This is a genomic window from Kitasatospora sp. NPDC087861, from assembly GCF_044742585.1.
Lineage (GTDB): Bacteria > Actinomycetota > Actinomycetes > Streptomycetales > Streptomycetaceae > Kitasatospora.
The window spans coordinates 106,941-163,210 of sequence record NZ_JBIUUS010000018.1; the positions used below are offsets into that span (position 1 = coordinate 106,941).

Genomic DNA, 56,270 nt, shown 5'->3' on the forward strand with positions numbered 1-56,270 from the left:
AGGTCCGGTGCCTTTCGGGGCGCCGGACCTCGTCCGCTTTTCCGGGGCGGGGGCCGCGGATCAGGACGGCTGGCGGTCGGAGCCGAGTTCGCGGGAGATCCGCAGGCCGGCCTGGGCGACGACCGGGCCGAGGGCGCGGACGCGGGCGGCGGTCATCCGGGAGGTCAGGCCGGAGACCGACAGGGCGGCGGTGACTTCGCCGGCGTGGTCGAAGATCGGCGCGGCGACGCAGCGGACCTCGGGCTCGTTCTCGCGGTCGTCGATGGAGTAGCCGCGGGCGCGGATCCGGGCGAGGTCGGCGCGCAGCCGGGTCTCGTCCGAGATGGTCCAGGCGGTCACCGGGCGCAGGCCCGCGGCGACGACCTCGGCGACGGCCTCGTCGGGCAGCCAGGCGAGGATGGCCTTTCCGGTGGCGGTGCAGTAGGCGGGGGCCCGGCTGCCGACCCGGGAGGCCATGCGGACGTTGGTCTCGTCCTCGACCTTGTCCAGGTAGACGATCCCCGGGGCCTGCCAGACGGTCAGGTGGACGGTCTCGCCGGCCTCGCGCTGGAGCCGGCGCAGGTGTTCGGCGGCGACGCTGCGCAGGTCGAGGGTGGAGAGGTAGGCCTGGCCGAGGCGGAGCGAGCCGTGTCCGAGGCGGAACCAGCCGGTCTCGCGGTCGCGGTCGAGGAGGTGCTCGTCGAGGAGCGGGCCGGCGAGCCGCAGCACGGTGCTCTTGTTGAGGCCGAGCGCGTCGGCGAGTTGGGCGAGCGGGACGCCGCGCCCGTCGCCGTGGTCGCGGACGTGGCCGAGGACGGCGAGCGCGCGGCGCAGTGAGGAGGACTGGTTGCGTTCGGTCGCGGGCTTCCTGCCGGTCGCCGCTCCAGCAGGCCGTTCGGCCGTCGGGTCCGCGGGCCGCTCGGTCTCCGCCTCGGGCCCCGTCTCCGTCATGGGTCCGTCCCTCGTCTCGTTCTGCCGGTGTTCCTCCGCTCGGCGGCGGTTGTCAGAAGGTACCCGTTCGCGCTCGGATCTCCGCTTCTTCGACACAACGTTGTGCAGTGCAAAACTTCCCGAACCCCCTCTTGTTGGCGCCGATCGCCCCCGCTTAACGTCCCTGCCATCGAGCAGGCGACGCCGCCACACCCGAACGGTCCGCCCTGCCGTACCCCCGCACCGGCCTGCCCGGGACGCCCCCCAGCGCGTCCGGGCCGTCCACCACCCACACTCACCATCGGCCCCGGTCAGGGCCTGCTTCGACGTGCCCGTCCCGAGCGGCGCACGTCTCGGCGGCAACTGTCGGGAGGGGAGGTCTCCACCCATGCGACTCAACCGACGGGCCGCCGCGGCCGCCGTGCTCGCCGCCGGCTGCCTCGCCGCGACCGCCTGCGCGCCGGGCACCGCCGCGCCGGCCGGCGACAAGGCCGCCGACGACCGGACCGGCACCCTCCAGGTCTGGCTGTACAACGAGGCGGGCAACGCGGCCAAGGAGGCCGTGATCGGCAAGGCGGTGAGCGAGTTCCAGGCCTCCCACCAGGGCGTCACCGTCAAGGTCAGCTACATCGACACCGACGCCTCCGCCCGCGCGGCCAAGATGAAGGGCGCCTTCAACGACCCCAACAGCGCCCCCGACCTGGTCGAGTTCGGCAACACCGACCTCCCCGGCTACGTCGCGGCCGGAGGCCTCGCCGAGATCGGCGCCGACCTCGACACGTGGCAGGACAAGGGCGACCTCGACCCGGCGATCGCCAGGACCGCCGTGGTGGACGGCAAGACCTACGGACTGCCCTGGTGGGTCGGCGTGCGTGCCCTCTTCTACCGCACCGACCTGTTCACCGAGGCCGGGCTCACCCCGCCGACCTCGTACGCCGAACTGGTCACCGCCAACCGGAAGATCCACGCGGCGCACCCCGACACCTTCGGCATCGCCATCGGCGGCAAGTACACCTTCGGCGCGCTGCCGTTCGTCTGGGACGCGGGCGGCGACATCGCCACCAAGGACGGCTCCGCGTACAAGGCGGCCATCAACTCGCCCGCCTCGCAGGCTGGGATCAAGCGCTACACCGACCTCTTCGGCGACGACGGCTGCCCCGCCCAGCAGTGCGCCGATCTGACCGGCGGCAAGACCGTCGACCTGTTCGCGGCCGGCAAGTCGGCGATGGCGATCCTGCCCAACTCCAGCCGCAGCAAGGTCGATGCGGGCGCGGTGAAGGGCACGTACGGTGTGGTGCCGCTGCCCGGGGAGAAGCCCGGTTCGGTCGCCCCCGCGTTCGCCGGCGGCAACAACCTCGGCGTGATGAAGGCGGCCAAGCACCGCACGCTCGCCGTCGAGTTCGCCGAACTGCTGGCGGGCCCGGCGTACCAGGAGCAGATGTACGACGCGATGGGCAACCTGCCGACGCTCAAGTCCGTCAGCGGCAAGGTCGCCGCCAAAGACGCCTTCCTGAAGCCGTTCACCGACACCATCGCGGCCGGCACCAGGTTCGTCCCGCTCGACCAGGCGTGGGCGCAGATCGACGCCCAGGCGGTGATCCCGACCATGCTCCAGCAGGTCGTCACCGGCAAGGCGGACGTGGCGAAGGCCTCGGGCGACGCCGCGAACCAGATCACCTCGGCCTTCGCCGCGCACTGACGGCCGCGCCCCGAAGAGAGCAGGTCCCGCACGTGTCCGTATCCACCACGACCGCCCCGACGGCGCCGCCTTCCCCGCGCGGGCGCCGTGGGGGCAGGGCGCCGGCCGCACCCTCGGGCGGCCGGCGCCGCCGGCCCCCGCTACTGCTGCTCCTGCCGGCCGCGGTCATCCTGATCCCGTTGGTCGCCTACCCGATCTACCAGTTGGGCCTGTTGTCCGTGCTGGACTTCGGGCAGGCCCAGGCCTCCGGGGGCGCCCCGACCTCCTTCGTCGGCTTCGGCAACTACGCGAAGATCCTGAACGACGGCCAGTTCTGGTCGGTGCTGCTGCAGACGGTCGGCTTCGCCGCGTTCTGCGTGCTCGCGACGCTGGCCGTCGGTGCCACCCTCGCCGTCCTGCTGACCAAGGTCGGGCGGTGGCCCCGGCTGGTGCTGACCACCGCCGCGATGGCGGCCTGGGCGGCGCCGGCGATGACCGGTTCGACGGTGTGGAGCTTCCTGTTCGACACCAACCTCGGCCTGGTCAACCACACGCTGGTGAAGCTCGGCCTGACGGGCTTCCACGAGTTCAACTGGTTCTACGACAAGTGGACGGCGTTCCTGATCGTCGGCGCCGTCGTGGTGTGGCACTCCTTCCCGTTCGTGATGGTCACCCTCTACGCGGGGATCCGGGCGATCCCGGAGGAGATCATGGAGGCCGCCGCCCTGGACGGCGCCAACACCTGGACGACCTTCCGCCGGATCACCGCGCCGATGCTGCGGCCGATCCTGACCATCGTGGTGATCCAGTCGGTGATCTGGGACTTCAAGGTCTTCACCCAGATCTACGTGATGACCGAGGGCGGCGGCATCGCCGGCCAGAACCTCGTGCTCAACGTGTACGCGTACCAGAAGGCGTTCGCCTCCTCCCAGTACGGGCTCGGCGCGGCGATCGGCGTGATCATGCTGCTGATCCTGGTGGTCCCGACGGTCCTCTACATCCGCACCCTGCGACGGACGGGGAACGAACTGTGACCACCGTGAACCCCGTTCGGGCCACTGGAACCCCGGGCGGCCCGACGCCGACCGGCCGGGCCCCGAAGAGCCGGACCCGGAACACCCGCGGCCGGTGGCGGCTCGCCGCCGACACCGGCGCGATCGTGCTGGCGGTCGTCACCGCCTTCCCGATCTTCTGGATGGTGCTCTCCGCCTTCAAGCCCGAGGGCGAGGTGCAGTCGCTGGACCCGAAGCCGTGGACGGCCCACCCCACCCTGGAGAGCTTCCGCCAGGTGCTCAGCGTGGACGGCTTCGGCCGGTACTTCGTGAACAGCCTGGTGATCGCGCTGTCGGTGGTGGTGCTCTCGGCCATCGTGGTGTTCCTGGCGGCGGTGGCCGTGACCCGGTTCCGGTTCAGGTTCCGCACCACCGTCATGGTGATGTTCCTGATCGCCCAGATGATCCCGGTCGAGGCGCTCACCATCCCGCTGTTCTTCATGTTCCGCGACGCGGGCCGGTTCGCCCCCGGCATCGGGCTGAACACCCTCGCCTCGCTGATCCTGGTGCAGTTGGCGTTCTCGCTGCCGTTCGGCATCTGGATGATGCGCGGCTTCGTCGCGGCCGTCCCGGTGTCCATCGAGGAGGCCGCGCAGATCGACGGCGCCAGCCGCACCCGCATCCTGTGGCGGATCCTGCTGCCGCTGGTGGCGCCGGGCCTCGCCGCGACCAGCGTGTTCTCCTTCATCGCGGCGTGGAACGACTTCGTCTTCGCCAAGACCTTCATCATCAGCGCCACCCAGAACCAGACCCTGCCGTCCGCGCTGCTGGTCTTCTTCAAGCCGGACGAGAACGACTGGGGCGGCATCATGGCGGCGTCCACGCTGATGACCGTGCCGGTGCTGATCTTCTTCATCGCGGTCCAGCGCAAGCTGGTGTCCGGGCTGGCGGGCGCGGTGAAGGACTGACGTCGGCCGGGGGCGCGACCGGACGGCGACTCCCGTCGATCGCCGAGGTGGTGGGCCCGGCCCACCACCTCGGCCTCGGCGTTCCTACGCGACGCCGTGCGGCCGGAACTGGATGCTGATCCGCGGGCCCACCGGCCGGGCCGTCTTCGGGATCGCGTGCTCCCAGGTGCGCTGGCAGGAGCCGCCCATGACCACCAGGTCGCCGTGTCCGAGCGGCCGGCGCACCACCGGGCCGCCGCCGTGGCGCGGTCGCAGCAGCAGGGCGCGCGGCTCGCCGACGGACAGGATCGCCACCATGGTGTCCTCGCGGGCGCCGCGCCCGATCCGGTCCCCGTGCCAGGCGACGCTGTCCCGGCCGTCGCGGTAGTAGCAGAGGCCGAGCGTGCGGAACGGCTCGCCCAGCTCCCGCGCGTAGTGCCGGCTCAGTGCCGTCCGGGCCTGCCCGAGGACGGGGTGCGGCGGCTCGGCGCCGGCCGGGTAGGAGGCCAGCAGCCGCGGTACGTCGACCGTCCGCTCGTACATCTCGCGGCGCTCGGCCCGCCAGGGCACGGTGGCGGCGAGGTGTTCGAACAGTCGGTCCGCCCCGTGCAGCCACCCGGGCAGCAGGTCCAGCCAGGCCCCGTCGCCCAGGACGGCCCGGCGGAGCCCGTCGAGCGGGCCGAGGCGGACGCCGTCGGCGTCGTCGGCGTCGTCGAACAGCGAGGGCTGGAGGTGGACGGTGCTGCGCATGGGGCCAGCGTACGCCCAGAATCGAACGTGTGCTCGAACGAAAGTCCTGGACGGGCCCCGGGCGCGGTGGCCCCCGCCGGTTAGGCTTTCGGCCATGCCGGGCCGGTGCCGGCCGACGGGCTCCCCTCCCCGAGCGGCGAACCGGCGATCATCCACCCGCGACGGCGGCCCCGCCGCACAGATGGAGAGACGATGAGCAAGCCCACCAGGACGGCCGCGCGGCCGCCTGTGGCCCAGCACGCCGACAGCCACGACCTGATCAGCGTGCACGGCGCGCGCGAGAACAACCTCAAGGACGTCAGCGTCGAGATCCCGAAGCGGCGGCTGACGGTGTTCACCGGTGTCTCCGGCTCCGGCAAGAGCTCCCTGGTGTTCGACACGATCGCCGCGGAGTCGCAGCGGCTGATCAACGAGACGTACAGCGCCTTCGTCCAGGGCTTCATGCCGACCCAGGCGCGGCCCGAGGTCGACGTGCTGGAGGGGCTGACCACCGCGATCATCGTCGACCAGCAGCGGATGGGCTCCGACCCCCGCTCCACGGTCGGCACCGCCACCGACGCCAACGCGATGCTGCGGATCCTCTTCAGCCGGCTCGGACAGCCGCACATCGGCTCACCCAAGGCGTTCTCCTTCAACGTCCCCTCGATCAGCGGGGCGGGCGCCGTCACGGTCGAACGCGGCGGTCAGACCGTCAAGGAGCGGCGCAGCTTCAGCATCACCGGTGGCATGTGCCCGCGCTGCGAGGGCCGCGGCAGCGTCTCCGACATCGACCTCACCCAGCTCTTCGACGCTTCCAAGTCGATCGCCGAGGGCGCGATCACCATCCCCGGCTGGAAGACCGACAGCTGGTGGACGGTGGGGATCTACGCGAACTCGGGCTTCCTCGACCCGGACAAGCCGATCCGCAAGTACACCAAGAAGGAGATGCAGGACTTCCTGTACCGCGAGCCGACCAAGGTGAAGGTCAACGGGGTCAACCTCACCTACGAGGGGCTGATCCCGAAGATCCAGAAGTCGATGCTCGCCAAGGACCGGGACGCGCTGCAGCCGCACATCCGGGCGTTCGTCGACCGGGCGGTCACCTTCACCGCCTGCCCCGAGTGCGAGGGCACCCGGCTCAGCGAGGCCGCCCGGTCCTCGCGGATCGGCGGGATCAACATCGCCGACGCCTGCGCGATGCAGATCAGCGACCTGGCCGACTGGGTCCGCGGCCTCGACGAGCCGGCGGTGGCGCCGCTGCTCGGCACCCTGCGGCACACCCTCGACTCGTTCGTGGAGATCGGGCTGGGCTACCTCTCGCTCGACCGCCCGTCCGGCACGCTGTCCGGCGGGGAGGCGCAGCGGGTCAAGATGATCCGGCACCTCGGCTCGGCGCTCACCGACGTCACGTACGTCTTCGACGAGCCCACCACCGGTCTGCACCCGCACGACATCCAGCGGATGAACGAACTCCTGCTGCGGCTGCGGGACAAGGGCAACACGGTGCTGGTCGTGGAGCACAAGCCGGAGACCATCGCGATCGCCGACCACGTCGTCGACCTCGGCCCCGGTGCCGGGACGGCGGGCGGCGCCGTCTGCTTCGAGGGCACCGTCGACGGCCTGCGGGCCAGCGGCACCGTCACCGGCCGCCACTTCGACGACCGGGCCGCCGTCAAGAAGGCGGTGCGCGAGCCGAACGGCACCCTGGAGATCCGCGGCGCGACGGCGAACAACCTGCGCGACGTCGACGTCGACATCCCGCTCGGGGTGCTGACCGTGATCACCGGCGTCGCCGGCTCCGGGAAGAGCTCGCTCGTGCACGGCTCGATCCCCGCCGGGGCGGGCGTGGTCTCCGTCGACCAGGGCGCCATCCGCGGCTCGCGGCGCAGCAACCCGGCGACGTACACCGGGCTGCTGGAGCCGATCCGCAAGGCGTTCGCGAAGGCCAACGGCGTCAAGCCGGCCCTGTTCAGCGCCAACTCCGAAGGCGCCTGCCCGAACTGCAACGGCGCCGGCGTGGTCTTCACCGACCTGGCGATGATGGCCGGCGTCGCCAGCACCTGCGAGGAGTGCGAGGGGAAGCGGTACCAGGCGGCGGTGCTGGAGTACCGCCTCGGCGGCCGCGACATCAGCGAGGTGCTCGCGATGCCGGTGACCGAGGCGGAGGAGTTCTTCGGCACCGGTGAGGCGCGCATCCCGGCCGCCCACCGCATCCTGAGCAACCTGGCCGACGTCGGGCTCGGCTACCTCAGCCTCGGTCAGCCGCTCACCACGCTGTCCGGCGGCGAGCGGCAGCGGCTCAAGCTGGCCACCCACATGGCGGAGAAGGGCGGCGTCTACGTCCTCGACGAGCCGACCACCGGCCTGCACCTCGCCGACGTCGAGCAGCTGCTCGGCCTGCTCGACCGGCTGGTGGAGTCCGGCAAGTCGGTCGTCGTCATCGAGCACCACCAGGCAGTGATGGCCCATGCCGACTGGATCATCGACCTCGGCCCGGGCGCCGGCCACGACGGCGGCCGGATCGTCTTCGAGGGCACCCCGGCCGACCTGATCGCCGCCCGCTCCACCCTCACCGGCGAGCACCTGGCGGCGTACGTCGACTGAACGCCCGCGGTCGCTGACCGCCTGGGGCCGCTGAGCCCGCGCGGTCGCCGAACGCCTGCGCCGGCTGGACGCCTACGGCGGCAGGGTGGTGCCGGTCCCCGGGCACTACCCTGCTGCCATGGCGATCCAAGGCTTCGGGGCCACTGAGTTCCAGCTCGTGCTGCTGCGCCGGATGGCCGACTTCAACCCGGACCTGGTCGAGCAGGCCGTGCGGCGGCTCGGCACGACCCGTGCCGCCCTGCGGGAGGCGAACAAGCGCTGGCAGGCGATGATCCGTTCGCCCCGGTTCCCACACGGCGCCGACCGCTGCGCCGCAGTGCTAGGCCCCCCGCAGGCGGCCGTGCCGCGCCGGATCGGGGACCTCGCCTGCACCGCGCGGCAGTGGGCGCTGCCGCTCTGGCCCGAGCTGCGCTTCGAGAGCCTGCTCGGCCCGGCGGAGACCGGCCGGCCGCTGCTGAACGAGTGGCTGGTGCGGGGCCCGGACGCCCCGGCGCCCGGGCTGCGCACGCTCGCCGACCTGACGCCGTGGAGCTGCGTGGTCGCCGACCTGGGCGCCGCGTTCCCGCCCGCCCGGCCGCGCGAGGGCAGCGCGCCCACCCGCTTCCAGCTCGACTTCACCGCCCCGGACGCCGACGGGCGGGCGCGCCCGTGCACCGCCGACTTCACCTGGGGGTTGTTGCAGGAGGTCCGGACGGCGCAGGGCTGACCGCTACCCGGCGGTGCCGTGGACGGTCCGTCCGCCGACGACGGTGCGTTCGGGCCGCAGCCCGCGCAGCGCGTCGACCGGGCAGCTCAGCGGATCGACCGGCCACACCGTCAGATCGGCCAGGGCCCCCGGTCGCAGGCTGCCGCGCTCGGCGCTCTCGCCCATCAGCCTGGCGGCGTCGACGGTGTGCAGCGCGATCGCCTCGGCGCGGTCGATGGCGTGCTCGGGCCCGACCACGCCGGCGGTGGTCCGGCGGGTCGTCATGCCCCACACCGACACCATCGCGCCGTACGGGCCGACCGGGAAGTCCGAGCCGGCGGCGAGCAGTGCGCCCTCGTCGAGCCACTCGCGCAGCGGGAAGATCCCGGCGGTCCGCTCCCGCCCCCAGGCCCGCTGCTGGGTGAGCGCGCCGTCGTGCAGCAGCGGGTGCTGCACGGTGACCGGGATGCCGAGTGCGATCGCCCGGGCCCGCTGGTCGGCCCGGGCCAGCCCGCCGTGCTCGACCACCAGCGTGCCGGGCGGCAGGCCGGGGCGGTGCTTGAGCACCTCCTCGAAGACGTCCAGCAGGGTGCGCAGGCCGCGGTCGCCCCAGGCGTGCACGCCGACCCGCCAGCCGCGCCCGACCACCCGTTCGACGGCCGCGACCAGCTCGGCCGGCTCCCAGAGCAGCCGGCCGTGGTAGCAGGGCTGCCCCTGGTAGGGCTCGTCCAGGGCGCCGGCCTCGAAGCCGCCGTCGATGCCGAACTTGACGCCCCACACTCGGAGCAGGTCGTCGTCCTCGTCGGCGGCGCGCCAGGCGTCCATCCGGTCCAGCAGCGCGTCGACCTGTTCGGGGGTACGGGCGGTGAAACCGGAGACCAGCGCCCGGACCCGGACGGAGAGCGCGCCGGCCGCCCGGGCGGCGCGCAGCACGTCGAGGTCCTCGACCGGGACCAGGCAGTCGCGCACGGTGCCGATCCCGGTCGCGGCGTAGTCGGCGGAGGCGGCGCGCAGACCGGCGACGCGTTCGGTGCGCGCGGGGCGCGGCAGCACCCGCTCGACCAGTTCGACCGCCTTGTTGATCAGCCGTCCGGTCAGCCGCCCCTGTTCGTCGAGCTCGATCACGCCGCCGGGCGGGGCCGGGGTGGCGGCGGTGATGCCGGCGAGGCGCAGCGCGGCCGAGTTGAGCACCATGTTGTAGGCGCCGCGGCGGACCAGCACGGGGCGGTCGGCGGTGGCCCGGTCCAGCTCCTCGGTGGTGGGCATCCGCTGCTCGGCCAGGTGCACCTCCTGCCAGTTGATCGTGGTGTGGATCCACTGTCCGGCCGGGGTCCGGGCGGCGCGCTCGCGGATCAGGCCGAGGAACCCGGTGAGGTCCCGGGCCTGGTGGACGGGTACGCCGTGGACGCTGTGGCCGGCCAGGATCAGGTGGGTGTGGGTGTCGTCGAAGGCGGGCAGCACCGTCGCGGCGGGGGCGTCCAGCACCTCGGTGGCCGTTCCGATCAGGGCGTCCAGGCCGTCGGGGGCGGGGGACAGGGCGGTGATCCGCGTCCCGGTGACGGCGATCGCGCGCTGCGGCGGCTCGCCGGGGACGAGGGTGTGCACGGCGGCGGCCCGGATCAGCAGGTCGGCGGGTGCGGAGTCGGGCGCGGCGTTGTGGTCGGGGTCGGTCATCGCGGCTCCTGGTGGGGTGGGCCGCCGGCCGACAGACCGGTGACCTTCTCGACGTACCGCAGGCCGGGCTCGGCGAGCAGCGCGTGCAGCTCGGTGAAGACGGCCCGGGCGGCGACGGCGTTCCAGTCGGCGGGCAGCAGCGGCTCGGGCAGGCCCGGGTCCAGGTACGGCAGTCGGCGCCATTGGGTGAGCATCGGCACGTAGTCGCGGAACGCCTCGACCGGGTCGATCCGCGGCTGCCCGCGCAGGTCGGCGGCGACCGGGCGCCAGGCGTCGTCGAAGGCCGCGTACTGCGCCTCGATCGCCGGGAAGTCCCACCAGTCGGCCACTGCGGTGCGCAGTTCGGCGAAGCCCGCGTACTCGGCGGACAGGAACAGGTGCACGTAGGCGCTCAGGCCGAGGCGCTCCAGCAGGCGCCGGGCGTCCGGCAGCAGCCGGGCGGGTGCCAGCCAGACGCCGGGGGCGGCGTTGCCGAAGCCGAGCCAGCTCAGCCGCGAGCGCAGCCGGTGGCGGTGGGCGCGCTCGGACTCGGGCACCGAGAACACCGCGACCACCCAGCCGTCGGCGAGTTCGGCGGGCTCCAGGCTGTGGAAGATCCGGCGGTCGCCCTCCTCGAACACCGGGCCCATCGCCGGGGCCAGCCGGTAGCCGGTGCCGCCGCGGCGTTCCTGGAGCAGGGTGCCGGCCTTCTTCAGCCGGGAGATGGCCGAGCGGACGGCCGGGCCGTCGACGTCGAGTTCGGCCATCAGCGCTATCAGGTCGGCGATCGATATCCAGCCGCCGAGGCGGCGCACGAACTCGCCGTACACGGTGTGGATCAGCGAGCTGGGCCGGGGCGCGCTCTCCGACATGGTGGGCCTCCTCCCCGGCAGCTCGTGGTGATCATAGCGGTGGCCGGCCGTCGGCGGATCGGTGTCGGCTTCAGGCCTCCGCGTAGGCGCCGGAGAGCAGGTGTCCGGCGCCGGGGGCGAAGGCGGGGAGGCCGAGGGCGCGCAGCAGTTGGTGGGCGGTGCAGATCGCCGCCGAGACGACCGGCTTGCCGAGCCGCTGCTCGGCCTCCTCGACGGCGGCCAGCGAGGGCATCTGGACGCAGGCCGAGAGCACCACCGCGTCGGCGTCGGCGTGGGCGAGGCGCTGGGCGATGGCGGGGAGCCTCGCCGGGTCGTGGGCGGCCACGTCGAGGTTGTCGGGGATCTCCAGGGCCGCGTAGTCGAGCACCTGGACGCCCTCGTGGGCCAGGTAGTCGACCACCGTCCGGGCCAGCGGCCGCAGGTACGGGGTGACCAGGGCGACCTTCCGGGCGCCGAGCGTGTGCAGGCCGGCCACCAGGGCGCCCGCGCTGGTGACCACGGGTGCGGGGGCGCCGTTCTCGACGGTGCGGCGGTGCAGCCGCTGTTCGGCCTCGCGGTGGTAGCCGGGGCCGGTGGCCATCACGGCGACCAGGCAGGCGTAGCCGAGCACGTCGACCCGGGCGTCGGAGAGTTCGGTGGCACAGCGGTCGGACTCGGCGTCCATGGCGCGCAGTTGCTCGGGGGTGACCCTGGTCATCCGCATCCGGCTGGAGTGGAAGGTGAACCGCTCGGGCGCGACCGCCTCGCGGGCCCGCAGCAGGGCGGGGACTTCGGTCTCCATGGTGACGTTGGAGCTGGGGACGATCTGGCCGATCCGGTAGGTGGTCATGGGGGCGTGGGGCTCCTTTCCGGGTTTCCGGGGCTCCGTGCGGGGGCTCGGCTCAGCGGGCGTCGACCACCGGGTTGGCCAGGGTGCCGATCCGCTCGATGGTGGCCTCGACCAGGTCGCCGGGTTGCAGGAACTGCGGCGGCACCATGCCGGCACCGACGCCGGACGGGGAGCCGGTGGCGATCACGTCGCCCGCTTCGAGCGTGACGCCGGAGGAGATGTCGGCGATCAGACGGGCGATGCCGAACAGCATGTGGCGGGTGTTGGAGTCCTGCCGCAGCTCGCCGTTGACCCGGAGCGAGAGGTCGAGTCCCTGCGGGTCGGGGATCTCGTCGGCGGTGACCACGACCGGGCCGAACGGCGCGTAGCTGTCCTGGCCCTTGGAGAAGAACCACTGCCCGGAGCGGCGTTGGTCGCGGGCGCTGACGTCGTTGACGATGCTGTAGCCGAACACGTGCCGCCAGGCGTCCTCCTCGGCCACCCGGAAGGCCGGTTCGCCGATCACCACGGCGAGTTCGCACTCCCAGTCGAGCTGTTTGGTCAGGTCGGCGTTGTGCCGGATGGGCTGGCCCGAGCCGGTGACGGCGGTGGCGGGCTTGCTGAACAGCACCGGTCGGTCGGGCAGTTCGCGGTCGGTGTCCAGGGTGCGGTGCGATTCGGAGACGTGCTCCACGTAGTTGAGGCCGACGCCGACGATCTTGCCGGGCCGCAGGGGTGCGCGCAGCGAGACCTCGGTGAGCGGGTGCAGAGCCGGGTGGTCCGTCGGCGTGGCCGTGAGCAGCGCGCGGGCGGTGGCCGTCGCCGGCTCGCCGGCCCGGATGAACTCCAGCAGGCCGTCGGGCAGTCGGGCGCCGGCGGCGGTGGCGAGGGCGGTCAGATCGGCGACCCGGTCGCCGAGCCGGGCGCCGAGACGCGGGGTCTCGTCTCCGTCCGCGCAGTAGGTCAACAGGTGCATGGTCGGGGCTCCTTGGTGACGGTCCGGGGATTGGCCACCGGGCGGTGGCGGGTCGGTGGGTTACCGGGCGGTGACGGACTGGTGCCCGTCGGGGTCCGGGTGGGCCTCCTCGCGGTAGAGGCCGAGCGCGTGCATCACCGGGAAGTCGTTGAACGAGAACAGGCAGGCGTCCTCGCCGGGGTCGAGGTTCGCGTGCTCGTGCCAGGCCCAGGACGGGACGACGAAGACGTCCCCCTGCCGCCACGCGAAGCGCTGCCCGGCGATCACCGAGACACCGCGCCCCTTGGCCGCCGTGTAGACCACCGAGCCGGTGTGGCGGTGGGCGCGGGTGGCCTGGCCGGGGCGCAGCAGCTGCAGGTGGGCGGCCATGGTGGGCATCACCGGGCCGCCGGTGACCGGGTTGGTGTACTGCATGATCACGCCGTCGTACGGCGATCCCTCGGTGGCACGGGCGAGTTGGCACAGTGCGTGGTAGCTCGGCTCCCAGGGCCAGCCGAGCAGCGGGGAGTAGGGCCTGGTCCAGGTCTCGACGCCGTACGGGAGCAGGTTGCCGCCGTAGCTCAGCAGCGAGGAGTTCACCACCGGGCCGGGTCGCTGGTACAGCTCCGGGTGCACCTCGTAGAAGTTCGCGTCGAGCATGTTGACCAGCGGGATGTCCAGGCCGTCCTGCCAGATCACCGGGGCGTCGTCGGACTCGTTGCCGTGCTCGTGCCAGGAGTTGTTGGGCGTGATGGCGAAGTCGCGCGGGCCGACCTTGAGCTTCTGGCCGTTCACGATCGTCCAGGCTCCGGTGCCCTCGTGGACGAAGCGCAGGGCGGCGGCCTGGTGGCGGTGCGCGGTCATCGCCTCGCCGGGGCCCATGATCTGCAGGCCGGTGTACAACAGGCCGACGGCGGCGCTCAGTTCGCGGCGTCCGGGGTTGACCAGCATGACCACCCGGCGGCCGGCGTCGTCGGCCTTGACCAGCGGCAGTGCCTTGCGGACCAGCGGGCGCAGGTCCGCGTAGCGCCAGAGCACCGGTACCGACCTCGGCTGCGGGTACCAGGGCTCGATCTCGTTCGCCACCGTCCACAGCGCGCCGGCCTCGTGCTCGGCCAGTTCCTCGTAGTAGGCGGTGAGTTCGGGGCTGTCGCCGACCCTGGCGCGGCCGATCCGGTCGTCGTGGTCGGCCGTTCCTTCGTGACCGGCCGTGCCCTCGTGGCCGGTCATGCCGTGGTGGCTGGTCATGCCTCCTCCTCCAGTACCAGCGGCCGCAGCGGACGGTTGTCCACGTGCAGCCGGAAGACGTCGAAGCGGTTGTAGTGGCCCACGATGTCGTGCATCTGCTTGGGCTGGATGCACCGGCCGAGGTCGATCTCGGCGTAGACGATGCCCTCCTCGTCCACCAGCGGTTCGCCCACCGGGCGTCCGTCGGGGCCGAAGATGCCGGACAACGCGCTGCGCGGGCGGGCGAGTTGCTTACGGACCTGCTGGTCCTCGCCGGCGATCAGGTCCACCATCTCGGGCGAGATCGTGGAGCAGGAGACCACGGTGTACAGCTTGCCCTCGAAGCAGTGCGCGGCGGCGCGCAGCGCGATCGCCTCCGCCATGTCGTAGTCCTCGGGGGCCACCGGCAGGGCGATGTAGCTCGCGGCGTGGACGAGTTCGCCCTGGGCCAGCAGGGTGAAACGGGCCAGGGTGTTGGTGTTCTCGCCGCAGGCCAGCGCGCCGAGCGGGCCGACGGCCGTGCGGTGGACCCGCAGGGAGCTGCCGTCGCCGGGCGTCCAGGTCAGCTTCTCGGCCCAGGTCGGCACCAACTTGCGGTGAACGCCGAGCAGTTCGCCGTCATCGCCGATGATCAGCAGGGTGTTGTAGAGCACCCCGAGGCTGTGCCGCCCGCGCTCGTTGACGCCGATCACCAGCACCACGCCGGCCTGCCGGGCGGCGGCGCGCAGGGTGTCCACGTACGGGCCGGGGACGTCCACGGCGGCGCGGTAGAGGCGTTCGTACCAGGGGGAGCCCTGGACCGGGGTCATCGTCCAGTTCCAGTACGGGTAGCCGGGGACGAAGACCTCGGGGAAGACCACCAGGGTGGCGCCGTGGCCGGCTGCCTCGTGGATCAGGGCCACGGCCTTGTCCACGGTGGCGGCCGGGTCCAGGTAGACGGGGGCGGCCTGCACGGCCGCGGCGGTGAAGCGGGGCAGATCCGGCATGGGTTCTCCTCGGCTGCTCAGCGTGGTCCGGGCGGGGGCGGCGGCCAGCGGCGGTGCACCGGCGCGGGCGGCTCGCGCCGCAGGTGCAGGCGCGGGGCGACCCGGTCGGCGTTCGGGCCCGGCGGTCTGCGGCTTCCCGCCGACCAGGGTCCGGGCCAGCGCGCGCCCGGCCCGGTGTAGCCCTGCTCGGCGGCGGCGTGCAGCGTCCAGAGCGGGTCGTACAGCTGGGCCCGCCCGACCGCGACCAGGTCGGCCCGCTCGGCCAGCAGGACGGAGTTGGCGTCGTCGTGCCCGGAGATCGCGCCGACCGCGACGGTCGGCAGGCCGGTGGCACCACGGATCAGTTCGGCGAACGGCGTCTGGTAGCCGCGGCCGTACGGCGGCCGCTGGTGGGCGACCACCTCGCCGGTGGAGACGTCCACCGCGTCCGCCCCGCCGTCGGCCAGCGCACGGCAGATCGCGACGGCCTCCGGCTCGGTGGTTCCGCCGGGCGCCCAGTCGCAGGCCGAGATCCGCACCAGCAGCGGCCGCCCGGCCGGCCAGGCGGCGCGGACCGCCGCCAGCACCTCCAGCGGCAGGCGCAGCCGGTGGGCGAGCGGGCCGCCGTAGCGGTCGGTGCGGTGGTTGGTCAGCGGTGAGAGGAAACCGGAGACGAGGTGCCCGTGGCCGAACTGCAGCTCCAGCGCGTCGAAGCCGGCCCGCGCCGCGCGCTCCGCCGCAGCGGCGAAGTCGTCCACCACGGCAGCCAGGTGGGCGGCGCTGGCGGCGTGCGGGGGAGGGCTGCCGGGATCCCAGGGGAGCGGTGAGGCGGCGAGCAGCGGCCAGCCGTCGGCGAGCGGGCGCCCGATCCCGTCCGGGCCGGGGGCGGCGGTGGCGCCCCGGCGGCCGGCGTGGGTCAGCTGGAGACCGAGCGGGGTGGGGCTCACCGCGCGTACGGTGTCGACGAGTTCGCGCCAGGCCGACTCCTGGTGGTCGCTCCACAGCCCCGGGCAGCGGTCGGTGGCCCGGCCTTCGGGGCTGACGGCGGTCATGCCGGCGAGGATCAGTCCGGCACCGCCGAGCGCGTGCGCGGTCAGCTGGGCCCGGTCGAAGCCGCTGGGCAGGGTGTCGGCGGAGGTGAAGGTGGCGAGCGGGGGCACGACGATGCGGTTGGCCAGCTCCAGCGTGCCCAGCTTCAGCGGCCGGAACATCGGCGGTACGCCGGGCGGGCCGCCGGCGGCGGCGTCCACCGCGTCGACGAAGGCGGGATCGCGGGCCCGCAGACTGCCGTAGGTGACCCGGCGGCTGCGGGTGAGCAGGTTGAACGCGAACCGGTCGGCGTCCTGCCCGGTGCGCCGCTCCAGCGTCTCGAACCACTCCAGGCTCGCCTGCGCGGCCCGCTGGGTGGACTCCACCACCGGCCGCCGCTCGGCCTCGTAGGCGGCCAACGCCTCGTCCACCGAGGGTTGTTCCCGCAGGCTCGCGGCGAGCGCGAGGGCGTCCTCCAGGGCGAGTTTGGTGCCCGAGCCGATCGAGAAGTGTGCGGAGTGCGCCGCGTCGCCGAGCAGCACCACGTTCCGGTGGCGCCAGCGCGCGTTGCGTACGGTGGTGAAGCGGATCCAGCGGGAGGCGTTGGGGATCAGCCGGTGGCCGTCCAGGTGTCCGGCGAGTAGCTCCGCGCAGCGCCGCACGCTCGCCTCGTCGCTCTCGCCGCGCGCCGGCTCCGTCGCCGCGAGGGCGTCGAAGCCGGCCCGGCGCCAGGCGGCCTCGGCGATCTCCACGATGAAGGTCGAGCGCGTCGCGCTGTACGGGTAGGCGTGCACCTGGAGGGCGCCGAAGTCGAACCGCTCGACGATGAAGGTGAAGGCCTCGAAGACCTTGTCGGTGGCGAGCCAGATGTAGCGGCAGTGCCGCTCGTCCAGGTCGGGCCGGAAGGTGTCGGCGTATGCCGCCCGGGTGGCCGAGTGGATGCCGTCGGCGGCGACCACCAGGTCGTAGTCGGCGGCGAGGCGGTCGACCGGCGGGGCGGCCGTGCGGTAGCGCACGTCCACCGCGAGGCGTTCGCACCGCTGTTGCAGGATGGCGCGCAGCCGGTTGCGGTCGAGCGCCGCGAAGCCGTGCCCGCCACAGGTGCGGACCCGGCCCGCGTAGCGCACGTCGATGTCGCTCCAGCGGGCGAACTCGGCGCTGATCGCGGCGAAGACCTCCGGGTCGGCCTGGGCGATGCCGTCCAGCGTCTCGTCGGAGAACACCACGCCGAAGCCGAACGCGTCCTCCCGGCCATCGCGTTCGAACACGGTGATCTCCCGGTGCGGCGCCAACTGCTTGGCCAGCGCGGCGAAGTAGAGCCCGCCCGGCCCGGCGCCGATCACCGCGATGCGGCGGGCGGTGACGGGCCCTGGAGCGCCTTCGGCGGCTGCGGCCGCCGCACGAGCCCCGGCCCCGGCGGTCACCGGATCACCTCCGCCTGCTGCGGGCCGGCCTCGGCCAGTGCCCGGCGCACCGGAGCCGGCCAGGGCTCGGCGCCCTTGGCGTGCGGCGCGGCGTGCACCACCGACATCCGGCCGGACGCGGCCAGGCCCTGCGGGCCGTGCACCTCGAAGGCGTAGTGCAGCGAGGACCCGCCGACCCGGACCACCCGCAGCTCGGTGCGGACCACGTCCCCGAACCAGAGCCGCTCGCGGTAGTCGGCCTCGAAGTGCACCCGGGGGATCCGCCCGAACAGCTCCGCCAGGCCCAGCCGTCGCAGCAGCGCCGCCTCGGCGGCCTCGGCCCAGCGCTGCACGGCCGAGAAGTGGTAGTGCCCGGCCGCGTCGGTGTCGGACCACTCGACCCGGCGCTCGACCGCCACGCTGGCCGGGGCGGTCGCGGCCCGTCGGCGCAGCTCGGCGCGGTGCAGCTTGCCGGTGGCGGTGCGCGGCAGAACGGTGACGAACTCGACCGCGCGCGGGTACTTGTACGGGGCGATGGTCCGTTTGACGTGCTCCTGGAGCTCCGCCGCCTTCTCCGGTCCGGCGGGTACGCCCTCGCGCAGCACCACGTAGGCCTTGACCACCGCGCCGCGCCGCTCGTCCGGCGCCCCGACCACCGCGCAGTCGGCGACGTCGGGGTGGGCGGCGAGGGCCTGCTCGACCTCGGGACCGGCGATGTTGTAGCCGGCCGAGACGATCATGTCGTCGTTGCGCGCCTGGTACCAGTAGTAGCCGTCCTGGTCGCGGACGTAGGTGTCGCCGGTGAGGTTCCAGCCGTTGCGCACGTAGTCGTGCTGGTGCTCGTCGTCCAGGTAGCGGCAGCCGGTCGGACCCTTGACGGCGAGCAGCCCGGGTACGCCGTCCGGCACCGGCCGGCCGTGCCGGTCGAGGACGGCGGCCCGGTAGCCGGGGACGGGGCGCCCGGTCGAGCCGGGGCGGATGTCGTCGTCGGCGGCGGAGATGAACACGTGCAGCAGCTCGGTGGCGCCGAGGCCGTCGATCAGCCGTTGTCCGGTGGCCGCGCGGAAGGCCTGCCAGAGGGCGGCGGGCAGGTGCTCGCCGGCCGAGACGCAGCGCCGTACGCCGGACAGGCGGTCGGCGAGCCCGGCGGACAGGATCGCCCGGTAGGCGGTCGGCGCGGTGAACAGCACGCTGACCCGGTGCCGGTGGACCTGCTCGGCGAGCTGTTCGGGGGTGGCCTGCTCCAGCAGCAGGCTGGCGGCGCCGGCGCGCAGCGGGAAGACCACCAGGCCGCCGAGCCCGAAGGTGAAGGCGAGCGGCGGGGTGCCGGCGAACAGGTCGTCGGGGGTCGGCCGCAGGAGGTGGCGGGAGAAGGTGTCGGCGTTGGCGAGCACGTCGCGGTGGAAGTGCAGGGTGGCCTTGGGACGGCCGGTCGTCCCGGAGGTGAAGGCGATCAGCGCGACGTCGTCGGCGGCGGTCGGGACGGCGGTGAAGTCGCCGTTCTTGGCGGCGCAGCGGGCGGTCAGGTCCTGCGGGCCGGGCCCGCCGAAGGCGAGGGTCCGCAGGCCGGGCGTCTCGGCGCGGGCGAGGTCGTCCAGGTAGCGGTGGTCACACAGGGCGACGACCGGCCGGGCGATCCGGTGCAGGGCGGTCAGTTCGGCGGCCCGCAGCAGCGGCATGGTGCTGACGACCACCCCGCCCGCCTTCAGCACGCCGAGCCAGCAGGCCACCAGCCAGGGGGTGTTCGGGCCGCGCAGCAGCACCCGGTTGCCGGTGGCCAGGCCGAGGTCCTCGGTCAGCAGCCGGGCCACCCGGTCGGCGCGGTCGCGCAGTTCGCCGTAGGTCCACCGGCCGGTCGGGGTGAGCAGGCAGCGGCGGTCGGGCCCGAGCCGGGCGATCGTCGCGTCGAGCAGCGCCTGGGCGCAGTTCAGCCGGTCCGGATAGGACAACTCCGGTATGTCGAAGAGGAGTTCGGGCCACTGGTCGAAGGGCGGGAGATGGTCTCGACAGAACGTGTCCACGTGCGCGGAGGGGGATAGCTCCATGGGCGGGCACCTCATCGTGCGAGCGGGGAGTGAGGCCAGTATGGCGCCCCGGTGACGCCAGTCAAGAGAGCGATACATGCATTCGGGGGAGCGGGCGTCGTGCGGGCGCCCCACGGCACGACTCCGGCCTCGCCGCGTCGACGATGGCGGTTGCCTCGTCCTGAGCGGTGCGCCCGACCCTGCCGACGTTCCTCGCGCCGAGCGCGAGGAGGCTGACCTGCGCACCGGTGCGGCCCAGGGTGCGGTCCGGCATGACCGTGCTTCCGCCATGGCGACGGGGGAAGCGCGATGGCACGTCACCGCTGGGGTGTCGGGCCTGCCCTGGCGGTGCGGAGCGAGGTCGGAACCCAGGGGCGCTCCGGACGTGTCACTCGCCCCTTCCCCCGCATGCCTCCGCACCGCCTGGTGGGCCTACTTGGATTCGATCCTTCCGATCGGGTTGGGCTCGGACGCCAGCGTCTGGCGCGCCGCCTGCCAGGCGGGGTCCCCGGGGTGGAGCTCGGTACGGAGGTAGGCCCAGGTCAACCGCTGGACCGCGGCGACTCGCCGGGGGTTCTCGTCCGTGGTTTCGGCGGCGTCGTAGCCGGAGATCCCGCCGAGCCCGTGCTCCGCGTCGAACAGGGTGAGCAGGGACTTGGGGCCCGGCGAGAGGACGTACGGGTCGGCGTGCCAGTCCGGGCCCCGAACCGTCAGGTGGGCCGAGGAGTCCTGGTCGCCGGCGACCACGAGCGTGGGTGTCGTCATCCGGGAGAAGTCCGTGGTCAGGAGGAAGGGGTGGTTCTCGGCGACGGACGTGGTCAGTGCGTCGCCGCCGCTGCCGGGCGCGGCGAGCAGGACGCCCGCTGTGATCCGGGAGTCGGCCAGGTCCACCTGGGTGCCGGTGCGGGGGTCGGTCAGCCGTGCGCCCAGGAGCAGGCTCGCGGTGTGTCCGCCCATCGAGTGCCCGGCCACGGCGATCCTGTTGTGGTCCAGGCGCCCGGAAAGCTGCGGGACGGCGGCCTCGATCGCGTCGAGCCGGTCGAGGATGCGCTTCATGTCCTCGGCCCGCGAGCGCCAGTACAGCGGCGCCTCGGGGTGGTCGGGATCCAGGCTCAGCGTCCTTGAGCTCAGATGGGTGGGTTGGATGACGACGAAGCCGTGTGCCGCCCAGTAGTCGGCGAGGGGGGCGTAGCCGTTCAGTGAGGAGAGGTTGTTGGAGGGGCCTTGGCCGTGCGAGAGGAGGATGACCGGCAGGTCGCTCCCGGTCACGGGGGCGGAGATCCGCACGTGCAGGTCCACGGCTCGGCCGGGAGCCGGCACCACCACCGGGCTGACCGAGAGGACGGGAGCGGGCGCGCCGACGGTGTCGGCTGCGGACGTCGATTCACTCATGGTGTTCCCTTTCCAGGGCCCTGCCGCCGGTCTCATCCGGCGGCAAGGCGGACGGGAGGGGTCCGCCTCGACTAAGCTCGAAGCGGAACCTTGTTCCGCTAACGATACGGAACGCCGTTCCGCTTAGTCAACATCGTCCGGAGGGAGAGCATGGTGTCCACTGCAGGCCGGCCTGGGGACGCGCCGGCCCGAAGCAAGCGGGCCGACGCGCTACGGAACCAGCAGACGCTGCTTGCCGCCGCCGCCGAGGTGTTCGTCACCTCCGGCGTCGACGCGCCGATCCGTCAGATCGCGGCCAGGGCGGGTGTCGGAGTGGGCACCATCTACCGCAACTTCCCGACCCGGGCGGACCTCGTCGTCGCCGTCTACCGCCACCAGGTCGAGGCCTGCGCCGAGGCCGGACCGGCCCTGCTGGCCGCCTCCGCCTCCCCGCTCGCGGCACTCCGTCAGTGGGTCGACCTCTTCGTCGACTTCCTGGTCACCAAACACGGACTCGCCAACGCGCTGCAAGCGGACAGCGGCTTCGAGGCGCTGCACACCTACTTCCTCGACCGCCTGGTGCCCGTCTGCACGCAGTTGCTCGACGCCGCGGTCGACGCCGGCGAAGTCAGGCCCGGCACGCAGGCCTACGAACTGATGCGCGGCATCGGCAATCTCTGCATCGGACGTGACGGCGACCCCCGCTACGACCCCCGCCGCTTGATCGGACTGCTTCTCCAGGGGCTGCAGCGACCGCGGTCATCCTGATGCCGACGGCGCCCGGTGGTCCTGCGGTTTCCACGACGATCATGCCGACCGGGGTCAGGCGGCGCCCTGGGCGGCGGCGTCCGGCTCCCGGCCGTCCTGGGCCTGCTGGGCGCGTTCGGCCAGCAGGCGGGTGAACAGGGCCAGCACCGGCATGGCGGTGGCGGTGCCCGGACCGGCGGCGCGGAGGTGGAGCAGCGTCGTGCCGCCCCGCACCAGCGCCTCCGCCGAGTCCGTGCCGTGCGTCCGGGCGGCGCGCTGGTCGCCGACCGGGGGGAGCGGGACCGGTGCGGACGGGTCGTCGCCCCCGGTGCGGGCGAGCAGCGCGTCGAAGGCCCGGCCGGCGGCCTCGGGGGAGGCGAAGGCGATCACGGTGAACTGTGCGCTGTGGCCGGTCGGGTCGTGGATCGTCTCCGTGGCGTAGGCGAGTTGCTGGTCGCAGGCGTCCGGGAGCAGGCACGGCGCGTCGGTGCCGGGGCCCGACCCCGACCGCGGGCCGCTCTCCACCTGCCACCCGCCCGGCAGGGCCCGCGGATCGGGCAGCACGTGCTGCACCTGGGCGGGGTCGCGCAGCGTCCGTGCGGCGTGCGCCAGGTCGGGCCCGCCCGGCCGCAGGAGCGGGCGCGACCCGAGGTTGATCCCGACGGCGACCAGGGCGGCGGCGACGACCAGCGCCAGCGTGACGACGAGGGGGGCCGCGCCACGCCGGGCGGCCCGGGCCCGGGCGCCGGTGACCGCCGGATCCACCCGCAGGTGGACGGTCGGCGGGTCGGCGGGTCGGCCGAGCTCGGTGGTGGCCAGGTACCGCGCGAACGCCGGGTCCGCGGCGAGCAGTTCGCCGACGGCGTCGGTCAGTCCGGCCCGGGCCCGGGCGTCCCCGGGATCGGCCTCGATCGCGTCCACGGCGCGGGCGCCGTCCGCCGTCGCCCGCAGCCGCGCCCGCACCAGGTCCGCCGGCCCCCGCCCCGGGCCGCCGGCTACGCCCTCGGCCGCCCGGATCAGCACGCCGACCACGCCTGGTACCAACTCCTGGCCGTCCCCCATGGAAACTCCCCCCGCCCCACGAGCCGTCGCCCCCCACGATCGCGGACCGGACGGCGGTTCGCACCCCCGTCGGACGGAACGGAGACGGAACCGCAACCGGGCCCGGACGGGCGTGGGCTGGTGCGGCCGATGATGGGGAACGGATTCGGGCGCGGCCGCGTCCAGACAGGGGACGAACGGTTCCGGGTGCCCTGAACCTCCGTCACGGTCGAGTTCCGGCACGAGTGGAGGATGATGGTCATGAAGGTACGTCCGAGTCGGCGCGGGGTTCTCTCCGGGGTCGCCGCGACGGCCCTCGCCGCCGTGCTGCCCACCGGCGGAACGGCCTCCGCCCAGGGCGTGTCCGGCGAGGAGATCGCCGGTCGGCTGCGTGCGCTCGAACAGGAGCACTCCGCGCGACTGGGGGTCTTCGCGCGGGACACCGGTACCGGCCGGACCGTGCTGTACCGGGCGGACGAACTGTTCCCGATGTGCTCGACCTTCAAGACGATCGCCGTCTCGGCGGTGCTGCGGGACCTGGACCATGACGGCGAGTTCCTCGCCCGGCGGATCCGGTACACGGAGCAGGACGTCGAGAAGTCCGGCTACGCGCCGATCACCGGCCTGCCGGACAACCTGGCCGGCGGCATGGCGGTCGCGGACCTGTGCGCCGCCGCGATCGAGTACAGCGACAACACCGCCGCGAACCTGCTGCTGGCCGAGCTCGGCGGCCCCGGCGCGGTGACCCGCTTCTGCCGCTCCATCGGCGACGGGGTGACCCGGCTCGACCGCTGGGAGCCGGCCCTCAACTCGGCGGAACCGGGGCGGGTGACCGACACGTCGAGCCCGCGCGCCCTCGGCCGGACGTACGCCCGGCTCGCCCTCGGGGACGCCCTCGATCCGCAGGGCCGGGAGCGGTTGACCGGGTGGCTGCTGGGCAACACGACCAGCGGCCGGCGCTTCCGCGCGGGGCTGCCCGAGGGCTGGACCGTCGCGGACAAGACCGGCACCGGCGGCTACGGCACCACCAACGACGTGGGCATCACCTGGCCGCCCGGGCGCGGACCGATCGTGCTGGCGGTCCTGGCCACCAAGCGCGACGCCGCCGCACCGGCCGACGAGAAGCTGGTCGCCGACACCGCGGCGCTGCTGGCGGCCGCCCTGGCCTGACGGCACGCCGCCCAGCCGGAGACGCACTGGTCGCAGCGCCCGCAGGCGTCCGCGTACGGACAGCTGCCGGTGGGGGCTGCGCGCGGGGCGCAGCCACCACCGGCTTCACCCGGTGGGGTGATCTTCGCCGTCCGGACCAGGCCGAAGGAGAGATCATTCGTCCAGGTGTCCCCGCAGGTCAGCGCACCGGCATCGACATGTAGACCGCGCGCCGCCCGTAGCACGAGGGGACCGCCACGTCCCGGTGCGCCCGGTAGCCGAGCAGCCGCAGCAGGATGTCCGCCCCGCGCACCGCGACCATCGAGATCCGCTCGTAGCCCAGCTCCTCCGCCCGCTCCCGGAAGTGCCGGATGAACCCCAGCGCGACGTCCCGGCCGCGCAGGTCCTCGGCGATCACCAGGTCGTGCACGTGCAGGTTGTCCGACGCGAACACCGCCTCCTCCGGCCGGTCGAGGTCCGGGCAGCGCAGCGGCGGGTACGGCAGGCTCAGCAGGTAGCCGCGGACCGTGCCGCCCTGCTCCAGCACGAAGCAGGTCCGCGGCGAGGCGAGGGCGCGGGACTGCAGCGCCTCCCGGCCCTCCGACAGGCCGTCGGCCGCGTAGGCGTCGTGCTCCAGCGCGACCACGGCGTCCCAGTCGCCGTCGGCCAGGAGCCGGATCCGGAGGTCCTCGCTCACCCGGCCGGAACCTCCGAAGCGGCGCCGAGCCCCTCCGCGCGGGAGGCGGCCACCAGCGCCGCCCAGGCCTCCATCAGCACCGCCCAGCGCTCGGCGTCCTCCTGCGCCTCGTCCAGGAGCTGCTGCCGCTTCCCGGCCACCACGTCCGCGAGCTCGGCGTACTTGCCGCCCAGCTTGCGGTAGGAGCGGTCCACGACGTCCAGGCAGTGCTCGTTCCCGGCCCGGTCCCAGTCGACGCTGCCCCGCACCAGGTCGAGGATCGGCTCGACCTTCAGCCCGTGCCGCTCGTCCAGCAGTCCGCGGCCGAGGTCGATCATCCCGCCGTAGACCGGGTACAGGTACAGCATCGAGAGCAGGAACTTGACGAACCGCAGCTGGTAGGAGATGAAGCCGGCGCCGGTGCGGCGCTCGGGCGTGTAGTAGTTGACGATGTGGCGGTTGTGGACGACGCCGGGCAGCCGGGAGTGGACCATGGCGTGCAGCAGGGCGTAGTCGCAGCCGATGGTCTCGATCGAGGGCAGCAGCGGCAGCACCTCGTAGGCCCGGTGGTCCAGGGCGATGTTGCACATGTAGACGTCCCAGATGTCGGGCACGCCGAGGACGGATTCGTCGGTGCTGAACGGCTCGGTGCCGGTGCCCTTGAAGGAGACGTCCACCATCGCGTCCCGGTCCTCCTCCGACCAGACCGGCGGGGTCCACAGGCGGACCAGGTCGCGGTAGACGGCCGGGTCCAGCTCGTGGATCTCGCCGATGTCCACGTTGAGTTCGCCGATGAAGGAGCCGCTGACCAGCATCACCGGCTTGTCCGCGTCGGCCGGGTCGAGCTCGGAGCGGGACACGCCGGCCACCGCCTCGCCGGCCGGTCGGCCGATCGAGAGCAGCTCGTGGTGGATCGGGAAGATCTTCTGCCCGTCGACGACCTGGAAGTCGGCGTCGTCGTTGCGCAGGTGCGCCGAGGTGCAGCCCAGGGCGGCCGCGCCCAGGAAGAGCCGGTTGACGCAGGAACCGTACGCGACGGCCCGCGGGAGCATCATGTCGAGCAGCAGTTCGGGGTCGGCGGCGCCGGAGCGCTCGGTCACCCGGCGCAGGAACTCCCGCTGCCGCGCCCCGCTGAGGTGGTGGACGACCACGCCGGGGGTGGGCTCCAGCGCGGCCACGGTGCCCGCGTTCTGCGCGAACTCGACGGCGTCGGTGGTGTCGAGGATGAGGAGGTGCACCTCGACGTCGAAGTTCGCGACGGCGTAGGCCGCCTCCTCGGCGAGTTCCGCGATGGTGTCGGGGCAGGGTCGCATGGTGGGCAGGGCGAGGCAGACTCTTTGCATGGCGGTGGAATCTCCGTCGGGACGTCAGAATCGCTGTGGTGATGACGGTATGAGTGCTTTGAGTGCACCACCGTGGACTAGACCAGTTCCGAAGTCAACGATTGACAGGGCGGCTTCGGCGGGATGGAATGCGCCCCCGCCCGACGGCTTTCCGGAGCCTCTCGGGCTTCCTTCGGGGCACGGCGGAGCACGGGTCCGGCGGCGCGCGGAGCGGGCGCCCGTTTCGTACGCGAGGACGAATACCCATCACTGATCCGAACGGCCGTGCGAGTGTGGGTGGTTCATTGCCGCGTATTGCGCCGTTCGGGTCAAACCGGAGGCCGGACCTGCCGATACCCGCAATGACGTCCGTACGCCGTCCGGAGGAGAGCGCATGCCTGACCTGTGGCTGCCCGGTGCCGAGATCCACGACCTCGGCGACCACGCGCCGACCGACCAGCAGTACCCGCCGAAGGCCATCGCCCACATCACCTGGGACCGCAACGCCACCGCCGCCGCGCCGCAGGACTGGTGCCCGTACGAGGACCTGGTCGGCTACTTCACCGGCAGCGGCGCCGGCGACGCGCCGCACCTGGTCTGGGACCCGTTCAGCGGCCGCACGGCGCAGCTGTTCCCGGCCGACTCCCGCTCGAAGAGCCTGCTCAGCCCGACGGCGAGCCCGACCCGCACCAACCGGGCCGGCCGGGTGGTCATCCAGATCGAGGCGGTGTTCTTCCCGTACTGCCGCCACCAGGGCACCGTCTACCCGCGGTTGACCGACACCCCCTGCGCGGGCTGGGACCGGATCCACGCCTGGATCGCCTCCTGGGGCGTGCCGGACGTGTGGCCGATGGGCCGGCCCGTCGACTTCTCCTCCCACCGCGACGAGCAGGTCTGGGAGACCTGCGGCGGCTGGTTCGCGCACGCCCACGTCCCGTTCAACGACCACACCGACCCCGGCTCCTGGCCCGACTTCACGGCCGGGCCGGGCGCCCCGACCACCCCGCCCTCGCAGCAGCCTCCGGCGCCCCCGCAGGGGTCGACCCCGGCCCGGTACCAGACGAGCATCAACGGCCTCCCGTACGGCTACGGAGCCCAGGGCTACCAGGTCACCGCGGTCGGCCGGGCGCTCGTCGCACAGGGCTTCGGCGCCCACTACCGGTCCGGCCCCGGGCCGACCTGGACCGACGCGGACACCGAGAACTACGCGGACTACCAGCGGAGTCTGGGCTACTCCGGCCAGGCGGCGGACGGCGTGCCGGGCGAGGACTCGCTGCGGCGGCTGCTCGGCTACCTGCCCGGGCCCCGGTCGGTGTCGCTGGCGCACGTCGTGGCGGCCGCCCGGAGCGACCCGGGGGCCGAGCAGGGGCACCGGACGTACGGTGCCGAGGTGGCGATCGTCGAGCAGGCGCTGGCGGACGAGGGGCTGCTCGAACAGCGGTGGGTGGACGGCTCGTTCGGCAGCCTGACGATCACCGCCTACGCGGGCTGGCAGCGCCGCTGCGGGTACGCCGGCGCTGCCGCGGACGGCATCCCGGGGCGGGACTCGCTGCAGCGCCTGGGCGCGGCGCGGGATTTCGCGGTCACGGACTGACCGGCCGTGACGGCCGGCGGGTGGTGACGGGCCGGCCGTCACGGACCGGCCGGTGGTGACGGACCGGCCGGGGGAGAGGGGCCGGCCGGGGGAGAGGGGCCGGCCGGGGGAGATGGGCCGGCCGGGGTCGGTGATTCCGGGCCTCCGGGGGCAGGATTCGCCGGGGCGGCGGGTACGCCCGGGGGAGACCTGCGATGCCTTGGGTGCGAAGGTGCGTACTCGCCTCGGAGTAGTCGAGGTTACTTCCGCCGGCAGACGCCCGATGACGGTCGGCCGGGGCAGTCTGGGCGCGTCCTCGTGGCCCCGACTCGAAGGAGGTACCCGTGCGCTCGTCCACCCGCGCGGCGACGGCGCCGAGCCCCGCCGCCCGACGGAGCGCGGCCGGCCGCCGGTTGTCGCCGTCGGCGCGCAAGCGCCTGGTCGTCCTGCACATCACCGTCTCGGTGAGCTGGTTGGCGTTGATGCTGTGCCTGCTCACCCTGGCGGTGACGGCGCTGACCACCGACGACGCCGACCGGCTGAGAACGGCCTACCGGGCGATGGGCATGCTCGGCGACGCGCTGATCCTGCCGCTCAGCCTGCTCACCTTCCTGAGCGGGGTGGCGCTGGGGCTCGGCACGTCCTGGGGCCTGTTCCGGTACTACTGGGTGAGCACCAAGTTCTGGCTGACCCTCGCGGCGATGGCGGCCTCGGTCCTCGCCCTCACCGACCGGCTGCACGACGCCGTGCGGGTGGTGGCCGCGCACCCGACCGGGCCGATCACGGCGGCGGACCTCGGCTTCGTCCGCTACAACACGGTGATCGTCCCGTCCGTCGCGCTGGCGCTCTACCTGCTCAACGTCGTCCTGTCCGTGTTCAAGCCCTGGGGCCGGCGGCCGGAGGGTGCTCGGCGCGGCCGCATACCCGGGGCGGCGCCCTGACCGGCCCGGGCTGGGGGAATGCCCGCCTCGGCGGCGGGTGTTGTCCACCGACGTGACCAGCGCGACGCCCACGACCAGGCTCTCCGTCCTCGACCGCTCCCGGACCAGACGGGGTGAGGAGCCGGCACAGGCGCTGCGGGACACGGTGGCCTTCGCCCGCGAGGTCGAGCGGCTCGGGTACCACCGCTTCTGGGTCTCGGAGCACCACGGCGTGCCCGGGGTGGCGGGATCGGCGCCGACCGTGCTCGCCGCGGCGGTGGCGGCGGCCACCACGCGGATCCGGGTCGGCACGGGCGGGGTGATGCTGCCCAACCACCAGCCCCTCGTGGTGGCCGAGCAGTTCGGGGTGCTCGCCTCGCTCTTCCCCGGCCGGATCGACATGGGGATCGGCCGCTCGGTCGGCTTCACCGACGGCGTCCGGCGGGCGCTGGGCCGGGAGAAGGACGCCGCGGACGACTTCGGCGCCCAGCTGGCGGAACTGCTCGGCTACTTCGACGGCTCGCAGCAAGCCCATCGCGGCGTCCACGCCCGGCCGTCCGAGGGCCTGCGGGTGCCGGCCTTCGTGCTGGCCACCGGCGCGGGCGCCGACCTGGCCGCCGACGCCGGACTGCCACTGGTCATCGCCGCGGCCCGGGGCGAGGAACGGATGCTCGCGGCGATCGACCGCTACCGCGCCCGGTTCCGCCCCTCGGCGCAGGCCGCCGAGCCGTACGTGGTCGTCTCGGGCACGGTCGCGGTGGCGGAGAGCGCCGACCGGGCGCGGGACCTGCTCGTCCCCGAGGCCTGGTCCGGCGCGTACTCCCGCACCCACGGCGAGTTCCCGCCGCTGGCCCCCGCCGCCGAGATCCGGGCCCGGTCGATGAGCCCGCGCGAGCTCGCCGCGTACGAGCAGTCGCTGAAGGGCCACATCGCGGGCACCCCGGAAGAGGCCGTCGCCGAACTCGCCGCCCTGGTGGCGCGCAGCGGCGCGGACGAGTTCCTGATCACCACCAGCACCTACGACCGCGCCGCGCTGCTCGACTCCTACCGGCTGCTCGCCGAGGCGGTCGGCCAGGCCTGAGCGGGCCCGGCCGGACCAGTCCTGGGACGCGGCGCTGCGCACCTGGGCGCACGCCTACCGGGACGCCTTCGCCGAACACCCCGGCATCGGCCGCCTGCTCGCCACCGCCCCGCTCGCCGAACCGTTCATGCACCAGCTGTACGAGCGCGCCGTCGCCACGCTGGAGGGTGCGGGCTTCGCCGCCCGGGACGTGATGGGTGTGATCACCGCCCGGGAGAGCTTCATCCTCGGCTCCGCCCTCGACCTGGTCGCCCCGGACGTCATGGTCGACGCCGTCGACCGCGACGCCACCCCGCGCCTGGCCGACGCCCTCGACGCCGTCCCCGCCGGCCGCGAACGCGCCGACCAGGCCTTCGGACTCGGCCTCACCGCCCTGATCGCGGGCTACCGGGCCCTGCTGTCCTGACCACTCGTCGCGGCCGGGCCGTCGTCCGCTCCCGTCCCCCATCCGATTTCTGAGCAGGTGTGATGACCTGCTAATGTTCTTCTTGTCGAGAGGAGATGTTCTCTCGACCAGGCGTCAGCGGTGCTACCAGAGCACGTCCTACTTTCAGTAGGAAGAGTCCGTGCGATCCGGGCCTGGCGCTCTACCCGAAGGGGCTCGTTCCGTCCAGCGGAACGGGCCCCTTCGTCGTGTTCGGGCCCCGGGCGGCGGTTCGCGTCTTCGGTCCTCCTATCGCATTTCCTTGGGTGAAACCCTGCCGTGCGGCCGGTTATCGGCCAAGGTCCCGTGCCAGGTGATCGATGGGCGCCGGTCCATGGCGTCGCCGGGCCAGCGGGTTCGCCCGTCGCCGGGGGCAGGCGTTCCGTCGTACCTTGGCTGGAAGCAGTCGCTGCCGATGTGAATATGCCATTGGAATGTTCGTCATACGGAATCCGGCAGTAGCCTTCCGTGTCGAAGCCGCCACTGCTGGTGGCGGTCCGGCCGTGCCTTGCTGTGCCCGGCTGCCCAGACCCCTGCGAAGGAGCCGGTGTGCCGGGTATCGACGAATGCCTCGCCGGAGCGATGTCGATCGCCGGGGCGCGCTCCGCGAGCCTGGTCGACTGGGGCAGCGGACTCGCGCTCGGCAGCCTCGGCGAGTGCCCGACCGGCGACCACGAGACCTCGGCCGCCGAGACAACCGACTTGGTACGGGCGGCCGTTGAGAGCCAGACCTTCACCGGGGCGGAGGACCGGCGCTCGCCGCTGCAGGACGTCATCGTCACCGCCGGCCGCAGCTACCACCTCATCTTCTTCATCGACACCGTCTTCGACAGCCGCCTGATCCTGCACCTCTGGCTCGACCGCGCACAGGGCAACCTCGCCGCCGCCCGCTACCGACTCCAGGCGCTCGCCGAGGAACTGGTGCTCGGGTGAGCAGGACGCCCGCGACCGCCGTCGGGTTTCGGCCAGCGCACCGGACGGACCGCCCCCGCCCCCCGTGCACCACCGGGCGGTGGTCCGGATGACCGCCGCGCCCGCCGCCGTCCTTCCTTCCGTTCCGCCGCAGACTCCCGGCGAGGCACTCGGCCTGCTCGCCGCCCGCCGCGCCACCGGCGCCCTGCACGGCCCGCTCGGCAGCCTGTACCTCGTCGACGGCCGGGTGGCCCACGCCGACTCCCCGCGCGCGCCCGGCCTGGCCGACCTGCTCACCGGCTGCGGCCGGATCACCCCCGAGGACTGGGCGGAGCTGCTCCGCGTCCACGGCCCGCACACCCGGGTCGCCGAGGCGCTGGTCGAACGGCGGCTGCTCACCCGGGGCGAACTCGAACTCGGCCACCTGAGCACGCTCTTCGACGCCGCGTTCTTCGTCCTCGCCGACCGGACCGGCGGGCTCTGGCGGTTCGAACCCGAGGCCCGGCACTGGCTGGGGCCGGTGCGCGCGGTCGACGCCGAGCGGCTGCGCCGCGAGGCCGGGCGTCGAGGCCGACTGCTGGAACGGATCTGGCCCTGGCCGCAGCTCGACACCGCGCCGGTCCGCCCGGCCGCGCCGAGCGCGCAGCCGTCGCACCGTACGGCGGGCCGCCGTCGGCACGAACTCCTGGACCACGCCGACGGCCGAAGAACCCCGGCGGACCTGGCCCGGCTGCTCGGCCGGTCCGGCTTCGGCGTGACGGCGGACATTCGCCGCCTGGCCGCCGCCGGACTGCTCGACGCTCCGCGGCACGCCGCACCGGGGACCGCGCCGCCCGCCGAGCCACCGGCCGCGCCGCCCGCCGCGGAACCCGAGGCGCCGGCACCCGTCCGCCCGGCACCCGTCCGCCCGGCCGGCGGCCTGCACCGCCGCGTCCCCGGCGCCACCCTCCCCGGCGCCACCCGCACCGGCCCTGGGGCGCCCGGGAGCACAGCCCCCGGCCCCGCGGCCCCCGCCCGCTCCGATCGCCCGCCCGCCGCGGCAGCGGCCCACCCGCTGGCCGTCCCCGACCCGGACATCGCGCTGCTGACCCGGGTCCGAACCCTTCTGGAGGCCCGACTTTGAACCACTCTCCGCCCGCGACCCCGTCGTCCCGGCCATGAGGCGGGCGCTCAAGCAGCGTGTCGGAAGGAGACAACTGATCGCCTTGGAGACCGAGCTGCTCGCCGAACTCCGCGCCGTCAAGCACCGCGTCCCACACCTCGCGGGCGGCCTGGTGGCCAGCGTGGACGGCCTGCTGGTCGCACACGACACCCACGGGGCGGAACCCTCCGGCCTGGCCGCGATGACCGCCGCCTCGCTGTCGCTGGCCCAGCGGCTCGCCGACACCACCGGCCAGGGCGACTTCCGTGAGTCGCTGGTGCGCGGCGAGCACGGCTACGTCGCCACCTACGCGGCCGGCGGCAGCTGCGTGCTGACCCTGCTGGCCCACCCGGACGTCAACGTCGGCCGGCTGCATCTGGAGGCCCGCCGTTCGGCCCAGCGCATCGCCGGACTGCTCAACGACAGCCTCCTGCCCAAGGACCCGCGCGACCCCGCCTGACCGACCGACCAGACCTCGCGCGGCAACACCCATCACCCAACCACCGAACGGGAGTTACCCAGATGACCGACGCAGCCGGCGCGCTCAAGCAGGCCATGACCGTCATCGAGGGCGCCATCGGCGCGGCCCTCGTGGACTACAACAGCGGCATGGCGCTCGCCACCCTCGACGGCCCCGGCGGGCTGGACCTCAACGTGGCCGCCGCAGGGAACACCGACGTGGTCCGCGCCAAGATGCGCACCATGGACATGCTCGGCCTCCAGGACGGGATCGAGGACATCCTCATCACCCTGAGCAGCCAGTACCACCTGATACGGCCGCTCACCGGCCGCACCGGCAAGGGGCTCTTCCTCTACCTGGCGCTGGACAAGACGCGGGCCAACCTCGCGATGGCCCGCCACCAGCTCACCAGGATCGAGGCCGACCTGGAGGTCTGACCGAACGACGGGACGGTGCCCGGCGGCTCAGGCCCCGCCGGGCACCGTCCAACTGACCTCGCCGCCCGGCAGCCCCGCGCAGACCGCCCCCTCGGCGGTCACCACGCTCCACGGCGCGAGCTGCGCGTGCGGCGGGACGGACAGCGCGCCGCCCTCCGCGAAACCCAGCTCCAGGCCGCCGGCCGGCGTGATCTCGGCCAGGTCGACGGTCCGGCCGACCAGCGCGAGCAGGGCGCCGGTCGGCCGGAAGGTCAGCGCCGGAAAGAAGTGCGCCACCTCCGCCGGGGCGGCGAAGGACGGCGCCGCGAGGCGGAACTCGTGCTCCACCCGGACGCTCACCGGCCCGTCGAAGGTGAGGTCCAGTCGGCCGCCGCCGCTGACCGACGCCACCCGGCGGCCGGTCAGCACCTCCGTGATCCCGTTCTGCATGCCCCCAGTGTGGCCCACCCGACCGGAGCCTGTCCGCCCCGCCGGACCCACCCCCGCACCAGCCCCCGCGCCAAACCCCGCGCCACCCCCCGCGCCACCCCCCCCGCACCGACACGCCCTACCCGACGGCGAGCCCGCGTACCAGCTCGACCGGCCCGCCCGCCCGCTCCCGGGCAGCCAGCGCGGCGGCCGTCCGGGCCCAGGACGGGCCGGTCAGCAGCGTCCGGGCCTCGGCCGGGTCGCAGAGCCGACACTCCACCAGCTCCTCCTGCTGGAGCGCGATCGAGCCGAGCATCCGCTCCGTCACCGTGCCCCCGTCGAACACGGACACCAGCACGGCGGTGTCCCGCCCGGTCGCCGGGTCGGCCTCCGGATCGGCCGCCGCCCCGGGCTGCCAGTCCAGCGCCAGCAGCCGCCCCGGCTCGACCTCCCAGCCCAGTTCCTCGCGGATCTCGCGCCGGACGGCCGCCCGGGGCAGCTCCCGGTCCGCCTCGATCCCGCCGCCCGGCAGGGTCCAGTACGGCACCCGGCCGCGCGGCCCGTCCCACGGCCGCAGCCGGACCAGCAGCACCCGCCCGGCGCCGTCGGTGAACAGCGCCCGCGCCTTGGCCCGGATCCGCGGGCGGGTGGCGATGTAGGTGTCCCGGTCCATCGGCGGCTCCGAAGCCGGGCCCGGGGAGTGTCCGGGGCCCTGTCCACCGGGCCCGCCGCCCAGCGCGGGCACCCCGGCCGGCCCGGTGTACGCGGGCGGCGGTTCCACCGCCGGCAGATGGTCGAGTGTGTGGCCCACCGGTCGGCTGTCCTCCAGCTCCAGCGGGCCGGCCGACCGCGGCGCCCGCAGACAGGCCGTGACCCGCCGGGACAGCCGGGGCGGCAGCGCGTGGCCCGCCTGCTCCGGGGTCAGCCAGGCCCAGCCGCCGACCTCCGCCGCGTCCGGCCGGAACGCCGCCGCCTGCTCGGCGGTGAGTGGCTGCGCCCAGTACAGGTAGGCGGCGATCGGTGGCCGGAAGTCATCGAGCGTCCAGTCGATGCAGGCCAGCGGGCCCAGCCGGGGCGTGAACCCCAGCTCCTCCTCCACCTCGCGCACCGCGGTCTCCCGCGGCGAGCGGTCCTGCGGCTCCCACCCGCCGCCCGGGATCGCCACCGGATGCTTCCGGTCGTACGGCAGCCGCACCACCAGAACCCGCCCCCGCTCGTCCGGGAACAGCACCCCCGCCGCCGCCAGCAACTCCCGCCCGTCCCCGCGTGACGCCCCCATTGCTGCTCCCTCCGTCAGGCCCGACCCGAAGGCCGTGCCCTCCCGACGACATCCCCGGCCGCCCTCATGGTTCCCACCGCACACCGCATCCGATCAAGCCGCGGGCCGAAGCCCCCTCACCCCAGCGACGCGAGCGCCTGCGCCGCGGCGCGCGCCATTTGCTCGTCGTGCCGCCCGGTCGACCCGCGCAGCCGGGCGAGGCCCTCCGCCGCCGCCAGCGCGAGCAGCCCGGGCAGTAGGTCGGTGCTGCGGGCGGCCACCCAGCGGGTGCCCTGGGTGGCCATCCACCACAGGTCGGCGGCTCGGCCGGGCGGCGGCTCGGCCGGTGCGATGGTGGGCGGCGGGCCGAGCGGGTGCCCGGCGGCGGCGAGCAGCTCGTGGAAGCCGCGGGCGATCAGGTGGTGGCCCTCGGCGCTGGGGTGCAGCCGGTCGACGCTGAGCAGGCGCCGTTGTGCGCACCAGGGGAGGTCGGCGATGTGCAGGTGCACCGCCCGGTGGCGGGCGGTGAGGGCGTGCACCACGGTGTTGACGGCCTGCATCCGCCGCGCCAGCGGGCGGGCCAGTGGGGCGGGCAGGCGGAGCAGGGTGCCCGGATCGGGCAGGCAGGCGGTCAGCAGGACGGCGCCGTGGCCGGAGAGTTCGCCCATGGTGGCGTCCAACTCCAGGGTGGTGCGCCGGATGTCGAAGCCCGCCCGCAGGGTGTCGTTGCCGCCGACCACCACGGCCGCGAACTGTGGTCCGAGTTCCACCGCGGCCGGGAGTTGACGTTCCGTCAAGTCAACTGTCAGGGCGCCGCTGCAGGCCAGGTTGGTGAACTCGACGGCGCCGCCCGCAGGTGCCAGCGACCGGGCCAGGACGGCGGCCCAGCCGCGCCACCCCTCGCCGACCGGGTCCCCGACCCCTTCCGTCAACGAGTCCCCGAGTGCGACGAACCGCACCGGTCCGTCGGTGGCCGACCGGCCGTCCGCCGACCGGTCACGCCCGGTGCTGAGCACGCTCATCCCAACTCTCCTCCACCGCACCGGAGTTCCGTACGCCGTGAGCCGCCAGGAACGCCGCCACCGCGGCCGGCCAGCCGAACCGCTCGGCCTGCGCCCGGGCACCGGCCCGCCGGGCCTGCTCCGGGCGCGCCAGCAACTCCCGTACCGCCGCCGCGAATCCGTCCCCGGTGTCGGCGGCGGCCACCCCGGCCAGTCCGATCAGCCCGGGTAGGGCGGAGGAGCGGCTGACGGCCACCGGCGTCCCGCAGGCCAGCGCCTCCATCGCGGCGAGCCCGAAGGTCTCCACCGGCCCTGGCGCGAGCACCACGTCCGCGCAGCCCAGCAGCCGGGCCAGCGACTCCCGTCGGCCCAGGTGCCCGAGGAAGCGTACCGGCAGCCGCAGCCGCTCCGCCCGGGCCGCCAGCCGGTCCCGCAGCGGCCCGGTGCCGGCCACCACCAGGACGGCCGGCAGCCGCCGGGCCCGCAGCGCGGCCAGTGCCTCGATCGCCCGCTCGGGCCGCTTCTCGGCCGAGAGCCGGGAGCAGAGCACCAGCAGCGGTTCCCCCGGTGCGGCGTACCGCGCGCGCTCCCGCTCCCGCGCCGCCGGGGGCAACGGGCGCATCGCGTCCAGGTCCACGCCGAGCGGGGCCCGGGCCAGGTTGGGCGCGCCGATCCGCCGGAACTCCGTCGCCGCCCAGTCGGTGGTGCAGAGCACCGAGTCGTACGCGCGCGCGGTGGCCGCGTTGAGGCGGTCGGCGGCCGCGTCGGCGACCGGACGGGGCAGGCCCCAGGTGCGCAGTACCCCGGCGGCGCTCTCGTGCGACACCATCACCGAGCGGACGCCGTGCCGCCGGGCCCAGCCGCCGGTCCAGCGCAGCGTGGTGCGGTCGGACACCTCCAGCCGGTCGGGCTTCAGCCGGGTGAGTTCGGCGGCCACCGCCCGCCGGTCGGTGAGCATCCGGTAGCCGCCGCTGGCGGGCAGCACCGGCCCGGGCAGGGTGATCACCAGGCCCTGCTCGCCCTCCTCCTCGCGGCGCCGCTCCCCGGGCACGATCAGCACCGGCCGGTGCCCGGCGGCCAGGTAGCCGGCGCCGAGGTGCCGCAGCGCGGTGCGCAGGCCGCCGGAGACCGGGGTGACGAAGTTCGCGAGCCGCACGACGGTCAGCGGCTCGCGGTCGGCCGTGTCGGTCATGCCGGCAGCTCCTCCCCGATGGCGGCGGGCTCGACGGCGACCGGCTCGGCGGCGACCGGTTCTGCGACGACCGGCTCGGCGGCGACCGGTTCGCCCGTCGCCGGGGAAGCGGCCGGGGGAACGGTGGGCACCGGCACCCCGTGGTGCTCGGCCAGCACCTCCGCGTAGTGCCGCAGCAGCAGGTCGCCGACCGCCTCCCAGGTGCGCTCCGTCACCTCCGCCCGCCCGGCGCGCCCGTACGCGGCCCGCCGCGCGGGGGCGGCGGCCAGGTCCGCCACCGCCCGGGCCACCGCGGCGCCGTCCCGGGGCGGCACCAGCAGGCCGGTCCGGTGGTGTGCGACCAGGTCCAGCGGCCCGCCGGCGGCCGGGCCGATCACCGGCACGCCGCTCGCCATCGCTTCCTGGATGGTCTGACAGAAGGTCTCCAGCGGGCCGGTGTGCACGAACACGTCCAGGGTCGCGAAGCAGCGGGCCAGTTCCTCGCCCGTCCGGCGGCCGAGGAAGACCGCGCCGGGCATCGAGGCCCTCAGCCCGGGCCCGGACGGGCCGTCCCCGATCACCACCACCCGCACCCCGGGCAGCGCCGACGCGGCGGCCAGCAGGTCGACCCGCTTCTCGGGCGCCAGCCGCCCGACGTATCCGACCAGCACCTCCCCGCCCGGGGCGAGCGCCCGGTGCAGCGCCTCGTCGCGGTGGCGGGGGTGGAACCGCACCGAGTCCACCCCGCGCGGCCACAGCTGCACCCGGGGCACCCCGTGCGCGGTGAGGTCCTGCGCGGCCGGGGTGGACGGCGCCAGCGTTCTGGCGGCCGCCCGGTGCACGGCCCGGATCCGCCGCCAGGCGGCCGCCTCCCCGAGGCCCCGCCCGGCCCGGTAGGCGTGGGCGTACCCGGCGAGGTCGGTCTGGTAGACGGCCACGGCGGGCACGCCGAGTCGTGCCGCGACCTGCATCCCGCGCGCTCCGAGCACGAACGGGCTGGCCAGGTGTACGAGGTCGGGCCGGTGCCCGGCGACGGCGGCGGCCAGCTGCCGGCTCGGCAACGCGATCCGCACCTGCGGGTAGCCCGGCAGCGGCACCGACGGGATTCGCACCACCGGCAGCTCCACCGCCTCGGCGCCGAAGGTGTGCGGCGGGCACTCGGCGCCCCGCGCCGGCGCGGGGGTGACGACGAGGGGCTGGTGGCCCCGGCGGACCAGATGCTCGGCCGTCCGCAGCACGCTGTGGGCGACTCCGTTGACCTCGGGCGGAAAGGATTCGGTGACGATGACGACGCGCATGCCAGTGTTCTGTCCGCGCCCGGCGTGCACCCGGCCAAAGGGATCTGTCGTACAAGCGAACGCGGGTCGGCGATTTGCACCACCGACCCGCGTTCGCGTCGCGCCGCCTCAGTGCGAGCCGGCCGCCTCCTTGAGCTCCGCGTACGGCGCGAGCTTGCGGAGCGACTCGATGCTCTTGAGGCAGTCGTCCCTGCTCTCCTGCGGGTCGCCGGTCACCACGATCGTCCCGTTGCTCGCCTTGAGCCGGAACCGGTGCATCCCGCTCTCGTCCTTGTACAGCTCGAATTTCCCGGCCATGCCAGTAACAGCCTTTCGCTCGATGGCCCCCTGGCACCGCAACCTAGGGTCAAATCCTTTGGAATGCTCGCTAGTTGACCCAGTCGGGTGGCGGCCATTCGAGTCGCGGAGTCGAGTGCTGCTTGGCCGCCATGAGGGAGCGTGATCCCGACCTGGGCCGCAGTCGTTCCGGCAGCCTCGCGACAGTCTCGGACATCCTCGATGCCGTCTCGCTGGACGGATCCGGCGCCTGGATTTCGCCCGAATGGCCGACGAGGGCTGGTGTGCGGGCGGCTGGGCGTGGTGGCCCGGAAGTGCTCCTTGCGGCAGCCTCGTTTCATCGGCGGACCGGGGTGGTGCCGTTCATGCCGAAGCGAGCGGAGCACTGCTCGCCGGATCGGTTGTTCGCGTTCCAGACGCAGATCCACATCGTGTAGCCGATGTCTGGGACGAAGCTCGTCTTCGCGGCGCCCCAGGAGGCGCGGAAGGTGTAGGTGATGCCGTCGCTGCGGGCGAGCTCGGCGACGCAGGTTTGGTTCAGGGAGGTGTTGAGCACGCCCGCGAGCGAGCCGGAGCCGTTGTCGTCCAGCCAGGCGGAGCAGGCGGCGTCGTTTCCGAGCCAACTGGTGTCCGCCTCGGAGCCCTTGACCTGTGTCGGGTCGTCGCTGCCGTTGATGCCGCTGATCGATGACGAGGTGGGGCTGGGGGCGGCCGCTGAGGGTGCGGCGGGGGCAGTGCTCGGTGGGGTGGTCGGTGGGGTGGTCGGGGGCAGGGTAGCGGGTTTGGCGGTAGCGGAGGTCGAGGGCCGCAGGCTCGGGGAGGGTGTCCGTGTAGTGCCGGCCGGGGCGGTTGAAGGCGGGGGAGAGGGTTCGGCGGTGGCGGAGATCGAGGCGCTCGGGCTCGCGGAGGGCCCGTGCGTCGTCCCGGCCACGGGCTCGACGGTGACCGGCGCGCCGCTGGACCCTTGCGAGTTGTGGTTCTGCGGGGAGGTGGACGGGCTGAGGACGAACACCGCGACCGCGCCGAGGGCGGTCGCCGCGGCGATCGGCACCAGGAACAGGTGCTTGCGCGGGCGGCGAGGTGATGCGAGAGGTGTGGTCCCGACGTCAGGCTTCGGGTCCGTGCTCGGATCCGGTGGCGGGACGGTCTCCAGCTTGCCGACCGGCGTTTCGGCGAAGGCACGTCGCGAGTCGATGCGTGACATGACCTCAGGCGGCCAGGACGGGGGAGGGACGAGCCGGTGCGCGTGGGTCGCCAGGACGATCTCGTCGGCGGTGGGGCGTGCTCCGGGGTCGGTGGCGAGACAGGGCTCGAGGAGGGCGGCGAGGTCGGCGTCCATGGCGCGCAGCGGCTCCACGTCGGGGACGGCGCTGGGCGTGCGACCCGAGGCGGCGTAGAGCAGGAGCGCCGCGAGCGAGTAGACGTCCGCGGGCGCTGCCACGTCCTCGTCCCCGGCCTGCTGTTCCGGTGCCGAGAAGCCCTGCGTTCCGTAGCTGCCACCGCTCCTGGTGAGCCTCGCCTGGTCCGCGGCGCGCGCGATGCCGAAGTCGATCAGCTTCACGCCGTCGCGCACCAGCATGACGTTGGCGGGCTTGATGTCGCGGTGCGCGATCTCGGACGCGTGTACGGCCCGCAGTTGAGCGGCTGTCTCGGCCAGCAGTAGCCACAGCGCCTCGGCGGGCAGCGGGCCGTGCAGCCGGACCGCCTCGTCCACCGTGAGCCCGGGGACGTACTCGGCGGCGAACCATGGGCGTTCCGGAGTGGCGTCGCTCGCCAGCACCCGCGGCCCGACTCCGAACGGCACACGGTAGAGGATGCCGACCTCTCGTTCGAAGCGCTCGCTGGAGACCAGCCGTGGCCGGACGAGCTTGACAGCGGCGTAGCCCCTGTCCGAGACCCCGAGGTAGACCTCGCCCATGCCGCCGGTGCCGAGCAGGCCGATGATGCTGAAGCTGCCGATCTCCTGCGGATCGCCCGGACCGAGTGGTTCGGCGACCATGCTGTCGATCGCAGCAGCTCGCCGGCTGATCGTGCTCACGCGGGCAGGCTATCGAGCAAGCCCACTCAGGGCAAACAGAGTTGGCGGTTCGGCAAGCTCGGCACACCGCATGCCCGCAGGAGGACTGGTCCTCCCGGTGCGCTCGTACACTGGCGCGAGCCGAGGCGGAGGTATGTGAGATGGCGTACGGAGACTTCCCACCCCAGATGCTGCCGCCGGGCAGTCCTTCCGACAGGGTGCCCTCGGCGCCACCCGGGACGATCTTCGTGCTCGGCCCGGAGGGTGGGTACGCCGTGCCGCCGCGCCGGTACACCTTGCTGTTCGGGCGCGACCGCGAGGACGTGCACGTACCGGTCGGTGTCGACGACCCGACCGTCAGCCGTCGGCACGGCGTCTTCACCTGCGCCGGCACGGACGGCGACTGGTGGCTGGTCAACACCGGCAATCTGCCGATCGAGTTGCCCGACGGCGTGCTGATGCTCACCAGCCACAAGCGGATCATGGGGCCCGGGTACACCCCGCTGGTGATCAACTCGTCCAAGCGGCGGTCCCACCTGGTGGAGGTCCGCGTCGTGGACGGGGATGACCTGCACCCCCGTTCCACGAGCAGCGCCGAGACCGCGGCTCCCGAGACGGTCTACCTGCTCTCCCTGCAGGAGCGGCTGGTGCTCACCGCGCTCGCCCGGCGCTACCTGGAGGGCCAGGACGCCTTCCCGCTCCCGTCGGCCTGGGAGGAGACCGCCCGGCTGGTCAACGCCTCGCCCCACGTGACCAAGTTCTGGACCCACAAGTCGGTCGCCAACACGGTCGAGGACGTGCGCGAACGGCTGCGCCGGCGGGGTGTGCGCGGACTGACGCGCGACGAGGTCGGCGAGCCGGTCGGCTCGACGCTCAGCGTCAACCTGATCAGGGAACTGCTGAAGACGGCGACGCTGAACGCCCAGGACCTGGAGTTGCTGGCCGATCAGGGCTGACGCGTTTCTCGGGCCTCCGTCTCGGGCGCGGCTTCGGCGTTGTGGTTGTACGTGACGTGCATGGTGCCGTGTTCCACGGCGAAGACGGCTGCCTGGTCCTCGGCCGAGTTCTGCTGGCGCGGTTGGGGCTGCGGCTGCTCGGGGTGATGCGTGGTCGTGTTCGTCACGTGGTTGCTGTCGCCCACGATGAAGGTGCCGGAGACATCTCCGGCGTGGATGTCGCCGGGGGTGGATTCCGTAGGCATGGTCGGCCTTTCCTGGTCGGTCTTGTGGCGGATTACCAGGCGGTGCAGTGGATTACCAGGCTGTGCCAGGCCGAGTTGTACGCCGAAGCCTGGCTGGCCGTGTTGTAACTGGTACTGGTCTTGTTCCGAAGCGAGCGGAACTGGCTCTCCTCCTGCTGGCGAGCGGTCAGAATGCCCTTGAGGTCGGATACCACGGATCCGTCCCGCGCTTGCGACAGGGCTCCCCGCAACGTGGACTCGCTGGCGCGCAGGTCTTTGAGGATGATGTCGATGCGGGATTTCATCGTGCTGTCGTCGGGAACGGTGGAGGTCCGTCGCGAGTTGTACGCCGCTACGGCGTTGTTGTACGAGTCGATGGCGCTGTTCACGGTGGGCAGGTCGGCGTTGTACTGCTGGGACTCCTGCCCCAATTCCCGTACCACCGTTGCGCACACAGGATCGACGGGGGCCGGCGTTACCAACGGGGCCGGGGCCGGCGGCTTGGGGGTGTAGACCGGCGGGGCCGGCGGCTTGGGGGTGTAGACCGGCGGGGCCGGGGCCGGTGGGTTGGGGGAGCGGATCGGCCGAGTCGGGACCGGCAGGTTGGTGGCGTTGGCCGTTGTGGTCCGGTCCGACTGGTTCTGGGCGTAGACCATGGCGCCCACGCCGAGTACGGCTGAGGCGCCGACCACACAGGCGACGACGAGGGCTGCTCCGCCCTTGGCGCCCGCGGCACCGGTGGTGGCGAGCGCCGTGTGACCTGTACTGGTTGTGGTCGTGGTGCTGCTCGCGGCGTGCGTCGAGTGGGTGGCGGAGCTGTGCGCACCCGAGAGGTCGATCTTCTGCGGCACTGCGTGCGAGGGAGCGTGCGCGCCGGCCACGTGGCCGGTGGGTGGGGGCTGTTGGGCGGACTGGGACAAGTCGATCACCTTCGGTGCAGCCGGCGGGTGCACGGGAGCCGGAGCACCGGAGGCGGGGACCGGTTGGGTGATCGTTGGGGGGCTGACCACCGGATGAGTGACCGTCGGCGGGGTGGCCACGGTCGGTGTCGGCGTGACCGGCGTGACCGGCGTGACCGGCGTGACCGGCGTGACCGGTGCAACTGGGGCGATCGGCGTCATCGGGGTGACCGGCACGACCGGCGCGAGAGGCGCGATCGGCGGCACCGCGGTGAGCGCCGTCGTGGCGGCCTGGTGGGCCACCGAGTGCGCTTGCAGAGCGGCGAGTTCCTGCCAGAGCACTCCCGCCTCCAGCACCAGGGCCGTCGTCAGCGCCGCCCGGCCGATCGCCTTGCGGCGGGTGCGCGCCTCCCCCAGGAAGAACTCCTCGCCCGCGCGGTCGCCCGCGCTCTTCGCGGCGGCCCAGCCGGCTCCGAGGAGGCTGCCCCACGCGTCGAACTGCCGGGAGAGCGCCAGTTTCGGCGAGGCGGCACGGGCCAACTCCACGCCGAGCTGCGCCTGTCCGCTCCGCTCCGCTCCCAGCACCGCGACGTCCAGGGCCTGGAAGTGGGCCGCGACCTCGTCCGGGGTGGTCTCCCGCGACTCGACCCACGCGGTGAGCGCCCGGCAGAGCTGCGCGGCGGGGAACTGCGTCATCCGGCTCTTGAGCACGCACTCGGCGACGTCCGGCGGACACCCGTAGCCGGTTTCCGAGGCGACCAGCAGGCCGTGCCGCACCAGGCCGTCGGCGAGCGCATCGGCGTCCGTGCGGCCGAGCAGGGTGTTGAGCTGCCGTGCAGCCAACTCGGCGCCAGACAGCGAGCCGAGCAGGTACAGCAGGTCGCGCTCCTCCGGCCGGAGCCTGTTGAGCAGCGCGGGAAGCAGCGCGGGGAGATCGGCGATGCCCGGCAGGCCCTTGCCGGTCGCGGCTGACAGGGCGATGCGCCGCAGTCGGAGCGGATTGCCGTGCAGGGCGTCGCACAGCGCCGTCACGGTCCGCGCTTCGTCGGGCTGCAGCGCGCGGGCCAGGACCGTCTGCACCAGGACCACCCCTGCCGGGGCCGTCAGTCCGTCGAGTCGGATCGCGTGTACGCCGGCGACCGACGACCGGCGCTGCGAGGTGAAGACGAACGTGGAGTGCTCGGCCAGGTCGAAGAGCCGGTGCAGGTCCTTCTCGTCGAGTCCCGCGTCGTCCAGGTAGATCCGCAGCCGCAGGGTCTTCAGGTGCTCCTTCAGCACCTCCAGCGACGGCTTGTAGTTCGGCGCGTCGAAGCTGATGTCGAAGATCGCCTGCGCGAGGTCGTCGGCCGTCCGTCCGCCGGCTTCGATGTAGGCGGCGCCCTCGGGCCCGCGCGGCAAGGTGCGGGCGAGGTGGCGCAGCAGCGCACTCTTGCCGACCCCGGAAGTGCCCCAGATCTGCACCAACTGCCGTGCCCCGATGACCTGTTGCAGTATCTGGAGCTCCCGCTCCCGGCCGATCAGCGGATCGGCGGCGGAACGCGGCAGGTGGGAGATCGGCTGACGCTTGACCGGGTTCGGCGGAGGCCCCGCGTTCACGGTGATGGCCGAGCCGTTCCCGGTGGTGATGTTCAGGTTGGTCACGGTGTTCCGGTTGCCGACGATCATCGTTCCGGACACGTCGCCCGCCCGGATTCGCGCGGAACCGCCCGGAGCACCGTTGTTCTCTGGCATCTGTTTCTCCGGTCCTCTCCAACGCTCGGATCCCGGCACTCGGTCATGCTGGCGCCGACCCGTCCTCGGAACCCGGCGCTTTTACCTGTTTGGTGAGATCGCCCGTGAACCGGCCGGTTCGGCCGCGGCGGCGATCCGGGCGAGGTGATCCAGGTCGAGGATCGTGATCCTGCGGTAGCCCGTGACGACCGCGCCCGACTCCCGCAAGGCCCGCAGGGCCTTGTGGATCGACGACTCCGCGGCGCCGACCAGCGTGGCCATCTCCGGCTGCGACAGCGGGAGATGGGCTTCGGTGCGGCCGGGGCGCCCGTAGGTGACGGCAAGGTGGTGCAGGATCCTGGCCAGCCGCCCGAGCACGTCGCAACCGGTGAAGTCGACGATCCGGCCGGTCGCCGTGCGCAGCTTGGCCACCACGCTCGCGTTGAGTGCGAGCCCGATGGCGGGGTGCTGCTTCGTGCACGCCAGCAGTTCGGAGGGCAGGATGTAGCGGGCCAGCACCCGGCCGCAGGCGGTCACGGTGCCGATGCGCGGCTGACCGTCGATCCCGGCGAGCTCCCCGACGAGGTCCCCGGCCATCCGAACGGCCAGCAGCGCATCCCGACCGTCCTGTGCGTGCGCGGTGACCTTCACCGTGCCGCCGATCAGGAGCAGCGCGAAGTCCGAGGTGTCGGCCTCGTGGATGGTGATCTGACCGGCCGGGTAGACCACGCCGTGGCCGAGCCCCAGCAGGACTCGGCGATCGGCCTCGCCGACCCGGCCGAGCAGCCCGGTCGGCGGCCAGTAGGCCCCGGCCCCGCGCATCCGTGTGTTGCTCATCGGTCACTCCTCTTCCTCGTCCGGCCGAAGCCGGACAAGCCGTATTAGTAGCCGGTCCACCCGAGGACCCCTCCCCTACGATCTCGTTAACCATCGTGTCGGCACCGGGAATTCGGTGCCGACGGCAGATCGATCTTCGAACTGCCGGCCCCCGTCGTGATCGCGGAGGGAATGTGAATCCGAGGTACGAGTACCGAGCTCTGCTGGCGTGCGACATCGCGGGTTCCGCGGGCCGCGGTCAGCAGCGGCTGCAGGAGATCCGCGGTGTGCTGCGGTCCGCGCTGTTCGGCGCCCTCGGCGTCGCGGAGCTGGACCGGCGGGACTTCGCGTACGTGGACACCGGCGACGGCTGCCGGCTCGTCGCCCCGGCCGGGTTGCCCAAGGCCGGACTGCTGGTCCCGCTGCTGCCGGAGCTGGGCTCGCGGATCCGCGAGCACAACCGGCACGCCGGCCCGGACACCCGGCTGAGGGTACGGGCCGCCGCGCACGCGGGGGAGGTCCGGCTCGATCCGGACGGCACCGTCTCCGGCACCCCGTTCGAGACGCTCGCCCGGCTGCTCGACTCGCCCCCGCTGCGGCAGGCGGCCCTGGCCGGTCCGGACGGCACCCCGGTGGCCGCGATGCTTTCGCAGCACTACTACGAGGAGACGGTCGGGCACGGCTACGAGGGGCTCGAAGCCGGCGCCTTCACGGCGGCCGAGGTCCGGGTCAAGGAGTACGCCGCACGGGCCTGGCTCTGGTACCCGGGCAGCCCGGTCGGGCCGCACGGCGGTCCCGGCCCGGAATCCGGCTCCCGCGAGCGGCCTGCGGAAGCCGAGCCGCGGACCGTGGAGCAACTCGTCCAAGCCACGGGGAACGGCACGGTCTTCGCCGTCGGCCGAGGTGACCAGCACATCCGCTACAACGAACGGAGCTGAAGCGCCGATGAACCAGGAACTCGCCGAGCTGGCCGCGAGCGGAGCCACCGCTCTGGTGTCCGCGATGGGCACCGATCTGTGGAACGAGGCGAAGCGACTGATGAGCGGCGTCATCGCCCGGGCCCACGGCAGTCGCCGCAGGGAACTGTCCGTCGCGCTGGAGCGGGGGTCGACCGCCACGAGGGGAGCGGTCGACGCCGCGGCCGTGGACTTCTGGACCGAGGCCCTGTTCCAGTTGCTCGACCGGAACCCGGCTCTCGCCCAGGACGTCATAGCTCTGGCGACGCTGCGGACCGCGCAACGGCCGGAGGTCGTGGTCCAGGTCAACTCCGCCACCGGTTCCGGTGAGGTGTTCGCGGTGCAGCACGGTGACCAGCACTTCGCCTCCGGGCCGAGGTCCCGCGATCGTGAGGAACGGCCGTGAGCGGGGGCGACGGCCGGCGGGACGGCCTGACGGACGGCTGGGTGCGGGCGGGGCTGCTCGCAGCCGTCGCCATCGGGGCCTTCGCCGAGGTCGGCACGCCGCACCGGCACTACGGCTGGCTGGTGGACGCGTTCGCCCTCGCGGCGGTGGGTGTCGTCGGCGCGGCGGCCGCACTGGGGTCCGAGGCCGCCGCGACGCCCGCCCGGCAGCGGGACCGGCCCGAACGGGAGCCCCGGCCCGACGCGACGGCGCCGGTCTGCCGCTTTGTCGCGGCACCGGCGGTGTCGACGGCCCAGCCCGGCAGGCCCCGGCCGTTCCTGCGCGAGAGGCCGACCGACCTGAGCGTGCCCCGCTTCGGCGAAGGCGCGCGGGCACAGGGCTACCCCTGGCTGCTGCCGGAGCGCACGGTGCAGAACGGCATCGCCGCCGACGAAGCCACGGTCGGTGCCCTCACCATCCGCGCCGCCTCCGTCGTCGGGCCCGGCCACCGCTGCGGCCAGCCCGCCGAGCCGCGACAGGACTCCTACCGGATCGGGCGGAGCCCGGACAGCCGGTACGCGATCGTGGCCGTGGCCGACGGCCTGTCCAGCGCGGCCTGGTCCGACGTCGGGGCCACCGCGGCCTCCAGCCAGGCCGTCACCCTGCTGCGCGAGCAGATCGAGACGGTCGGCTTCGACCGGCTCGACGTCAAGGCGCTGTACGGGCGGATCGCGGAAGCGATCGCCGCGCACGCGGCCGGACGCGGCGTCGGCACCTCGCACCTGGCCACCGTGCTGATCACCGCGGTGATCGCCGAGCCGGACGCGAACGGCGTGGCGCGGGCATGGGTCGGGTGGCTCGGTGACAGTTCGGCCTGGACCCTCGACCCGCGCGTCCCGCTGTGGCAGTTCTCCGCCGGCGAAGCCAAGGACCGCGCGGCCGCGGTGGTCTCGAACGAGGTCGCCGGCCGACTGCCGGACACGCCGCACCTGGCCGTGGACGGTTACGTCACCCTGGCGGCCGGTGCCGCCCTCGCCCTGGTCACGGACGGGATCGGCGACGCGTGGGCGGACCCGGCGGGCAACGTCAACGAGTACTTTGCCAACGCCTGGCGCGCGCCGGTCCCGGCCACCCGGTTCACCGCCGACGTCGGCTTCGACGCACCGCAGTGCCTCGACGACCGCACCGCCGTCGTGGTGTGGAACGGCAGCGGGACATGACCGACTCCGATCCCGTCGCCGGCGGCGGCGCCCCGGCGGTGGACCCGCGGGGCTGGGCGTTGCCGAGGACCGTGGGCCTCGCCGATCTCGGACCGCTCGCCGAGCCGATCTCCGAACACAACGGCCAGGCCGTCGCCGTACGGCCGCTGACGGACCATCCGGGCTGGCTGGCCAAGCTCTACCGGCCCGGCCTGCACCAGGAGGACGGCCACCGGATCGACCTGCTGATCTCGGCTCCGGACACGCTGCCGGAGACGGAGCGGGCGACCCTGTACGCCGGGACGTGCTGGCCCGCGGCCCGGATCCACGAGCCCGGCAACCCGGCCGTCGGGTGCGTGATCCCGATGGCGCCCGAGCAGTACCGTTCCGAGCTGCGGCGCGGCAAGTTCAGCGAGCGCCGGTTCCTGGAGATCGACTGGCTGGCGAAGTCCGACGAGTCGATCCGGGGCGTCGGCCTGCCGCGCCCCGGCTTCGAGGGCCGACTGACGGCCTGCCGCCAACTGACGGAGCTCGCCGCGATCCTGGAAGGCCTGGGCCTGGTCTACTCGGACTGGTCGTTCTCCAACGCCTTCTGGAGCCCGGAGCAGCGCTCCGTCTACCTGATCGACGTCGACGGCTGCCAGCCGAAGAAGATGCCCGACATCCACCAGCCGAACTGGGCCGACCCGCTCACGCCGCCGGGCTCCGACGCGGACCAGTACACCGACCGCTACCGACTCGCCCTGCTCGTCGCCAAGTGCCTGACCGGCCGGCGCGACGCGAGCACCTTCCACGGCGTCGCCGCGTCCCCCTGGCCGAACCAGCCCGCCGTCTCCGAGGTCCTGCTGGACATGCTGCTCGCGACCGACCGGGAACGACGGCCCGCGGCCGCCCAGTTGAACCAGGCGCTGAACAACGGGCCCTACCTCAGGGCCGTGCCGCGTCCGACACGCACGCCGCTGCCCCAACTGCCTCCGGTACAGGCTCCGGTGCTGCGTCCGCAGCCCGCGCCGCACGCGATCCCGGAGTCCCCCACCGTCACCCGCATCAGCACGGTCGAGGAGAAGCAGAAGGACGCGACCGGCTCGTCCACCAAGTGGATCTGGGTGCTCGCCTTCGTCGTGATCCTGGTCGTCATCATCGCCTCCAACCACTAGCTCAGAGGTGCACACAATGTCACTCTGCCTGCCCACCTACGTGGTGATCGACGCCTCCTCGTCGATGAAACCGCACGAGGCAGTGCTCAACGCGACCCTCTCGCGTCTGCACTACAACCTGGCGACGAATCCGCGCGTCTCGGAGTTCGCCAGGGTCAGCGTGGTCGCCTTCTCCACCGACGTGCACGTGGTGATCCCGATGTCGGACATGGAGCAGGTCCCGAGCATGCCCGAAGTGATCTGCGGCGGGGGCACCGAGTACGGCAAGGCCTTCGACCAGTTGCGGCAGAGCATCGAACAGGACGTCAGCAGCCTGCGGGCGCAGCAGTACAGCGTGCTGCGGCCGGCGATCTTCTTCCTGACCGACGGCGCTCCGACCGACGCGAGGTGGCGGGACTCCTTCCGCACGCTGGTGGACCGGAACTGGCCGCGCCACCCGCACGTGATCGCCTACGGCTTCGGCGGCGCCAGGCGCGACGTGCTGAAGGAGGTGGCGACCAAGGCACTGTTCATCGCCGACGGTTCGGACACCGAGTCGGCGCTGAGCGGGGCGATCACCGGCCTGCTCAACACCCTGATCGCCTCCTCGCAAACCGGTCAGATGCAGATCGCCACCGACGTCAAGGGCTTCGAGTACGTCCAGGTCGCCCAGGAATACGTGGACTGAGCGTGGACACCGACCTGCGTACCACGGCGCCCCGGGCGCTGCGGGCCTCCGCCGGGCTGTCCGTGCTGGCCGCGGTGCTGCTCGCCTGCGGCGGCGTGGTCGAGGTGGCGGGCAATCTCCTCGGCCCCTCGACGAACGGGGGCGGAGGCGGCTCGCACCCGGCGACGTCGATGCCGGTACAACCGACCTCGACCCCTGATGTCTCCTCTCCCGCCGCGGCGCCGTCGCCGAGTTGCTCGCTCTCACCCTCACCCACCCAGCTGCCCGAGCCTACGACCACCGCCACCACACCGGCGTCTCCTCCGGAGCATCCTCCAGGGAGAGGGGCATCCCGGACGAGGACTCCTGCGACGAAGAGTGCTGCTCCGTAGCTGCGATACCGGCGGGGTCGCCGAGGGAGGTCAGAGAGTTGACTGCCAGGGAATTGCAGGTTTCGCACCGCGGGCCGTCCGGAGACAGGGACCGGCCAGATCGTGGATGAGGTCTGGAGAGCAATCGTGGCCACGGGAGGCGAGGTGCCGTGCTGACGCTCGGCGCGTGGTGACGGCGGGCGCGGCGGCCGCGGCACTGCTCGCCGCCGCCGGCACCGTGCTGAAGGCGCCCGACGGGCTCGGTGCGCTCGCCGGCTCCCCGGCCGCACCGGCCAGCGCCACCGCTCCGGACCCGAACCTCCCGGCGCCGCTCGTCGACATGAGCGTCTCCCGCCAGTCCGAGGACCCGGGACGGACCGTCAACCTCACCATCGACGACGGGCCCGACCCCCAGTGGACGCCCAGGATCCTGGACGTCCTGGCCCGCAACGGCGCCAGGGCCGTCTTCTGCGTGCTCGGCCCCAACGCCCAGGCCCACCCCGATCTCGCCAAGCAGGTCGTCGCCGCCGGCCACCGCCTGTGCGACCACACCGTCAGCCACGACACCGCCATGGACCACAAGGACGTCGGCTACCAGCAGCAGGAGATCCTCGACGGCCTGCGGATGATCCAGGACGCCACCGGTGGCGCCCCCGTCCCCTACTACCGGGCCCCCGGCGGCGCGTTCACCCCCGAGAGCCGCCAGATCGCCGCGGCCCACGGCATGCGCCCGCTCGGCTGGAACGTCGACACCCGCGACTTCGAGCGCCCCGGCCCCGACCAGATCGTCGCGACGGCCGAGGCGCAGCTCCGCAACGGCCCCACCGTCCTGCTGCACGACGGCGGCGGGAACCGGGCCCAGACCCTCGAAGCGCTCGAACGGCTCCTGCCCTGGCTCAAGGACAACGGCTACGCCTTCAGCTTCCCGCGCCGATGACGGGGGGTCGGCCGAGGCGGCCGGGCGTCGCCGGGTTCCGGCCTGGTACGCGGTTCAGACCCGGAAGGCCGCGACGTAGCGGGCGGGGTCGCGGGCCAGGTCCTTGTCCCAACGGTCCAGGCACTGCTCGGCGAATGTCCTTCCCCCGTCGAGCAGTTCGTCGAGGGGGTCGAGGTAGTCCAGTACCTTCGCGGGCTCCAGCCCCGCGGATACCCGTGCGCTCAGCCCCGCGCGGGCCAGCCGGACCAGCTCGTGGGCGAGTTCGCGCACGGGGTCGCCATCGAGCGTGGTGTGCAGCCCGGTGCTCGGGAGTCTCGCCATCGCGGCGCGGTGGTCGCGCAGCGTGTAGCGCCTGAGCAGGTCCCAGGCCGCCGTTCGCGAGGGCTCGTGGTAGGTGAGGCCCACCCACAGCGCGGGGACGGCCGGGATGTGCTGGTAGGGCGGTCCGTCCGCCTCGCGCAGTTCCAGGGTCCGGCGGACCCGCACGTTCGTCCAGATCTGCGACAGGTGCGAGGCCCAGTGGTCGAGCGAGGGGACCGAGCCGTCGTCGAAGCCCCGCTCCAGGAGCAGGCCGAACGGCCGGTCGGGGGCCGGATGGAACCGGCCGTCCCCGCTGCGGTAGTAGATCATCGGGATCCCGAGGGCCCAGTCGATGACGTCGTCGGCGTCCACGTCCGGCCGCAGGGCGGGCGGCAGGACACCGCAGCGACGCGGATCCATCCGCAGCCAGGCATGGGAGCGGTGGGACAGCAGTTGGTTCGGCCGGCCGCCTTGGAGCGGCGAGTTGACGAGCAGTGCGGCGATGACCGGCGACGCGACCGTCTGCATCCGCAGCTTCTGGGCGAAGTCGTCGACCGAGACGTAGTCCAGGTGCACCTGAGTGGACAGGGACATCGACATGATCTCCAGCGCCCGACTGCCCGCCTCGCCGATGCGGGCGAAGTAGTCGCGCATGAGGGCGCCGCGGCGCATGGGCACCCAGGCGATGCTGCCCGGGGCGTCGAAGGGCAGGCCGGCTCCGGGCAGCAGGGCCCAGCCGAAGTCGGCGGCGAGTTCCGCAAGGCGCTCCATGACGGTTCGCATCTCGTCGACGGCTGTTCCCAGGCCGATGGCCGGGGCGGAGGAGTACTCCACCTGCCCACCGTGTTCGAGCGTGATCTGGCTACCGTCGTCGAGGAGGACGCCGGTCAGGTTGCCGGAGTCCTCCAGTGGTTGTCCGCCCCACTGGGAGAGCACCGCCTTCAGCACCGCCCGCACTCCCCGCTCGCCCGAGTAGGGGGCGGCCAGGCCCGTTCGCGGGTCCACCAGGCCGCTCTCGATCTCCAGTCCGACCCGCTCGCACGCGCCGACCGGCGGGGCGAGCAGCGACCGGAGGGCGTGGCGGTCAAGCCCTCCGGCGGTCGCCGTGGACGGCTCGGGCCGGTGTTCGCCGGCCCGGGCGGTGCCGGTCATTCGGACTCCACCCGGGCCGGGATCCGCGCCTGCCGCCCGCGTTCGAGTACGTGGCCCACCGCGTTCAAGGCCGACTGTATGGCGCCCTGGCACCACGCGTGCGCACCGGACAGGTGTTCACCGGCGAAGAAGATCCGGGGATCGCCGGCCGGGTGGGGCGAGCCGAGCGCCGTGAGGTAGCGGGTGTGCTCGCCGGGCGTGAGGTGGGCGAAGGCGCCGCCCATGCCGAGCTGCTGGTCCCAGTTCCAGTGCACGATGTCGTCCACGTCGCCGTGGATACCGGGGTGCAGCCGTTCCAGGCAGTCCAGCACCAGCCGGTCCCGGTCGGCGTCCGGCAGCGCGGCCAGCCTGCGCGCGTTGGCTCCCCACGGGTAGGCCCCCAGGAGCACCGTGGGCTCCCGGGACCTGCCGGGGTCCCGGGCGACCCACCGCTCTCGGCCGGCGCCGTCCCCGTTCGGGGCCTCCTCAAGGAGGCGGGCGTTGTCGGAGGGGTACCAGCACTGCTGGATCGGCAGGTCCGTGAAGCTGCCCCCGCCGTAGATCCCGTCGTCCAGCTCCCACCTGCGCCGGGTGAGGTGCAGGAGCGTCTTGGTGCTGCTGGCGTAGTTGATGCCGCGGATGGCGTGGCGCTGGGCGTGCGGCAGGCCCGGGACGAAGGCGACGTGGTCGAGCGCGGGCGCCGGGACGCAGCAGACGACGACGTCGACGTGCTCGGTCAGCACGTGGTCCAGCCGTTTCCCCTTGACCAACACGCCGTCGCCGGTCAGCGCGAGTTCGTCGATGCGGGTGGACAGCCGCAGGGTTCCCGGCAGCAGCTCGTGGACGAAGGCGCGCACCAGGGCGTCCATGCCGTCGACCAGCTCCAGCTGGCCGGCGTGGAACAAGCCGAAGTAGTCGACCAGGACCTCGATCAGGGAGGACTGCTCGTAGTGGACCAATCCGCTCGCATGGCCCACCAGGTCCCAGGCGTCCTGCGACAGGTGCTCGCGGACGAACTGCCACAGCGACACCGAGACGAGCCGCTCGAGTGCGGGATCGTCCCAGCAGCCGTCGAGCAGGCGCCGCTGCTGGCCCGCCGTGAGCGTCTGCCAGGCGCTCACCAGGAGGCGGTGGAGAAGGCGGGCCGGGGCCTCCTGTTCGGCGGCGCGCAGGGAGAACGCCGTGAACAGTTCGCGCACGTCACGCACTCGGGCCCGGCGCCCACGCAGGTGGTAGTAGGCGAGCGGGTTGACGTTGACGAAGGGGCGGGTCGCCAGGGCGAACTCGGACACGTAGTGCAGGACGCAGTGGTGGTTGGAGGGGATGCGCATGGCTCCCAGGTCAGCGTGCGTGCCGTCCCAGAAGTGATGCGTACGCACTCGCCCACCCGGTCGGTTCGACCGCTCGAACAGGACGACGTCGCAGCCGCGGCGCTGAAGCTCGTACGCGCAGACCAGGCCCGCCACGCCCGCCCCGATCACCGCGACCCGACCCGAAGCGCCGACCGTCGGCTCCAGTAGACCGACCGGGAACGCGAAGCTCCTGTCGAACACTCGCGCCTCCGCAATCGCGTCGATGCCCCGCCACGCCCCAGCCTGGGCCAGCGCGGCACCGCCAACAACCGGGACACCTCCATTCGAAGCCCGACCGCCGTGGTCGACCGACCTGATGAGGCCGGCCGGCCCCCTCGCCACGCTCAAGGCGCTCTGCCTCTTCGTGGGTCCGCGTGACTGCTCGGCGATCACCTTCGATCGGGCGGAACGGTTCGCGGGGCCTGACCAGCTCGAACGCGGGGTGACGGCGGTGGTCGAGGAGGGCGGTGGCCAGGCGGCAGACGCCGCTGGAGCGTCCGGTGGCGGTGGCGATGGTGATCTCGCATTCGATGACAGATCAAGGACCCTTGCCGACCACCATGCAGCCTTGACTTCATGGCCTTGATCTTTAGGCCTGAAAGTCGCTATCCGAAACCGGTGATCAAGCCGTAGGAATGGCTTCACGGCCTGACCGGCCACCCGCGATCAGAAGGAGCCACCATCCATGATTCGCCTTCGTACCACCTGTATGGCCATCGCCGGTGCCGCAGCGATGTTCGCCCTGACCGCCGCGCCCGCCCAGGCCGCCCCGGGTGACGTCACGACCTCGTGCGGAAGCGTTCTCACCCCGACCGGCTACGTCGATGTGAGTTGGGGTTACAGCAGCAGCTGCGGCACGCAGAGCTTCAGCCCGAACATCAAGCAGATAAAGCAGCTCACCGGACTGCCCGTCGGCACCGTGGTCCAGGCCTGCTCCTCGACCTACCCGCCTGCGGGCTGGGTCCAGACCGGCTCGTACTACAGCAGCAGCTGCGTCGCCTGGTCGAACCCGAGCTTCAACAACAACGCCTGGCAGCTGAAGCGCGTCTCCTGATCCGGCGAGCCCGCTCGGATCCTCGGTCGGGTACCCGACTTCAGAGCTTCAAGGGCGACGGATCCTGATGGTCCCGCTGCCGGATGCCCAGCGGTGGTGGTACCCGTGCCGAGAAGGCCTCTGATCGAGGTCCCGGCCAGTAGGGCGACCGGGACCTCGGTGTCAGGGCCGGGGTGTCCAGCCGGGTGGGGTGAGGGCGGTGTCCGTGAGGATCCGGCCGACCGTCCCCGCCAGGGTGCTGTGCTGCGGGATGACGTGTTCGACGCCTCCGGGCAGCTGGTACCAGCCGACCGGTCTGGTGGGCGCGGGCGATGACCTTGACGGCCTGGGCCTGGTCGCTGTCGCCGGAGATGGGCCGTAGCCGGTCCCATTAGGCGGTGGCGGTGGCGGTGGCGGTGGCGGTGGCGACGGCGTGGACGCGGTCGACCAGGTCGGCGTCCAGGCCGGCGACGGCCGGCCGCACCGCCGCCTGGCGCGGCGGCGCAGCGCCGACAGGTCGACCACAAGAGGTGATACCGCGATCACGATGGGTAGGAGCGGGGTGTCAACCCCCTACCCACGGGAGACCCGCATGGCCCAGCAGGCCGACCTCATCCTCCACGGCGGCGCGATCGTCACCGTCGCCGAGAGCGCCGACGGCGACGCCCGGCCCGAGGCCGTGGCCGTCAAGGACGGCACGATCGTCTTCGTCGGCCCCCGGCAGGAGGCGCTGGACCAGTGGGGCGGCCCGCACACCGTCGTGCGGGACCTCGAGGGCCGCGCCCTCCTGCCCGGGTTCGTCGACGCGCACGGGCACCTCGGCGGCATCGGCCTCCAGGCCGTCATCGCCAACCTGCTGGCCGCCCCGGACGGCGACGTCACCGACCTCGGCTCGCTGAAGGACAAGCTGCGGGCCTGGGCCGCGAGCCCGGTGGGCACGGACTCCGAGTGGATCGTCGGGTTCGGGTACGACGACGCGATGCTCGCCGAGGGCCGCCACCCCACCCGCGAGGACCTCGACGAGGTGTCCACGGACCGCCCGGTGCTCGCCATCCACCAGTCCTTCCACCTCGGCGCGGTGAACAGCCTCGGCCTGAAGCGGCTCGGCTACTCGGCCGCCACACCCGATCCCGAGGGCGGGGTGATCCGACGGCGCGAACTCGCCGTCCCACCCGCGTACGGGGAGCCCGACGGGGTGCTGGAGGAGAAGGCGTTCACCCCGGCCTCGGACCTGGCGCTCGCGGGGCTGCCGGAACGGGAGCTGCTGATGCTGTTCGTCACCGGCGCGGCCGCGGCGGCGAGCTTCGGCTTCACCACCGTCCAGGAGGGCGGCACCACCCTCGCCAACCTCAAGGCGCTGCGGGACACGGCCGCCGCCGTGCCGTTCGGGATCGACGTGGTCGCGTACGTGAAGGCCGGCGAGGCGACGTCCTCCGCACTGGACGACCCGATCGGGGTGAGCGACGAGTACGTGGACGGCGTCCGCGCGGCCGGGGTGAAACTGGTCCTGGACGGCTCGCCGCAGGGGCGCACGGCGTGGCTCACCGAGCCGTACCTGACGCCGCCGACCGGGAAGCCCGAGGACTACTGCGGGTACCCGGCGGAGCCGGACGACGCGGTGGTGGCCAAGCAGGTCGGCACGGCGGTCGAGCGGGGCTGGCAGGTACTGGCGCACGTCAACGGCGACGCGGCGATCGACCAGTTCCTCGGGGCGGTCGAGGCGGCCGGGCCAAGCCGGCGGCCGACCGTGGCCATCCACGCGCAGACCGCCCGCGAGGACCAGGTCGAGGCGTTCGCCCGGCTGGGGATCGTGCCGTCCTTCTTCTCCATGCACACCTACTACTGGGGCGACTGGTACCGCAGGACCGTCCTCGGCGAGCAGCGGGCCGCCGTCATCTCCCCCGCCCGCTGGGCGCTCGACCGGGGCCTGCGCTACACCTCGCACCACGACGCGCCGGTGGCGTTGCCGAACTCGATCGCCGTGCTGTCCAGCCAGGTGACCCGGCGCACCCGCACCGACGAGGTCGTCCTCGGG

At 73.3% G+C, this 56,270-nt stretch carries 49 protein-coding genes and 3 pseudogenes (1 of these 52 only partly in view); 24 read left to right on the plus strand and 28 right to left on the minus strand.

What is annotated here, in order from left to right:
* Window positions 1–60 precede the first annotated feature (60 nt).
* Entirely contained in the window at window positions 61–930 is an 870-nt protein-coding gene (locus tag ACIOJE_RS24930; RefSeq protein WP_280685654.1) for an IclR family transcriptional regulator, read from the minus strand.
* Window positions 931–1,297: 367 nt separating this feature from the next.
* Here ACIOJE_RS24930 and ACIOJE_RS24935 point away from each other — a divergent pair, with 367 nt between their 5' ends.
* From ACIOJE_RS24935 to ACIOJE_RS24945, 3 genes are all read left to right on the plus strand, one after another.
* Window positions 1,298–2,608 (plus strand): extracellular solute-binding protein, encoded by a 1,311-nt coding sequence (locus tag ACIOJE_RS24935; RefSeq protein WP_400778944.1) that lies wholly within the window; start codon window positions 1,298–1,300, stop codon window positions 2,606–2,608.
* Between the two features lie 32 nt (window positions 2,609–2,640).
* Window positions 2,641–3,621, plus strand: a complete 981-nt coding sequence (locus ACIOJE_RS24940; RefSeq protein WP_280685652.1) for a sugar ABC transporter permease — start codon at window positions 2,641–2,643, stop codon at window positions 3,619–3,621.
* Between the two features lie 122 nt (window positions 3,622–3,743).
* Window positions 3,744–4,547, plus strand: a complete 804-nt coding sequence (locus tag ACIOJE_RS24945) for a carbohydrate ABC transporter permease (RefSeq protein WP_280685658.1) — start codon at window positions 3,744–3,746, stop codon at window positions 4,545–4,547.
* Between the two features lie 84 nt (window positions 4,548–4,631).
* Here the strand turns inward: ACIOJE_RS24945 and ACIOJE_RS24950 are convergent, their stop codons facing one another.
* The gene (locus tag ACIOJE_RS24950) at window positions 4,632–5,276 is read right to left on the minus strand and encodes an alpha-ketoglutarate-dependent dioxygenase AlkB (protein ID WP_280685651.1); all 645 of its coding nucleotides are present in this window, start codon (window positions 5,274–5,276) and stop codon (window positions 4,632–4,634) included.
* 192 nt (window positions 5,277–5,468) lie between these two features.
* Between ACIOJE_RS24950 and ACIOJE_RS24955 the strand changes: the two genes are divergently transcribed.
* On the plus strand, window positions 5,469–7,859 hold the full coding sequence (locus ACIOJE_RS24955) for an ATP-binding cassette domain-containing protein (RefSeq protein WP_400778946.1): 2,391 nt from the start codon (window positions 5,469–5,471) through the stop codon (window positions 7,857–7,859).
* Window positions 7,860–7,977: 118 nt separating this feature from the next.
* Entirely contained in the window at window positions 7,978–8,565 is a 588-nt protein-coding gene (locus tag ACIOJE_RS24960; protein ID WP_400778948.1) for a hypothetical protein, read from the plus strand.
* A gap of 3 nt (window positions 8,566–8,568) precedes the next feature.
* On the opposite strand, the gene ACIOJE_RS24965 is transcribed toward ACIOJE_RS24960, so the two are convergent.
* The 11 genes and pseudogenes from ACIOJE_RS24965 to ACIOJE_RS25015 all read right to left on the minus strand — a co-directional run bounded on the left by ACIOJE_RS24965 (window position 8,569) and on the right by ACIOJE_RS25015 (window position 20,872).
* Window positions 8,569–10,218, minus strand: coding sequence for an amidohydrolase (locus tag ACIOJE_RS24965; protein WP_400778950.1), 1,650 nt, complete (start codon window positions 10,216–10,218; stop codon window positions 8,569–8,571).
* Window positions 10,215–11,069, minus strand: a complete 855-nt coding sequence (locus ACIOJE_RS24970) for a PaaX family transcriptional regulator C-terminal domain-containing protein (protein WP_400778952.1) — start codon at window positions 11,067–11,069, stop codon at window positions 10,215–10,217. The genes ACIOJE_RS24965 and ACIOJE_RS24970 overlap by 4 nt, the downstream gene beginning before the upstream one ends.
* A gap of 70 nt (window positions 11,070–11,139) precedes the next feature.
* Window positions 11,140–11,898: an Asp/Glu racemase gene (locus tag ACIOJE_RS24975; RefSeq protein ID WP_400778954.1), complete on the minus strand. Its 759-nt coding sequence runs from the start codon at window positions 11,896–11,898 to the stop codon at window positions 11,140–11,142.
* Between the two features lie 52 nt (window positions 11,899–11,950).
* Window positions 11,951–12,853, minus strand: a complete 903-nt coding sequence (locus tag ACIOJE_RS24980; RefSeq protein ID WP_400778956.1) for a fumarylacetoacetate hydrolase family protein — start codon at window positions 12,851–12,853, stop codon at window positions 11,951–11,953.
* Window positions 12,854–12,913: 60 nt separating this feature from the next.
* On the minus strand, window positions 12,914–14,080 hold the full coding sequence (locus ACIOJE_RS24985) for a cupin domain-containing protein (RefSeq protein ID WP_400778958.1): 1,167 nt from the start codon (window positions 14,078–14,080) through the stop codon (window positions 12,914–12,916).
* Window positions 14,077–15,045, minus strand: coding sequence for a carbon-nitrogen hydrolase family protein (locus ACIOJE_RS24990; RefSeq protein ID WP_400778960.1), 969 nt, complete (start codon window positions 15,043–15,045; stop codon window positions 14,077–14,079). Before ACIOJE_RS24990 ends, ACIOJE_RS24985 begins: the two co-directional genes overlap by 4 nt.
* Before the next feature lie 17 nt (window positions 15,046–15,062).
* Window positions 15,063–17,477, minus strand: a complete 2,415-nt coding sequence (locus ACIOJE_RS24995) for an FAD-dependent monooxygenase (RefSeq protein WP_400778962.1) — start codon at window positions 17,475–17,477, stop codon at window positions 15,063–15,065.
* A complete protein-coding gene (locus tag ACIOJE_RS25000; RefSeq protein WP_280685656.1) occupies window positions 17,474–17,875 on the minus strand; it encodes a thioesterase family protein in 402 nt (133 codons plus the stop codon). The genes ACIOJE_RS24995 and ACIOJE_RS25000 overlap by 4 nt, the downstream gene beginning before the upstream one ends.
* Before the next feature lie 6 nt (window positions 17,876–17,881).
* Window positions 17,882–19,501 (minus strand): annotated as a pseudogene (locus ACIOJE_RS25005) (AMP-binding protein); the annotation flags it as partial.
* Between the two features lie 130 nt (window positions 19,502–19,631).
* Window positions 19,632–19,754: pseudogene (locus ACIOJE_RS25010) on the minus strand (aldo/keto reductase); the annotation flags it as partial.
* Between the two features lie 158 nt (window positions 19,755–19,912).
* Complete coding sequence (locus ACIOJE_RS25015) at window positions 19,913–20,872, minus strand: alpha/beta hydrolase family protein (protein ID WP_400778964.1); 960 nt, start codon at window positions 20,870–20,872, stop codon at window positions 19,913–19,915.
* A gap of 150 nt (window positions 20,873–21,022) precedes the next feature.
* Here ACIOJE_RS25015 and ACIOJE_RS25020 point away from each other — a divergent pair, with 150 nt between their 5' ends.
* Entirely contained in the window at window positions 21,023–21,619 is a 597-nt protein-coding gene (locus ACIOJE_RS25020) for a TetR/AcrR family transcriptional regulator (protein WP_400778966.1), read from the plus strand.
* Between the two features lie 54 nt (window positions 21,620–21,673).
* Here ACIOJE_RS25020 and ACIOJE_RS25025 read toward each other — a convergent pair whose 3' ends face one another.
* Complete coding sequence (locus ACIOJE_RS25025; RefSeq protein WP_400778968.1) at window positions 21,674–22,660, minus strand: hypothetical protein; 987 nt, start codon at window positions 22,658–22,660, stop codon at window positions 21,674–21,676.
* Window positions 22,661–22,891: 231 nt separating this feature from the next.
* Here ACIOJE_RS25025 and bla point away from each other — a divergent pair, with 231 nt between their 5' ends.
* Window positions 22,892–23,809: a class A beta-lactamase gene (gene bla / locus ACIOJE_RS25030; RefSeq protein ID WP_400778970.1), complete on the plus strand. Its 918-nt coding sequence runs from the start codon at window positions 22,892–22,894 to the stop codon at window positions 23,807–23,809.
* 178 nt (window positions 23,810–23,987) lie between these two features.
* Here bla and ACIOJE_RS25035 read toward each other — a convergent pair whose 3' ends face one another.
* Together ACIOJE_RS25035 and ACIOJE_RS25040 are read right to left on the minus strand one after the other, a co-directional pair.
* Window positions 23,988–24,485: a GNAT family N-acetyltransferase gene (locus tag ACIOJE_RS25035; protein WP_280685638.1), complete on the minus strand. Its 498-nt coding sequence runs from the start codon at window positions 24,483–24,485 to the stop codon at window positions 23,988–23,990.
* The gene (locus ACIOJE_RS25040; protein WP_280685637.1) at window positions 24,482–25,807 is read right to left on the minus strand and encodes a DUF6271 family protein; all 1,326 of its coding nucleotides are present in this window, start codon (window positions 25,805–25,807) and stop codon (window positions 24,482–24,484) included. Before ACIOJE_RS25040 ends, ACIOJE_RS25035 begins: the two co-directional genes overlap by 4 nt.
* A 373-nt stretch (window positions 25,808–26,180) precedes the next feature.
* Between ACIOJE_RS25040 and ACIOJE_RS25045 the strand changes: the two genes are divergently transcribed.
* The 8 genes and pseudogenes from ACIOJE_RS25045 to ACIOJE_RS25080 all read left to right on the plus strand — a co-directional run bounded on the left by ACIOJE_RS25045 (window position 26,181) and on the right by ACIOJE_RS25080 (window position 32,734).
* Entirely contained in the window at window positions 26,181–27,380 is a 1,200-nt protein-coding gene (locus ACIOJE_RS25045; protein WP_400778973.1) for a peptidoglycan-binding protein, read from the plus strand.
* A 323-nt stretch (window positions 27,381–27,703) separates the two neighbouring features.
* Window positions 27,704–28,300, plus strand: a complete 597-nt coding sequence (locus ACIOJE_RS25050; protein ID WP_400778975.1) for a DUF2269 domain-containing protein — start codon at window positions 27,704–27,706, stop codon at window positions 28,298–28,300.
* Between the two features lie 52 nt (window positions 28,301–28,352).
* Window positions 28,353–29,360 carry an MsnO8 family LLM class oxidoreductase gene (locus tag ACIOJE_RS25055; RefSeq protein ID WP_280685655.1) on the plus strand — a complete coding sequence of 336 codons (1,008 nt, stop codon included), beginning with the start codon at window positions 28,353–28,355 and terminating at the stop codon, window positions 29,358–29,360.
* Window positions 29,361–29,382: 22 nt separating this feature from the next.
* Window positions 29,383–29,766 (plus strand): annotated as a pseudogene (locus tag ACIOJE_RS25060) (TetR/AcrR family transcriptional regulator C-terminal domain-containing protein); the annotation flags it as partial.
* A 567-nt stretch (window positions 29,767–30,333) separates the two neighbouring features.
* The gene (locus ACIOJE_RS25065; protein WP_400778977.1) at window positions 30,334–30,717 is read left to right on the plus strand and encodes a hypothetical protein; all 384 of its coding nucleotides are present in this window, start codon (window positions 30,334–30,336) and stop codon (window positions 30,715–30,717) included.
* A gap of 88 nt (window positions 30,718–30,805) precedes the next feature.
* Window positions 30,806–31,819 carry a transcriptional regulator gene (locus ACIOJE_RS25070; RefSeq protein ID WP_400778979.1) on the plus strand — a complete coding sequence of 338 codons (1,014 nt, stop codon included), beginning with the start codon at window positions 30,806–30,808 and terminating at the stop codon, window positions 31,817–31,819.
* 82 nt (window positions 31,820–31,901) lie between these two features.
* A complete protein-coding gene (locus tag ACIOJE_RS25075) occupies window positions 31,902–32,297 on the plus strand; it encodes a roadblock/LC7 domain-containing protein (protein WP_348534194.1) in 396 nt (131 codons plus the stop codon).
* Window positions 32,298–32,359: 62 nt separating this feature from the next.
* Window positions 32,360–32,734 (plus strand): hypothetical protein, encoded by a 375-nt coding sequence (locus ACIOJE_RS25080; RefSeq protein WP_280685631.1) that lies wholly within the window; start codon window positions 32,360–32,362, stop codon window positions 32,732–32,734.
* 27 nt (window positions 32,735–32,761) lie between these two features.
* Here the strand turns inward: ACIOJE_RS25080 and ACIOJE_RS25085 are convergent, their stop codons facing one another.
* The 7 genes from ACIOJE_RS25085 to ACIOJE_RS25115 all read right to left on the minus strand — a co-directional run bounded on the left by ACIOJE_RS25085 (window position 32,762) and on the right by ACIOJE_RS25115 (window position 40,184).
* The gene (locus ACIOJE_RS25085; RefSeq protein ID WP_400778981.1) at window positions 32,762–33,163 is read right to left on the minus strand and encodes a DUF6188 family protein; all 402 of its coding nucleotides are present in this window, start codon (window positions 33,161–33,163) and stop codon (window positions 32,762–32,764) included.
* A 118-nt stretch (window positions 33,164–33,281) separates the two neighbouring features.
* A complete protein-coding gene (locus ACIOJE_RS25090) occupies window positions 33,282–34,421 on the minus strand; it encodes an NUDIX domain-containing protein (protein WP_400778983.1) in 1,140 nt (379 codons plus the stop codon).
* Between the two features lie 116 nt (window positions 34,422–34,537).
* Complete coding sequence (locus tag ACIOJE_RS25095; RefSeq protein ID WP_400778985.1) at window positions 34,538–35,422, minus strand: SGNH/GDSL hydrolase family protein; 885 nt, start codon at window positions 35,420–35,422, stop codon at window positions 34,538–34,540.
* Window positions 35,397–36,593, minus strand: a complete 1,197-nt coding sequence (locus tag ACIOJE_RS25100) for a glycosyltransferase (protein ID WP_400778987.1) — start codon at window positions 36,591–36,593, stop codon at window positions 35,397–35,399. The genes ACIOJE_RS25095 and ACIOJE_RS25100 overlap by 26 nt, the downstream gene beginning before the upstream one ends.
* The gene (locus ACIOJE_RS25105; RefSeq protein WP_280685626.1) at window positions 36,590–37,870 is read right to left on the minus strand and encodes a glycosyltransferase family 1 protein; all 1,281 of its coding nucleotides are present in this window, start codon (window positions 37,868–37,870) and stop codon (window positions 36,590–36,592) included. Before ACIOJE_RS25105 ends, ACIOJE_RS25100 begins: the two co-directional genes overlap by 4 nt.
* Window positions 37,871–37,978: 108 nt before the next feature.
* Entirely contained in the window at window positions 37,979–38,167 is a 189-nt protein-coding gene (locus ACIOJE_RS25110) for a DUF1508 domain-containing protein (RefSeq protein ID WP_280685625.1), read from the minus strand.
* A gap of 316 nt (window positions 38,168–38,483) precedes the next feature.
* Window positions 38,484–40,184: a serine/threonine-protein kinase gene (locus ACIOJE_RS25115; RefSeq protein WP_400778990.1), complete on the minus strand. Its 1,701-nt coding sequence runs from the start codon at window positions 40,182–40,184 to the stop codon at window positions 38,484–38,486.
* Window positions 40,185–40,324: 140 nt separating this feature from the next.
* On the opposite strand from ACIOJE_RS25115, the gene ACIOJE_RS25120 reads away from it, so the two are divergent.
* Window positions 40,325–41,119, plus strand: coding sequence for an FHA domain-containing protein (locus ACIOJE_RS25120; RefSeq protein ID WP_280685623.1), 795 nt, complete (start codon window positions 40,325–40,327; stop codon window positions 41,117–41,119).
* Here the strand turns inward: ACIOJE_RS25120 and ACIOJE_RS25125 are convergent.
* From ACIOJE_RS25125 to ACIOJE_RS25135, 3 genes are all read right to left on the minus strand, one after another.
* Entirely contained in the window at window positions 41,110–41,364 is a 255-nt protein-coding gene (locus ACIOJE_RS25125) for a hypothetical protein (protein WP_280685622.1), read from the minus strand. The genes ACIOJE_RS25120 and ACIOJE_RS25125 overlap by 10 nt on opposite strands.
* A 32-nt stretch (window positions 41,365–41,396) precedes the next feature.
* Complete coding sequence (locus ACIOJE_RS25130; protein WP_400778993.1) at window positions 41,397–43,973, minus strand: hypothetical protein; 2,577 nt, start codon at window positions 43,971–43,973, stop codon at window positions 41,397–41,399.
* Between the two features lie 81 nt (window positions 43,974–44,054).
* A complete protein-coding gene (locus ACIOJE_RS25135; protein ID WP_280685620.1) occupies window positions 44,055–44,789 on the minus strand; it encodes a Crp/Fnr family transcriptional regulator in 735 nt (244 codons plus the stop codon).
* A gap of 173 nt (window positions 44,790–44,962) precedes the next feature.
* On the opposite strand from ACIOJE_RS25135, the gene ACIOJE_RS25140 reads away from it, so the two are divergent.
* The 6 genes from ACIOJE_RS25140 to ACIOJE_RS25165 all read left to right on the plus strand — a co-directional run bounded on the left by ACIOJE_RS25140 (window position 44,963) and on the right by ACIOJE_RS25165 (window position 50,419).
* Window positions 44,963–45,706 carry a hypothetical protein gene (locus ACIOJE_RS25140; protein ID WP_280685619.1) on the plus strand — a complete coding sequence of 248 codons (744 nt, stop codon included), beginning with the start codon at window positions 44,963–44,965 and terminating at the stop codon, window positions 45,704–45,706.
* 7 nt (window positions 45,707–45,713) lie between these two features.
* Window positions 45,714–46,130, plus strand: a complete 417-nt coding sequence (locus ACIOJE_RS25145; protein WP_280685618.1) for a hypothetical protein — start codon at window positions 45,714–45,716, stop codon at window positions 46,128–46,130.
* Complete coding sequence (locus ACIOJE_RS25150) at window positions 46,127–47,329, plus strand: protein phosphatase 2C domain-containing protein (RefSeq protein ID WP_400778996.1); 1,203 nt, start codon at window positions 46,127–46,129, stop codon at window positions 47,327–47,329. Before ACIOJE_RS25145 ends, ACIOJE_RS25150 begins: the two co-directional genes overlap by 4 nt.
* Window positions 47,326–48,465 carry a hypothetical protein gene (locus ACIOJE_RS25155; protein WP_280685616.1) on the plus strand — a complete coding sequence of 380 codons (1,140 nt, stop codon included), beginning with the start codon at window positions 47,326–47,328 and terminating at the stop codon, window positions 48,463–48,465. Before ACIOJE_RS25150 ends, ACIOJE_RS25155 begins: the two co-directional genes overlap by 4 nt.
* Before the next feature lie 16 nt (window positions 48,466–48,481).
* On the plus strand, window positions 48,482–49,132 hold the full coding sequence (locus ACIOJE_RS25160; RefSeq protein ID WP_280685614.1) for a VWA domain-containing protein: 651 nt from the start codon (window positions 48,482–48,484) through the stop codon (window positions 49,130–49,132).
* A 537-nt stretch (window positions 49,133–49,669) separates the two neighbouring features.
* On the plus strand, window positions 49,670–50,419 hold the full coding sequence (locus ACIOJE_RS25165) for a polysaccharide deacetylase family protein (protein ID WP_400778999.1): 750 nt from the start codon (window positions 49,670–49,672) through the stop codon (window positions 50,417–50,419).
* A gap of 54 nt (window positions 50,420–50,473) precedes the next feature.
* Here ACIOJE_RS25165 and ACIOJE_RS25170 read toward each other — a convergent pair whose 3' ends face one another.
* Together ACIOJE_RS25170 and ACIOJE_RS25175 are read right to left on the minus strand one after the other, a co-directional pair.
* The gene (locus ACIOJE_RS25170) at window positions 50,474–51,871 is read right to left on the minus strand and encodes a glutamate-cysteine ligase family protein (protein ID WP_400779001.1); all 1,398 of its coding nucleotides are present in this window, start codon (window positions 51,869–51,871) and stop codon (window positions 50,474–50,476) included.
* Window positions 51,868–53,403: a flavin monoamine oxidase family protein gene (locus ACIOJE_RS25175; RefSeq protein ID WP_400779003.1), complete on the minus strand. Its 1,536-nt coding sequence runs from the start codon at window positions 53,401–53,403 to the stop codon at window positions 51,868–51,870. The genes ACIOJE_RS25170 and ACIOJE_RS25175 overlap by 4 nt, the downstream gene beginning before the upstream one ends.
* Window positions 53,404–53,887: 484 nt before the next feature.
* Here ACIOJE_RS25175 and ACIOJE_RS25180 point away from each other — a divergent pair, with 484 nt between their 5' ends.
* Entirely contained in the window at window positions 53,888–54,256 is a 369-nt protein-coding gene (locus ACIOJE_RS25180) for a hypothetical protein (protein WP_280685610.1), read from the plus strand.
* 571 nt (window positions 54,257–54,827) lie between these two features.
* Window positions 54,828–56,270: the 5' portion of an amidohydrolase gene (locus ACIOJE_RS25185; RefSeq protein WP_400779006.1), read on the plus strand. 282 nt of this gene lie beyond the right edge of the window; the window shows 1,443 of its 1,725 coding nt (coding positions 1–1,443); the start codon lies at window positions 54,828–54,830; the stop codon falls past the right edge of the window.

Bases quoted from the DNA above. Each gene is read 5' to 3' on its own strand.
- ACIOJE_RS25105 (WP_280685626.1), bottom strand. From the start codon at position 37,870: ATGCGCGTCGTCATCGTCACCGAATCCTTTCCGCCCGAGGTCAACGGA.
- ACIOJE_RS25095 (WP_400778985.1), bottom strand. From the start codon at position 35,422: ATGAGCGTGCTCAGCACCGGGCGTGACCGGTCGGCGGACGGCCGGTCG.
- ACIOJE_RS24975 (WP_400778954.1), bottom strand. From the start codon at position 11,898: ATGACCACCTACCGGATCGGCCAGATCGTCCCCAGCTCCAACGTCACC.
- ACIOJE_RS25045 (WP_400778973.1), top strand. From the start codon at position 26,181: ATGCCTGACCTGTGGCTGCCCGGTGCCGAGATCCACGACCTCGGCGAC.
- bla (WP_400778970.1), top strand. From the start codon at position 22,892: ATGATGGTCATGAAGGTACGTCCGAGTCGGCGCGGGGTTCTCTCCGGG.
- ACIOJE_RS24985 (WP_400778958.1), bottom strand. From the start codon at position 14,080: ATGACCAGCCACCACGGCATGACCGGCCACGAGGGCACGGCCGGTCAC.
- ACIOJE_RS24935 (WP_400778944.1), top strand. From the start codon at position 1,298: ATGCGACTCAACCGACGGGCCGCCGCGGCCGCCGTGCTCGCCGCCGGC.
- ACIOJE_RS25170 (WP_400779001.1), bottom strand. From the start codon at position 51,871: ATGACCGGCACCGCCCGGGCCGGCGAACACCGGCCCGAGCCGTCCACG.
- ACIOJE_RS25125 (WP_280685622.1), bottom strand. From the start codon at position 41,364: ATGCCTACGGAATCCACCCCCGGCGACATCCACGCCGGAGATGTCTCC.
- ACIOJE_RS25180 (WP_280685610.1), top strand. From the start codon at position 53,888: ATGATTCGCCTTCGTACCACCTGTATGGCCATCGCCGGTGCCGCAGCG.
- ACIOJE_RS25015 (WP_400778964.1), bottom strand. From the start codon at position 20,872: ATGAGTGAATCGACGTCCGCAGCCGACACCGTCGGCGCGCCCGCTCCC.
- ACIOJE_RS24960 (WP_400778948.1), top strand. From the start codon at position 7,978: ATGGCGATCCAAGGCTTCGGGGCCACTGAGTTCCAGCTCGTGCTGCTG.
- ACIOJE_RS24930 (WP_280685654.1), bottom strand. From the start codon at position 930: ATGACGGAGACGGGGCCCGAGGCGGAGACCGAGCGGCCCGCGGACCCG.
- ACIOJE_RS24990 (WP_400778960.1), bottom strand. From the start codon at position 15,045: ATGCCGGATCTGCCCCGCTTCACCGCCGCGGCCGTGCAGGCCGCCCCC.
- ACIOJE_RS25020 (WP_400778966.1), top strand. From the start codon at position 21,023: ATGGTGTCCACTGCAGGCCGGCCTGGGGACGCGCCGGCCCGAAGCAAG.
- ACIOJE_RS25160 (WP_280685614.1), top strand. From the start codon at position 48,482: ATGTCACTCTGCCTGCCCACCTACGTGGTGATCGACGCCTCCTCGTCG.
- ACIOJE_RS24965 (WP_400778950.1), bottom strand. From the start codon at position 10,218: ATGACCGACCCCGACCACAACGCCGCGCCCGACTCCGCACCCGCCGAC.
- ACIOJE_RS25135 (WP_280685620.1), bottom strand. From the start codon at position 44,789: ATGAGCAACACACGGATGCGCGGGGCCGGGGCCTACTGGCCGCCGACC.
- ACIOJE_RS24980 (WP_400778956.1), bottom strand. From the start codon at position 12,853: ATGCACCTGTTGACCTACTGCGCGGACGGAGACGAGACCCCGCGTCTC.
- ACIOJE_RS25120 (WP_280685623.1), top strand. From the start codon at position 40,325: ATGGCGTACGGAGACTTCCCACCCCAGATGCTGCCGCCGGGCAGTCCT.
- ACIOJE_RS25085 (WP_400778981.1), bottom strand. From the start codon at position 33,163: ATGCAGAACGGGATCACGGAGGTGCTGACCGGCCGCCGGGTGGCGTCG.
- ACIOJE_RS25025 (WP_400778968.1), bottom strand. From the start codon at position 22,660: ATGGGGGACGGCCAGGAGTTGGTACCAGGCGTGGTCGGCGTGCTGATC.
- ACIOJE_RS25090 (WP_400778983.1), bottom strand. From the start codon at position 34,421: ATGGGGGCGTCACGCGGGGACGGGCGGGAGTTGCTGGCGGCGGCGGGG.
- ACIOJE_RS25145 (WP_280685618.1), top strand. From the start codon at position 45,714: ATGAACCAGGAACTCGCCGAGCTGGCCGCGAGCGGAGCCACCGCTCTG.
- ACIOJE_RS25040 (WP_280685637.1), bottom strand. From the start codon at position 25,807: ATGCAAAGAGTCTGCCTCGCCCTGCCCACCATGCGACCCTGCCCCGAC.
- ACIOJE_RS25155 (WP_280685616.1), top strand. From the start codon at position 47,326: ATGACCGACTCCGATCCCGTCGCCGGCGGCGGCGCCCCGGCGGTGGAC.
- ACIOJE_RS24970 (WP_400778952.1), bottom strand. From the start codon at position 11,069: ATGTCGGAGAGCGCGCCCCGGCCCAGCTCGCTGATCCACACCGTGTAC.
- ACIOJE_RS25110 (WP_280685625.1), bottom strand. From the start codon at position 38,167: ATGGCCGGGAAATTCGAGCTGTACAAGGACGAGAGCGGGATGCACCGG.
- ACIOJE_RS25070 (WP_400778979.1), top strand. From the start codon at position 30,806: ATGACCGCCGCGCCCGCCGCCGTCCTTCCTTCCGTTCCGCCGCAGACT.
- ACIOJE_RS24950 (WP_280685651.1), bottom strand. From the start codon at position 5,276: ATGCGCAGCACCGTCCACCTCCAGCCCTCGCTGTTCGACGACGCCGAC.
- ACIOJE_RS25100 (WP_400778987.1), bottom strand. From the start codon at position 36,593: ATGACCGACACGGCCGACCGCGAGCCGCTGACCGTCGTGCGGCTCGCG.
- ACIOJE_RS25080 (WP_280685631.1), top strand. From the start codon at position 32,360: ATGACCGACGCAGCCGGCGCGCTCAAGCAGGCCATGACCGTCATCGAG.
- ACIOJE_RS25130 (WP_400778993.1), bottom strand. From the start codon at position 43,973: ATGCCAGAGAACAACGGTGCTCCGGGCGGTTCCGCGCGAATCCGGGCG.
- ACIOJE_RS24955 (WP_400778946.1), top strand. From the start codon at position 5,469: ATGAGCAAGCCCACCAGGACGGCCGCGCGGCCGCCTGTGGCCCAGCAC.